We start from the raw sequence: 57,671 nt of genomic DNA, 5'->3' as shown, positions 1-57,671 counted from the left end.
ACTGAACCGGGCAAACCTGCAGTAATTAGCATTACACGTAATGATGAAGAAATTATAGAAAATGTGAAAAAATTTGTTGAATCTTATAATGATCTTGCTTTAAAACTTGATGATGTTACACGTTATGATGAAGATTCTAAAATTGCTGGCGTATTCAATGGCAATAGTGATATTCGTATGATACGTCCTAGCCTTAATCGCATATTTTCTACAACAATCCAAACAGAAACAGAGCTAAAAGGACTTGCTAAATATGGACTTACTCTTAACGAAAAAGGCACAATGACACTTGATGTGAGCAAACTCCAAATGGCTTTGAGCTCTGACCCAGAAGGCACACAAGAGCTTTTTAATGGAAGTCTTAAAACAACAGAATTTAAAGAAGTGCAAACCGATGGTGTCTTTAAAAAATTTGACCAAGAGATTGATAGACTCTTAAATGGACCAAATGCAAGACTTAAAGTCCTTGAAGAAAGCCTCACAAAAGATGATAAAAAATTGCGTGAGGACAGAAAAAAAGCAGTTGAGCAACTCAATACACGCTATGACATTATGGCACAGAGATTTGCGGCTTATGATTCTCAAATCTCTAAAACCAATAATGCCTTTAGCAGTGTTCAATTGATGATTGACCAATCTGTAGCTAAAAAATAAGGAGTAACCAATGTATGGCAACAACGCTTATAGTCTTTATCAACAAAATTCAGTTTCAGTAGAATCCCCTGTAAAACTTGTAGAAATGCTCTATGAAGGTATTTTAAGATTCTGTGCTCAAGCCAAGCGACATATGGAAGCCGAAGATATTGAAAAGAAAATCTACTATATTAATCGCACTACTGATATTTTCACCGAGCTTCTTAATACGCTTGATTATGATAAAGGTGGTGAGGTAGCAGTATATCTTACAGGGCTTTATACACATCAAATTAAACTCCTTACTCAAGCTAATGTTGCCAATGACACAGATAAAATTGACATCGTAATGAACGTAGCAAAAGGGCTTTTAGAAGCGTGGCGAGAAATTAATCAAGATGAATTGGCTCGATAAGCTCAAAGTTGCTCTGCTTCGCGAAGACGACCAAGCAGCCTTTCTTCTTGTAAGCAATCTTCCAAAAGAGCTCCCAAACGCTCCGCTTGAGACAAAACTCCAAGCTCTTGAGCTGATTAATCAAACGAAAATACTTTTGGAAGCCAAACAGCTTAAAATCAGAATCAATATGGAACAAATAAAAGCAGCAAAAAAATTCCTTGAAAATGCTAATTAATGGGGGGGGGGCATAATATAATCCTTTTTATAATAAATTTATGCAAAATATCCGCATATACCTTGACTTAAGACTTAAAATTGTATAGAATGTGAGCGTTCAAAATTTAACATCAAGGAGTTTGTAATGAACAAGGCTGAGTTTGTAGATTTGGTTAAGAAAGTTGGTGAATACAACACAAAAAAAGATGCTGAACAAGCAGTAAATTCTTTTGTAGATGCTATCTCCAAAGCTCTTTCTAAAAAGCAAAGTGTAGAACTTGTAGGTTTTGGTAAATTTGAAACAGCTATTCAAAAGGCTAAAACAGGTAAAGTTCCCGGGACAAACAAAACTTACACAACAAAAGAAAAATCTGTGCCTAAGTTCCGCCCTGGAAAAGGTTTGAAAGACCAAGTAGCAAAAGCTAAAAAATAAGTCTTTCCTTGCATAGCCTTTTTGGCTATGCCATTAGTGCTTTTGAACTTTCTCTTACATTTTTTCCATTTATAATCAGATTAATCTCTCTCGCAATAGGCGTATAAATATTTTCCCTTTGTCCTATTTCTGTAATTGCTTTTGCGGTAATCACACCTTCTGCTACTTCACCAAGCTCTTTGAGAATCTCATTAATTGCTTTTCCTTTCGCCAATCCAAGTCCAACACGATAATTGCGCGACATTGTAGAGTTTGAGGTTAAAAATAAATCTCCAGCACCTGAGAGCCCCAAGAATGTTTCCATTTTTGCGCCAAAATGCTCTCCGAATCGACTCATTTCTACAAGTCCTCGCGCAAGAAGAGAGGCTTTCGCATTCATACCAAATGCTAACCCATCGCAAATTCCACCTGCAATAGCGATGACATTTTTATATGCTCCAGCCACTTCTCCACCAACAACATCGGGACTTGCATAAGTTTTAATAAAATGTGGCATCAAAGTGCCAAATTCACGACTTAACTCAAGATTGCGCGAATGAATAACAAGTGCACAAGGCAAAGAATGCACTACTTCAGAAGCAAAACTAGGACCACATAAATAGGCAATGCTTTTATGAGCAATGCGCTCCTCCATAATATCACTTACAAATGCGCCACTGCCAGATTCTATCCCTTTGCTCGCGCAGAGAATCTTTATCTTTTGTGGCAAATCAGCTACTGCTAACCATTCTCGTAATGCACTCGTAGCTATTGCCATAACAAAATACTGCGCATCTAATGCTTCTTTATGCGAAACTTGTATAATTGATGTGCAATTTAATGTTTTCAATTTTTGATTTAAAGGCTCAAGCAAAGAGCTAATATCTCTACGTGAGATAATTCTTACCTCATTTTTTTCGGCTAATGCAAAAGCTAATGCCCTACCCCAAGCTCCTCCACCAAATACACTTACCTTGCTCATTTAAAGTCCTCACTTATTTTTAACGAGATTATATCAAAGCTCATTAAAACACATAACTATAAGTCAAAAAAACCTGTGTAGTAATTGTATAAAGATTAGCATAGGAATTTGCTTGAGCTACATTTCTCACAACAGGGGTTATTCCTTGTGAATATGTTGCCAAAAGCGCATCATTACTTGAAAGTTGTGTTTGCTTTAATGTAAGTGTGATACGATGCGATTTAAGTATCGTTAATACCATACCAATACTATTTGCCCATACAGGATACATTATCTTTGTGCCATAATCATAAGCATTTTCTTCGTATCGTTGTGCGTTATCATAAGTTTTTACTTTACCTCCTCGTCTTTGCGTATCAATTTCTAAAGCATTTGATACAAAAAAATTTAACTTCACATCTGTATCAGATTTAATAGAATAATTTAACTCTATACCAGCACCATACCGAGACATTGGTGCTTCAACCTCATTCAAATTGGCATTGCCTGTTTCAAGCTCAAACTCTGAATATCCCTCATTAGCAATAGTATTCGCTCTAATTGAGAAATTTTTACTCACTTGTGCCTTTATTTTAGAATCTCCCTCTTTACTCTCAGTATTTTGGGCAGAAAGTGGCGTATTAGGTGCTACATTAAGCTTATGAAGCTGTAATTCTTCAGCACATATCAAACTTGCGACAAGGCTTATTAAGAATATTCCCTTCACTTTGCTCACTCCTAACATTAAATCTTAAAATACAAGACTCTATAGGTTCTTATAATAACCTATATATCGGTATTCCTAATGCTTTTTTGTAATAACATCTGCTTTTCTTTGTAAGTAATATTATATAAAAAATTTTTAAGAATTTATAAATATTTTATGCCTATTAGCCTATACTAGCATTTTATATTCCAATATTTTCAACACAAAAGGCTATGAAAATGTCAGCGTATGAAACGATTATCGGTTTAGAGGTGCATGTCCAACTCAATACCAAAACAAAAATTTTTTGCTCTTGCGCAACAAGCTTTGGTGATGAGCCTAACAAAAATGTTTGCCCCACTTGCTTAGGGCTACCCGGCGCACTCCCCGTGCTTAATCGCGAAGCGGTAAAAAAGGCGATTTCCTTTGGCACTGCGATTAATGCGACTATTAATCAAAACTCTGTCTTTGCACGCAAAAACTATTTTTACCCAGACTTGCCAAAAGCCTATCAAATCAGTCAATTTGAGATTCCTATCGTAGGACGAGGAAGTATTGAAATTGAATGTAATAACCAAACAAAAACTATCGGTGTAACGCGTGCGCACCTTGAAGAAGATGCAGGTAAAAATATCCACGAAAATAATTATTCAAAAGTAGATTTAAATCGTGCCTGCACGCCTCTACTAGAAATTGTGAGTGAGCCCGATATGCGAAGTTCCGATGAGGCAATAGCCTATCTTAAAAAGCTGCATTCTATTGTGCGATTTCTTGGCATAAGCGATGCAAATATGCAAGAAGGAAGCTTTAGATGTGATGCAAACGTTTCTATTCGCCCCAAAGGAGATTGCAAACTCTATACGCGTGTAGAGATTAAGAATCTTAACTCCTTTAAATTTATCCAAAAAGCGATTGAATATGAGGTAGAGAGACAAATTGAAGCTTGGGAAGAGGGAAAATATCAAAGCGAAGTTGTGCAAGAAACTCGTCTTTTTGACACTGCCAAAGGCATTACTCGTTCAATGCGTGGCAAGGAAGAGGCAGCTGATTATCGCTATTTCCCTGACCCTGACCTTTTGCCTGTTTTTATTGATGAGAATCTTATGCGTGAGGGAGTGAAGATTCCAGAAATGCCCGATGAAAAAAGGGAGCGATATATTAATACCTTAGGACTTAAGCCTTATGATGCAGGTGTGCTTACAAGTAGCCTTGAGCTTGCGCTTTATTTTGAATCTATGCTTGAAGAAGGTGCGAGCGCAAAAGGTGCTCTTACTTGGCTTACTACAGAGCTTTTAGGACGATTAAAGGGTGAAAATACGCTGCAGACTTGTGGGGTGGATTCTAAAACTTTAGCCACACTTGTTAAACGCATCGAGGAGGGCAAAATCAGCGGAAAAAGTGGCAAAGAAATTTTAGATGTGCTTATGGAAAAAGGAGGCGATGTAGATAGCCTCATAGATTCTATGGGATTAGCCCAAATTAATGATGATGGCGCAATTATTGCAGTTATAGAATCTGTGTTAAGCGCTAATGCCGACAAGGTCGCGGAATACAAAAGTGGCAAAGACAAACTCTTTGGATTCTTTGTCGGGCAAGTGATGAAAAACTCTAAAGGCGCAAATCCAGCAAGGGTAAATGAGCTTTTAAAAGAAAAATTAGGGTAGTATGAACAATGGAAGAGAATATTATAGCTTTTAGCGGGGGGGGGGGATAAACAAAATTCTTATTGCCCTACATACCCGCAGAATCTTAAATTCACCACAAATAAAGGTCAAAATACACTTTTAAATCAATTCAAAAATGCTCTAGGTGATAACAACACGCAGAATCTAAGCTTTCTTATTGGGTTTTTTCGCATAAGTGGCTTTATCCATTTACATAAACTTTTACAAGAAAACAATAACTATGCAAAATTTAAGAACATTCGTATTTTGGTTGGACTTAATGTAGATACTCTCATATATGAGCTTTCACAAAAGGATTTGGATTGCGCCTATCAAGGCGATAGATTCCATAATCTTTTTAAAAAATATCAAAAAAATATGCTAGAGAAAGAAAACTACGATAAAGAGGTAGATGATTCTATTATTTGCTTACAAAATGTTTTAGAACTAGAACAACTACAAATTCGTATGGTGCGCACTAAAAATTGCCACGCTAAATTTTATCTTTTTACTTCAGAACCAAAGACAAACCACGCACACAACAATATACCATTTTATGAAGGCTCACTTATTGTAGGTAGCTCAAACCTCACTCATAATGGCTTAGAGAAAAATTATGAAGTCAATCTCCTTACTAAAGAAAGCGCAGATATTAACTACGCATTAGAAGAATTTAACAAACTTTGGGAAGATTCTATAGAGATTACAAAAAATGATATTGATGAATGTGTAAAACAAAGCTACCTAGAAATTTTAAGCCCAAAAGATATTTATTACAAGCTCCTTTTAACGCATTTTGGCAAAGACTTTTTGGTGAAAGATAATGAAATTCCCGCTCTTTTTAAGGACTATATCGCGTATGATTATCAAATACACGCCGTGCAGGAAGGATTGCAAAAGCTTAAAAAATACAATGGATTCTTTCTTGCAGATGTTGTTGGGCTCGGCAAAACACTCATTGCGTCTGTCATCGCTAAAAAATGCCGCATAGACAATCTTAAGGGCAAGATTCTCATTGTTGCTCCACCGAGCGTTAAGAAATCGTGGAAAAAACATTTTGATGATATAAATATTGCAAATTATGAAATTTATACTCACGATAGCTTGCATAAAATCCCAAAAGAAACAAGAGAGGATATAGAGCTTATAATTATTGATGAAAGTCATAATTTTCGCTCCAGCACTTCAAACCGCTACAAACAGCTTGAAAATATTTGCAAGATTCCATTTAATGGCGCACATAAAAAAATTATTCTCCTCTCTGCCACTCCACAAAATAACTCTCCAAAAGACTTAGCAAATCAAGTCTATCTTTTTTGTAATAGGCGAAATTCTCTCATTGAAGGCTTAAACAACTTAGAAAAATTTTTTAGCGACCTTCAAACAAAATTTGAAAACTCAATGAAAGAGCTAAAAATCATCAACCAAAACACAAATTTATCCACACAAGAAAAAGAATCTGCACAAAATAAAGAAAAGAAAAAGCTAGAAAATATTGCCAACACCTTACGCGATAAGCTTTTGTCTCATATTATGATTCGCCGCACTAGAGGTGATATAGAGCTACTCTATAAAGATGATATGAAAAAGCAAAATCTCACTTTTCCAAAAATTGAACCCCCTAAAGATTTGCTTTATGATTTAGATTCTAACTCACATAATCTTGCAAAAGAAACAATTGCTTTTCTCTCAAAAAAACACAACAATATAGGCACTTTTTCCTATGTGCGTTATCTTATATTCCCAAATCTCACCCAAGATGGACAAGAGGAGTTTTTATCACAATATGGCGAAGATGAAAAAAGCAAAGGTTTTTATAATGACACAGCAGAGCGTTTGAGTGTGCTTATCCAAAAGATTCTATTTAAACGATTTGATTCAAGCATAGACGCATTTAAAGCCACACTTGAAAATCAAATCACATCTCACAATGCCCTTATTGCAATGTTTAGCGAGGGCACCATCGCACTCCCAAAGGGCTATAATTCAAGAGAAAAGCTATATGAGGCTGTATTATCAGATAATGATAAGGACTTGCAGAATCTCTTAGAGAAAAAGGAAGATAAATTCATACATTTACAATCTCATCATTTTAAGAATGATTTTTATCAAAAGCTACAAAATGATAGAGATGCCCTAGAAAAATTACTCAATGCGTGGGAGAATATACAAGGAGATTCTAAACTTGATAAACTCAAAGATTCTTTAGATAAATATCTACCACAATCACAAAAAATAGTGATTTTCACAGAAGCAGCGACAACCGCAAAATATCTTGCTAAAGAGCTTATTGCATATACAATTTTACAAATTGATGCAAGTAATCGTGAAGAAAACGAGCAAAAAATTAAAGAAAATTTTGACGCAAACTATCCTCAAGAGAAACAAAAAGATGAGTTTAATATCATCATTACAACAGATACATTAGCAGAAGGAATTAACCTTCATCGTGCAAATATTATTATTAATTATGACACACCCTATAATTCCACAAGGCTAATGCAAAGAATAGGGCGCATTAATCGTATAGGCACGAGCTTTGAAAAAATCCATATTTATAATTTCAAGCCTACACATTTAGCCGATGAGATTATCAATATAAACTCTATCGCCTCTGGCAAACTGCAAAGCTTTCACTATACATTAGGGGAAGATTCAGCAATTTATGATGATGAAGAGATTGTAGGGAGCAAAAATCTCTATTCTCAAATCGATAAAAATAATCAAGAAACAAGCAAAGATTCACAATACAAAAAAGCATTACAAGATTTCTACAAAAATCACAAAGATGAATTTGATAGGATAGAGCATCTCCCGCTTAAATCACGCACGATAATACAATCACATCAAACTCAAAGTTTTGCTTATATTCGCCACATTTCTAGCCACAATCACGCACACTTTTATCCATATCATATTGTGCCAAGCCAAAACTTACTCCAAGAGCCACAAACACAAGAATGTGATTTTTATGAAATGGCAGACTTTTTGAAAGCACATTTAGAATCTTGTCCTCTCAAAAATGCAGATATGAGCGTGCATTATACGCATATCCAAAGTGCAATGCAATCCTATAAGCAATCTCTAAAATCCCGCAATACGCCTAATCCAACAAAAAAAGAGCTTAAACCACAAGAAATAACAGCTATCAGTAAAATTAATTCTTGCCAAGAATTAGATTCGCAAGTGAAGGAAAATCTTATTGATTTAATAAAAAACGGACACCCCCAGCTTACTAAAGAGACTATCAATATAAAGGCTAAAAATAGTGCGGATTTTGCAAGAGAAGTCCTTGTCATCAAAGAAAAATTTGCCCCAAATGCAGATTTGCAGACTAGCAAAGAGCAAGATTATAACACAATAGATTCTGCCACCCACACAGAACCTCAAATCCAAATTAGCATTACGACAATTCACTTAACAAAGGGGATAAAATGAGTGTAGTAGAATCTTCAAAAACTTTAGATATTTTTCTTAATAACGCCTATAAGCACGAACATTTTCAAAACTTCATCATAGAATCTTTTGGAAAAGATATTGACATAAAAACCGAGCAACGCACTCCTTATGATAAGCATAATAGCATTATCACCGCCTATTCACAAATGTGTGAAAATATCACCCTAGATTCACAAAGCTTAAGCATCTATGCCTTTAAAACAACATCAATTAATGCCAAAATCACCCTCCATAAAGAAATCGCTGAAATCATCAAAAATCAACCAGAAATAAATGCAATGCTTGCAGTTTTTTATGATGAAAGCAAAGAATTTAGACTAAGTCTTGTAACACAAGGTTTTGATTATGAAAAAAACAAAACAACCTTTTCAAATCTCCGCCGACAAAGCTTCACACTAGGAGAAAATACAAAGACAAAAACAGCCAAATTACAACTTCAAGGATTTTTAGATAAAGAAAAAACTTTAAAAAATCTCCAAGAAGCTTTTAGCACAGAACCTATAAGTAAAGAATTTTATAGAGATTATGAAAGGCTTTATAAAGATTTATCGCAAAAATTATGTCAAAATCAAGCCACTTTCAATGCTTTAGACAATTATGAAGGTTTAAATGGAGAAAAAGCAGTCAATGCCTTTGTCAAAAAACTTCTAGGGCGCATTGTGTTTTTATACTTTTTGCAAAAAAAGGGTTGGTTAGGCGTAGCACAAAATGCTTCTTATGGAGAAGGCGATAAAAACTTTTTGTTTTCACTTTTTAGCAAAGCCACGCAAAATAATGAATCTTTTTATACAAAATACCTTTGCCCTTTATTTTTTGAGACACTTAATTCAAAGCGCAAAGACCCCCAATTTGGTGAAGACTATTCACCCCACTTTGATTGTAAGATTCCATTCCTTAATGGTGGGCTTTTTGAAGAGTATAGAGACAAGCAAGGTAAGGGCATAGAAAGAGATTTTGTCCTTACACAAAGCCTAGAAAATACTGATTTTAAGCAATTTTTGATGTATTTGAAAACTATAATTTTACGATTGAAGAATCCACCCCAGATAATCAAGAAATCGGCATAGACCCAGAAATGCTAGGCAAAGTGTTTGAAAACCTCATTGATTATAATAAATCAAGTGGGGCTTTTTACACGCCTAGAGAAATTGTGCATTTTATGTGTAAAAATGTCCTAACCCGCACATTACAGGAGAGAATCTTGCACGATGAATCTCACCTCACACAAGATACAGAATCTCCACACGCACACAAAGATTCACTCTATAACTTTATTTTTTATAAACAAAGCGATGATTTTATTGCACAAAATGCGAAACAATTAACACAAGCTATCACATCGCTTAAAATCCTAGACCCAGCTATTGGAAGTGGTGCTTTCCCAATGGGAATGCTAAGCGAGATACTAGAAGCTCTGCACACACTCAACCCCTCTTTGCAAAAGCAAGACTTAGCAAGATATAAGCGCGAGATTATAGAGCAGCAAATCTATGGAATAGACATTGATGCTGATGCGATTGAGATAGCAAAACTCCGCTTTTGGCTCTCAATCGCCGTAGATGAGGATACACCTAGCCCACTTCCAAACCTTGACTTTAAATTTATGCAGGGCAATGCTCTTATAGAAAGCATTAATGGCATTGAAATTATTCCAAGTGATTTGAATGCACCACAACATCAAAAAGACCTTTGGGGGAAAACGAGCAATGCCAATGCGTCTTTATTTGATAAATCACAAACTCATAAGCTAGAAGCACTTTTTCTGCAATACTATGAGCCAAATGCACAAAAAGCACAACTCAAAGCAGAGATTTTAGCGATAATGAAAGAAGCCTTTGATGAGCGTATCAAGCAAATTGATGAGAATATTCAAAGCATAAAGGCAAATCCAAAATCTAAGCCAAAAGAAAGAGATAAACAGCAAGAAAAAATACTTCAATACGAATCTTTTAAACACGATTTAAACACACTCTTTAAAGATTATAAAGAACATAACTTCCACACCGACAAGCTTTTTTTATATCGCTTCTTTTTTGCACCCATTTTCGCACAAGGGGGCTTTGATATTGTGATTGGCAATCCACCCTATATCAAAGAAGCGGACAATAAAAAGCTTTTTGATGGCACGAGGCATTTAAGAACCTATCAAGGCAAAATGGATATTTGGTATCATTTTGTAGGACTAGGATTTGATATAGTTAAAAATAAAGACATTGTAACTTTTATCGCTACGAACAATTGGACAACAAATACAGGAGCAAAAAACCTTAGAAATGTAATATTAACAGAATCTCAAATCCTTAATCTCATAGATTTTGGCTCATATATGTGCTTTAATGCTGCAAGTATCCAAACAATGGTTATGGAATTTCAAAAACGAGATTCTATCCCTGAAAGCTACCAAATCAACTATGCAAAGATAGAATCCAAAAAGCCCACAGATTCACACAGAGAAGCAATTTTGAAAAGAGAATCTTTTGAGGATAATATCTATTTAGAACCTAGCATTACACCAAGCCAAATGCTTAATAAATCTTTGACTTTTACAGATTCTAAACAAGAGGAAGTGCTGAATAAAATTTTAGAAAATGGGACATTTTATTTGCGAGATGATGAAGCACAAATCGGTATAGGCTTGACTGATAAAGTCAAAAAGAAAATGGGGCTAACAAATTATGAAGTTGGGGCTGGAATTTTTCAAATTTCAACAAAAGAACTTAAATCCTTACATTTAACAAAAAGCGAATTAAAGCTTATAAAACCTCTCTATACAAGCAATGAGCTTTTTAGATTCTATGGTAATCCAAATAATGATGAGTGGGTTATTTACACTGATTCAAGTTTTAAGAATCCTAATTCTATGGATAAATATCCTAATCTAAAGAAGCATTTAGACAATTTTAGAGATGTTATTACCTCTGACAATAAACCTTATGGCTTACATAGAGCAAAACAAGAATATTTTTTTAACAAAACTCCTAGCATTGTATCATTAAGAAAATGCCCTGATAAACCTATTTTTACTTATGTAGATTTTGATTGTTATGTTACTTCAACATTTTTTATTATCCAAACAAGCCGAATAGATTTAAAATTTTTAACAGGATTACTCAATTCAAAGCTTATAGCTTTTTGGTTAAGACATAAAGGCAAAATGCAAGGCAATAATTATCAAATTGATAAAGAACCTTTAATGAATATACCTATCCCCAAAATCAATGCAAAAAACCAAACAATCGTTAATCAAATCATCGCTTTGGTAGATGAGATTTTAGACATCAAAAATAAAGATTCAAATGCTAATATTTTACATTTAGAATCTGAGATTGATAGATTAGTCTATGCTCTTTACAAACTAGATTCTAAAGAAATTAAAATTATTGAATCTATATAAAAGGTATAGAAATACTATTAAGCATTAAAAAAGGAGAATAATTTGAATGCAATAGAAACTATCGCTAAAGAATTGAATATTGAGGCGAATAAAATAACTTATAATGAGGAGAGTGAACTTTACATAGTGCAAGATGTATCTTTGATATTGAATGCTTTTAATTGGAATTTTGACATACATTTTAAGCAATGTAATTTTACAGAATCAATAATATATAAAAACAAAACATTTTCATACAAAGTTATATTTAAAGCGTGTAATTTTCAAAAAGAAGTTGTGTTTAAAGCGTGTAATTTTCAAAAACAAGTTATATTTGACGATGCACATTTCCAACAGAATATTGGCTTTACTGATACAATCTTTGAGGCTGGTGTAGATTTTTTACAAACAAGCTTTGGCAAAGAGGTATCGTTTCGCGAATCGGAGTTCAAAGACAATGTGTTTTTTATAGGCAATACTTTCGGTGATACAACAAACTTTATATCTGCTCATTTCTTTAAAAAAATAAGTTTTGAAGGAAGTGCATTTAAGCAAGAATCATTGTTTCTTAAATGTGTTACGAATGATTTTCTCTCTTTGTTTCAATGTAAGTTTAACATACTTCCCAACTTTTCTGGAGCGATGATAGATAAAATTAATCTGGTCAATACTGACTTTAACTTACAAAAAATAACTTATTTTAACACTATCAAAAATATACAGAGATATTATATCCTTACAAACAAAGAGCAGACATTTACAGAAAATACAATAATATTTCGCGATTCTTTTCGGCTCTTTAAAAATGCACTGATTAAAGAAAACAATCTTTTAGACGCTGCAAATCATCATAGAATAGAGCTATATTGCAAAGAAATAGAGTTAGAATCTAAAAAACCTAAAATATTTAGTAGGGATTGGATAGATAAATGGATTTTAAAATTCTATCGCCACACTTCCGACCACCACACTGATTTATTAAAGATTTGGCATAGTTTATTGATTGTAGTGGGAATCTTTGGGATTCTAAGTAGTGGAGTTATTGTAGCCTTTGATTATGGTTATTTAAAGTTTTGTGATTTTAGTGCGCATAGTTTGATTGAAATGTATAACGCCCATATCAACCATTTTGTGCTAACGCATAGCTATCAGATGCTGGGAATGAACGCGTTACTTTTTATGTTGTTTATAGGATTATTTATACTGAGTGTATTGTGGGATAGAGCACGAGTTATAGGAATATGTATCTCTTATTGTGTTATGATATTCCTTTTTGCTGCATCACCCAAATACCTTATCCCAGCCATTGGTATTTTTACAGATAAAAGAAGTATGTTAGACCCATTATCAGTTATTGGCGGAATCTATACTATTGTATTTGCTTTTATGCTCTATTCATTTATTAAAACCGCGCGTAAGAACTCTATTATTCCGCATTAGATTCTAAATAATCCCTTTTTGCTCAAGCTCCTACAAATCTCATTAAGTAGATATAATTTTAGAATCCAAATAATGCTATAATGTTAGAAAATAGAAATTATGGAGAATAGTGATAAATGAGAGCAATTAAAAGAGATTTTGTCAATCCAGATACCCCGTCTTACTGCGATAACAGAAAACTTACTTCGGGGAAAGCCTATTTTTTGCTTGATGATGCTGGCAGGATTTTTAAAGCAGGAGAACAATGTGCTAAGCAACACAGCCAAACCGATTTAAGCTCTGTGCCTGATTTGACCACCTCTCTTCTTGTAAATTCCACAAAAGACAAACACGATTATTCTTCTTCTCGTTTAAACTCTAAACAACAAAAACTAGATAAAAAATCCCAAGCCTTAACTTATTTGCTTTTAAGAGAGGAAAAATTAAAAGAGTTGGGTTTTGAAAATATTTCATATAACACGCTCCAATCTTACTATCAAGAATATAAAAATAACTATGACTTATCCGAAGAAGCAATAAATCATATTTATAATATTCTAAACTCCCCAAATATACCTAAAAAATTTTCTTTACTCAATCTTTCAACCTGTTATGCTTATTACTATAAAATGGAAAAAGCTTTGCAGTGCTTAAATCAAGAACAAAGTGTCTATATTGATAGCTTATTAAAATATTTAAAAAAAGATTATTCTCTTACAAAACCCCAAATTGATGGATTAGCCAAATGGTTTGAACATATTAATTGTAAAGAAATAAAAGAAGCGAAGCTAAAAAATTTTTATGTATGATAATTTTAAAATAATTTAGATTCTTTAACTTTTATGTAACTTTAACACATTAAAATATTGATGATTTTAGATATACTCATAAAATTTATTTATCTCTGAAATCCAAAGGCAAAATTGATGGAATCTTCTTATCAAAAGCAAAACAATTTACAGAATTTTCAATCTCAAAGCTAAAGGAATGCGTAAAACCTGTCATTTAGACAGGTTGCCCTTATCAAAACATATACACATAACGCAGTGCTGAGCGTGAATATCCCCAGCCGAGTAATAGCTCAATCCTATGCATATTATTATAAGTTAAACTCCCTCCAATGTGCCCTTCTAGATTAAAACCCCTATGTGTGGGAGGGATAAAATCAGAAGTAAAGACTTTAAAATATCCTATATTAAGCCCAGCAAAAGCACCCCATACAAATGTATCTTGAGGATTAAAATCTATAATCCAATCTACCCCAATACGCGTATATAAAGCATTACTAGAAGTCTCAACCCAACTTATGCCTTGTGGATTTAACTTGCTATGCCTGTATAAACCCCAATTTATCCCCACAATACCTCGTATCCCTTGTCTAAAAGAATCTAGATTCTGATAAGATTGTGGAAAATAATAAGCATAACCTCCAATTACACCTGTGCTAAAATCTGCAATTCCAGCGCCTCCTAATTCTATTCCTGCAAAAACTCTGCCTGTATCATAATAATCATTAGCAAAAATATCAGAAATAAAAATAAAAGATAAAAATAATATGCTAAATTTTTTCATACATATCCTTAACATCGCGCTAATTCTCCTCTTTATTTAATAAATTTGTATAAAAAATATCAAGGTTTTTATCATAAACTTTTGTGTGCACATCAAAATATCCAAGTAAAGTGCTAAAAAGATAGTCGTGCGAAAGATTATAATCCTTATGTTTATAGGCAAGATCAAGCAAATTTTTATCATTACTATAAAAAAGCAAGGGAACGTGTATTTGCTCTTTTGGGGCTAAAAAATAAGGCATTGCGTGCAAATAAATACCATTTTCTCCTAAACTCTCGCCGTGGTCGGAAACATAAAGCAAAGAAGCTTGAACTCCGCTTTGAGATTGCAGCATTTTAATCAGCTTACTTATCACATAATCGCTATAAGCAATCGTATTATCATAAGTATCTGTGAGCTCCTCTTGTGTGCATTTTTGCAATTCATTTGTATCACAAGTGGGCGTAAAACGTGTAAAATCTTTTGGGTATCTTTTATAATAAGTTGGTCCGTGTGAGCCTTGCAAATGCACAATAATAATCTCTTGCTCTCCAAGATTTAAAGCATTTTGTATATCTTTGAGCAAAGCTTCATCATAGTCTTCATTAAACATTTTTACTTCTTTGATACGCTCACATACACCTTGACAGCCACCCGAATTATTCCCAAACCAAACCACCCTCACACCCACTTTTTGCAAAATATCAAGTGCATTTTCTTTAAACTCACTTTCTTTATATTGCTTACGTGTAGAAACTGAAAACATACAGGGCACACTCACAGCTGTAGAAGTGCCACAAGATCTTACAGCATTAAAAAATACAACCCCACCCCATTTTTTAGTATAAGGATTAGTTTCATTCGTAGTTGCCCTGTCTTTTTCAAGCAATGAAAAATTTGCCGCCCTCGCAGTCTCGCCCACTACAAGAATAAGCAATCTTTTTTTATGCTCTAAAATACGTGCATCTGGTGCAATAATCTCAAGTGGAGGTTTTGTAAAGGTGCGGGATTTGATATATTTGACTAAAGATTTGAGCTGATAAAATGGCGTAGTGTAGTATTCGCTCTGATAATAATATCTAAAAAATGGCACAAAAAATTGTGTTTGAGGGACAAAAATCGCTAAAAGAAGCAAAATTCCCACAAAAAAGCTCGCAAATCGTGTAAGAAGTGCATTTTTTATACCCTTAGGTGCATATACAATACGCGTTTTTAGCACAAGTAGGCAAGGTAAGATACCAAAAAATAGCACAAACAAAACAAGTTTTAAATTAAGAAGTTCTCGCACCTCTCGTGCATCGGTTTTAAAGGCATTTTCTAGCATTGTCTTATCAATAATCACTCCATAAGCACTCATAAAATAGGCACTTACACAAGCTACCATTATAAAAATTATCATAAAAACTTTACTCAAATACGGCACAAGCAAAAGTGTTAAAATCACAAATAAAAGCAAAAAAACCATTGGCACAAAGGCGATATGCTGCCACAAAGTTGCACTTTCATCAATACTTGTATAAATAAAAATAAAAAGATTAAAATTCATAGCACTTAAAAAAGCTGCACAAAGCAAAGCGAAATTAAGCCACGAAATATTCCATTGTTTTTTTAAGATTCCCATTTTACCTCACTTGTCCATTGCCTGTAATACAATATTTATAACTTAATAAAGATTCTATACCCATAGGACCTCTAGCGTGAAGTTTAGAGGTAGAAATACCCACCTCCGCACCAAAGCCAAACTCTCCACCATCGCTAAATCGTGTAGAAGCATTCACATACACACACGCTGCATCGACCTCACGCATAAAAGTTTGTGCTATCACTTCATCTTGAGTGATAATAGATTCCGAATGCGCAGAACCAAAGTGCGCAATATGCTCTAGGGCTTCATCAATTCCATTTACAACTTTAAGATTAAGAATCTTATCGCCCCACTCTTTGTTAAAATCAGCTAAGCCATCATCTGCAATGCCCCAATTTTTGAGCCATACTTCATTTTCAAACATCACACGCACATCTGCTTCTCTTAATTTTGTAAGCAATTTCGGTAAGAATCCCTCTACAAGCGCCTCATCAAGCAAGATACACTCACACGCATTACACGCGGCGGGATAGCTTAACTTTGCATTGAGCACAACATTGAGTGCCATATCCAAATCCGCACTTTTATGGATATAGGTATGGCACACGCCCTTATCGTGCTTGATGATAGGAATTGTTGCGTTATGTTTGACAAATTCAATCAATCCCTCGCCCCCTCGTGGTATAAGCAAATCCACATACTTATCCATTTTGACAAATTCTAATATTCCCTCACGTGAAGTATCCTCTATCATACTCACACATCCTTTAGGAAGTGAATGCTGCTCTAATGCACTATGCAATGCTTTAAGTATTGCCACATTTGAGTGAAATGCCTCTTTGCCACCTTTGAGCACACACACATTCCCACTTTTAAAGCACAATGCACTTACATCACTTGTAACATTAGGGCGAGATTCATAAATGACACCAATGACACCAAGCGGCACACTCACTTGTGTAATCTCTAATCCTGCCTTGTTTTTCCAACTTTTTATCACCTGCCCTACACTGCAATGAAGCTTTGCAATATCACGCATAGAATCTGCCATAGAATGCACTTTTATGCTATTTAATTCTAATCTTTTACGCATTGCTAGGGGAAGATGCGCTGCCGCACTCATATCTTTAGCATTTGCTTCACATATTATTCCGCATTGAGATTCTATCTCATCTGCCATAGATTCTAGCACTGCATTTCTTTCTTCATTACTTAATCGCTCTAATATCCTTGCACTACGCTTTGCCGATATGAGCATTGCTACCATATCTTGTTTGAATTGCATCTTTTGTGATTCTTCATACATTATACTTCCTCTCTTTGCTTGGCAAGTTCCTCCACTTCTGTGATAAATCGCTCAAGTAATTGGTCTTCTTTGAGCTTACAGAGAATCTTCCCCTCTTTAATAATCAATCCATCTTTATTCCCAAAAGCAATAGCAATATCTGCGTGTTTAGCTTCACCCAAAGCATTTACAGCACAGCCCATCACACTCACTTGCAAAGGTATTTTGATATGTTTAATGCGAGATTCTACTTCTTGCACCATTTTGACAAGATTCGCTTCAATCCGCCCACAAGTAGGGCAAGACACTATACTTACCCCGCTTTTTTGTCGTCCGCTGTATTGAAGTATGAGGCGCGCGACTTTAATTTCTTCTTCAAGCTCACCTGTTATGGAGATTCTCATCGTATCGCCAATACCCTCCATAAGCAGCCCACCAAGTGCCATAGCACTTTTTATCATTGAATGGGGCAATGTCCCAGCCTCTGTAACACCTAGATGAAAAGGATAATCTACCAATGGACGCAACATTCTATATGCCTCCATTGTGCGTAACACATCACTTGCTTTAAGTGAAATTTTAATATTACTAAAGCCAAAATCCTCTAAAAGCTTGATGTTGTATAACGCAGATTCAACCATACCTTTAGGAGTTGCACCATATTTTTCCTCAAATTGTTTTTCTAAACTCCCACCATTTACACCAATACGAATAGGTATGCCTCGTGCATTACACGCATCTGCCACAGCTTTAATTCTATCTTTTGAGCCAATATTACCCGGATTAATACGGATACAATCCACGCTCTCTGCTGCAATAAGTGCAAATTTATATCTAAAATGAATATCCGCGATAAGTGGCAGGGGCGAGACCTTTTTCAAATCTTTGAGTGCATCTGCGTCTTTTGGGTCGCTCACTGCCACACGCACCATATCAGCCCCAGCAAAATATAATCTATCAAGCTGTGCTTTTGTCGCCTCTATATCACAAGTTTTACTAAAAGTCATACTTTGCACACTAATAGGTGCATCACCGCCTACTGCCACATTTCCTACAAAAATTTGTTTTGTTTTTACCCTTTGCACTCCAAATCCCTTTGTGATTTTTTGCTTATTTTATCACTTCTTGGGTAAAATTCAACCTACAACTTTACATACAAGGACAAAAATGCACGAATATTCTATTGTCGCCTCACTGATACAAATGTGCGAATCTCACGCAAAAGAGCATAATGCTGCCTCTATTGCCAAAGTCTGCATCGCCGTTGGTGAGCGTAGTGGTGTAGATAGTGCGCTTGTAAAAAGTGCATTTGAGACTTTTAGACTTGATTCACCTTTGTGTCAAAATACTATTTTGGAAATACAATCCCAAAGCGTTGAGCTAGAGTGTCGCGACTGCGGGCATTATTTTCAAGCACAAAATCTCACATATAGCACTTGTCCGCAGTGTCAAAGTCATAATGTCATCATCGCTAAGGGCAAAGAGCTGCATCTCCTTAGCCTTGAGCTTGATATACAATCTTAAAAAGGAGCATATATGCCTAAAATTGATAAACCTCTTGCTCAAAAAGTAGATGAGCGCGTATTTGAGCAGCTTTTAAAATACAATCCTCAAACGCAAAATCTTTGGGATATTGTAGGAATTTTTGAAAATGAGCGGCAAAAACTACGTATTGAAATTGCCCAATACCACGAAGATATTAAAAATTCTCAAGCTAAACTCAAAGAGCTACGTGAGGGCATTACTAAAGCACAAAATATCCTTCGCGCCATTGAGCAAAAAATCTCTGAATCTCCTGTGCCACCAGAAAAAGAAGAAAGCCAAAAAGAAGCACTTATGCTTAAAATAAGCGAACTTGAGCTTGAAAATTCTAAGCTACTTGTAGAGCTACGTGATTTAAAAAGTGAATATCAGCTTGAAGAGAATCTACACCAAATGCAAAATATGCGTGAGACACTACAAGAATCTTTAGAAGATCCAAGTAAGCCCTAACTTAAAAGGATACCTATGCAATATCAAAGTGCTTATACCACGCCAAAACGCCTTTTTGTGAGTGCGTGTGAGCCCAGTGCGAATCTCCATCTTAAATTTCTTGCTCAAAATCTTGATAAATCCACTCACATCTGTGGTGTCTTTGAGCCAGAGACTTTTACCAATTTCCCTTATGCCTCGCCCTCTTATACGCTTAAAGATTTTGCAATTATGGGATTTTTTGATGTGATAAAAAAACTTGCTTTTTTTAAACGAGCCATTAAAGAAATGAGCGAACTTGCTGCGCAATGTGACGTAGTGCTTCTTATGGATAGCTCAAGCTTCAATTTGCCTATTGCCAAAACTCTTAAAAAAAATACTACCAAAGTGCCTGTTATATATTATATCTTACCACAAGTTTGGGCGTGGAAGCCGTGGAGAGCCAAAGAAATAGAATCTGTATGTGATTATTTATGTGCGATTTTGCCTTTTGAACTTCAAATGTATCCTAACGCAGTGGCTGAAAACAGAGCATTTTATGTTGGACACCCCTTGCTTGATGAGATTCCCACACTTAAAGAGCAACCCTTACCTCTTGAAAATGGAAAAATCGCCTTTATGCCCGGCAGCCGTAAAGGAGAGATAAAACGCATTTTTCCTATTTTTGCCGCTGTGGCAAAAGAGATTCCAAATCCTAAGATTCTCGTGCTACCTGAACATTTTAAAAATCTAGACAAAGAGGCAATGCACAACATTTATGGAGAGGATATACATTATTTTGAGCTTAGTTTTGATGCTAATAGTGCGCTTTTGGAAAGTAGTTTTGCCTTTGTTTGCTCTGGCACTGCCACGCTTCAAGCTACGCTCATTGGCACACCCCTTGTGCTTGGTTATAAGACACGCACTATTGATGTAATGATTGCACGAGCCTTTGTAAAACTAAAACATATAGGACTTGCTAATATTCTTTATAATGCTCTGCATTGTGGGAATCCACGCACAGGTGAAAAAGAGATTCATACCGAACTTATCCAATCTTCGCTCACAAAAGAGAATCTGCTTAATATCTACCACGCTACAAATGCACACGAATTTTTTGCTAAAGCTAAGGAAATCCGCTCTTATCTTGCTTGCGGAAGTGTAGAAAGAGTAATTAAACTTCTCCATAAGCTATTAAAAGAAGGGAATTTATGACTTATGAAAAAATAAAAATGGCATTATATTTGGTTTTAGTTATGGCATTTATCGCTTGCAATTCCAATATGCAAGCCAATCAAAAAGAAGTGAGCAACGCTTTACCAAGTGATATAAAAAACTTTATGGAATCTAGGGAAAAATTTATAGAATCTGAAAATGTGAATTCTATACAGACAATGAATGAGCAAGAAAGAATAAAATATAGCCAAATAAAAAATTTAAAACGAAAAGAAATTGATAAAGAGTTTGTTGCTTTACGCAAGAAATATGAAGGAAATGACTTGATTTTAGATGTTTTATCGCAATTTGGTTGTTTGCTAGATGATTGCAGTGCTACAAGCAAAGGTGATGATGGTTTTGTATTTTATAAAGGTGTAGATATTACTGAAGCTATCAATAATTCACTTATGGATCGTAACACTTTTACAAGTTATCCTTTTTTTAAAGAGATTCTTAAGCATAATCCAAATATTTTGGCAAAAAAGGAAAATTTTAGCCTAGATTTATCACCGAGTGCTAATTATGCAAATTATGAAAAAATAGATATTGTTTGGAATGCAGATAAAACACATATTGATTTTATCCTTTATGATAAATATTTTAATCAAAATATATGCTCTCACACTGCAGGGTTTAGAAGATTCAAGCAAGAAAAAGATGGAGTAAAAGCAAGTTATGGCAACAAACTAATTCCCTATACACAAATAAAGGAAGTTGATGATTTTATCAATAAAAGCTGTGAATGTATCCATATAGGGGGAGAAGAACCTTATGATGAGCAGCGTGCAAATGAACTTAGGGAAATGGCACAAGGGTGCAATGATATTCCTAAAATGCGTTCAAATTTACAGAAAAAATATAAAGATGAGATAACTATATCAAAACTTTTACAAAGGGAATGGCAAAATTATAAGGAGGCTTTTGGTGAGTAAGTTTTCAAGTGATTTAAGAAGACATCAAATGCAATATTATGGCATTTCTGATATAGACTTTGGACTAGAATACAAACTAGGTTTTATAAAAATCTAATCAAGCCATAGCCTCGTATGCCCTCTCTGGTAAATTCCAAATCTATTATGTGCTAGATAAATTTGAAGTAGAAAAGTTAAATGAAAGTAAAATAGCAATATATCCTACACAAATCAAAGCTTATATTGATGATAGCTTTGATTTTAGAGACCAAGACCATACTTTTAATGATGATGGAAGCATAGCAGAATTAGGGCAGCCTGTGGGAGCTTGGGATTATAATGAAATGAAGTTTGATAAAGATGTATCAGAGAGTCAGATGAATAAATATGCAGAAAAAAGCGGGATAATTAGTGCAACAAATGTTGGTGCTGCAATAGCATTTGGCTTAAAACTCAACTTTGCTATAACTCAAGAAAAATATGAGAGCTACAAAAATAAAAATATCTACCCTATTTACAACCACGACTACCAAAACGCACAAACGCATTTTAATCTAGGTTGTGATTTCTTAGCAACAAGCAAGGATTTTAAAAATATAGTAGTGCCACAAGATTCTAGGTTTAGGTCGGTATTTAAGATTGTTACTAGTTCTATTAGGTAGATAATTATGAATATCGTGCAAATACCTAGTTTTGACTTTGTGATATTGTATGTTTTTATATTATCTTGTGGTAGCAATGTAATAGGAGTAGCATCTCTGTTATTTTTCAAAACATACATTAATCGTTATTTTATCTTTGGTGGTATTGCGGGCTTTGCTGTATTTCTTCTCATACTCATACCGAGTTTTTATATACGAACAAAAGCTGTAGTATTCACAGATGAGATTTTAAAGAGCATTGTTATAAGCTTAGGAATCTATGTTATTTTACTATGTCCTACTTGGATAGTGATGTGTATTATTTTTTGCAAAAAATAAAAAAATATCATTGCAAAATAATATTATAAAAGATTTTGTGCTGGGGTTTGTATTATATATGATAACACTATGCTTATTGTTTTATATTGCTAATTATGATACAATTAATCATTAGTTATTCCAACAATGAGACTAGATAATGACTGATGGATTTGGGTTTTTGATTATTGCGTCATTGTTTGATATTTTTATATGTTGGCTCGCAGCACACATTGTGCTTTTTATAATATTTACTATTGCATATAAGAAATATCATCTTTTTGCAAACAAGCGTTTTGTTATAGGCATTGTATGTAGTGGCATAGTTGGCAGTATATTGGGTAGTTTAATGGGCTGCATATTGGGAAAGGGAACAATAGAATTTGTAAAGATTTTTACACCTATTATTTTTGGCATTATTAATGTATTGTCTTTTTTCTTAGTGTGGTGCTATATGTGTCTGCTTACATATAGAGCATACAAGAAACAAGAGAACAAAAAAATATATAAAACACGACATTTTTTACCATTGTTTGCTTATCTAATCACGCTATTTCTAAATAGCTTTTATTTATCTTATAAGCTTAGTTAAATGCAAGGGCTGTTTTATGCAAAATCACGATTACCAACAAACACAAAAGAATTTTAACTTGGGTTGTGATTTTCTAGTAACAAGTAAAGGGTTTAAAGATATTGCGATTCTAAAGGATTTGGATACAAAGAGTGTCTTCAAAATAATTGTGAGATTGGGAGGATAAATAATGGGAGATTGGGGATTTTTGTTGTATGCAATGCTCATTGAGGTTGCCATATTTTTTGTGTTAGCAAATATTGTAACTCTTATGATACTTGGCATTAGTAGCTATAAATACCCTAATTATTTTATTAATAAATATTTTATATTAGGCAGCATATTAGGTACAACATTTACACAATATGTAAATATTCTTGCACCTATTTTTGTCGTGTGTTAAAAGTGCCTAAGAATACACAAGCATACTTTAAGGAGGAATTGCAATGAGAAAGATAGTCTTATTATTTTTGATAGCTTTTGGAATGGCACAAGGTGTAAATATTACTCAAGAAGAGCTTAATTATTTGGTATCGAAACTTCTTGCAGAAAAAACACAATGTGCAAATCAAATTATAGAACAAAGTGTTTGCGAATCGGCTTTCCTTGCATTTGCCGAATCTTACAAGTGTTACAAGTCTCAAGATATTTTAACCAATGTGTGCGAAAGTGCCAAAAAAATAAGTTTTAGTGCAAAATATTACTTGGATTCTGTGGGATATGTGCCAGAGGAAGAAGATGGGTATTATGACCCACATTTTAGATTTGTTGAAGACATATTAAACCTTAGTTTGATGTTTATTGCCAAAAAGGAGCAACGAGATACTCAAAGATTTTTTATAAGGACGAATTGGGTTTTACCGCAAGGAGATAACAATAATAAGGAGACAAATATGTTGGTCTCTTTACTCGCAGACTATATTAATAGTGGCAAGTTTGGTTATATTTGTAGCGATAAAGAAGTAATAGCACAGAATCCAAAATATTTTTCAAAACAAACACGAGATATAGTTGATAAATATGCTACTCAATGTATCAATACAAACTAGCAAATACTATAAAAAGTGCGATTGATGAATATTTCAGGGTGGAATTGTGAATGTTGTCATTAGCATTATTTACTTTTATTTCTCGCATAATAGTTTCTAGCATAATACTTCTTTGTTATAGTATTTATGCTATTAAAAATAAGGAATTTTTAGCCTCTATTTAAGTAAAATATATATATTGTTTGTTTTTATCTCCATATTAAAAGGGATACAAAGGTTAGACTAGATGAAATTAACGCATTCAACCTTGACTAAGCTATCACAACAAGAATTAGAATTTGCTATCTTATAAGTAAGGTTTTTGACTCTGGCACAGATTATAAGGCTTTATTGCAGCAACAATGTAAAGATGCTATAGATAATACACAACCACCACCCCTTTACACTTAATATAAAGGATTGATAACGCGTCCTGACATTGCTTCTTGAGATAAATATGTGAGAGATTTATTCATAGTTACCGCCCTTTACCCACTTAAGATTAACTTATTTTAGATAAATTATACAAAATTTCATATTATTTAAAGGTTATTAATGAATCATTTTAGCAAAATTGGTTTTATCCTCGCTGCACTTGGAAGCTCTATTGGCTTAGGGCATATTTGGCGTTTTCCCTACATAGCAGGGACAAACGGCGGTGGTGCATTTGTCTTACTCTATTTATTTTTGGCACTCTCACTTGGCATTGCAATGCTTATTGGCGAAATGCTTATTGGGAACAAGGGGGGGGGCGCCAATGCTGTCAAAAGCTATGAAAATCTTGATGTGAGCTCAAGTAAAAAATGGCGTTTAGCTGGATTTACACTTATTGGCGGTCCTATTATCTTATCTTTTTATGCTATCGTGCTAGGCTGGGTGTTTTACTATCTCTTTATAGTGAGCTTTAACCTCCCTAGCGATATGCACACCTCTGAAACAATTTTCAATACTCTCTATACAAATGGTTTTGTGCCCCAAACGCTTGGTTTGCTTTTTGTTATGGGAATCACAGCGTGGGTTATTTCACGCGGTGTGAAAAAAGGTATTGAAGCCTTGAATCTTATCCTCACACCGCTTCTTTTCATTATATTTTTTGGCTTATTGCTCTATGCGATGAGTATGGATTCTTTTAGCAAAGCATTACATTTTATGTTGAGTTTTGATATAAATGAAGCAAAAAAAGCCCTCACACTTAATGTATTTATTGATTCTCTAGGGCAGGTATTTTTCTCACTTTCACTCGGGGTAGGTATCATCATCACTTATGCCGCTTCTTCACAAAGCAATCAAAATCTCTTTAAAAGCGCACTTTGGGTAGTGCTATCTGGAATTTTAATCGCTATTATGGCTGGACTTATGATTTTTACTTTTGTATATGAATATAATGGAGCAGTAGGAGGAGGTGCTGGGCTCATTTTTATAACTTTGCCCGTTATGCTCTCTCATCTTGGTATATGGGGCAATGTCATCGCATTTTTATTCCTCATTGCCTTTAGTTTTGCAGGCATTACCTCTGCGATTTCACTCCTTGAACCCGCCGTTATGTATGTATGCGAAACTTACCATTGGAGCAGAGCAAAGGCAACTTGGAGCATTGCTGGAGCAATTAGCGCACTTGGTATAATTATTATTTGCTCTATTTGCACACCTATGGCAGATTATCTTACTATTGGTGGTAAAACGCTTATGGATAGCATTGAATTTCTCTCTGCAAATATCATTATGACACTCGGGGGACTTTTGGCTGTTACATTTATCGGCTGGGCTGTGCCAAAGGCTCAATTACAACAGCACACCGCACATTTTTTTAACAACATTGCTTTTACTCTTTGGTATATCATTATGCGCTATATTGCTCCGCTTATTACTATTATGATACTTGTAGCAGTGAGTATAAAATTTTTTACAGGAGAGGACGCGGTAGATTTTATTTTTACATCTTTAGGGCTGTGAGTGAGAAATCTAATCTTTTAGAGTATATAACCACCATAATATAAAATGAGCCAAAAGCTTCTAGCCCTTATAAAAAAGATAAAAACTTTGGCTAAATTTATGTCTTAAAAGACATAGGTGTAAGCGATATTGAAAGAATAATTATTTTTGTGTGAAGAGTTAATAGTGATGTTGCCTTGAGCAGCGTTCGTTGAGAAATTCCTCTCAAGATAAGAATAAAAGGGAACCCTAACGATAAAATCAAATTGATGATGCACATCTCTAATTACCTGCAATCCAAGATTCATAAAAATCCCACTCGTGTTGTATTTATGTCCGGGTAATCCTTTTGTATCATCTAAGAGTTTTTTTAACTCCCCTCCTATTCCCTCGTAGCCTGCTCCAACAAATACTCCTACCTGATTGATTTCACTAGAGCCAAATTGATAGAGGAAATCCACATTGCCCGCATACCTAAAAAATCCATAAGTCTCACCATCATTAGCTTCACCTTCAGAATAGTTCCCCTTACCAAAAGCTCCCACTACCCTTAAGCCTACTTTAGGAGTGAAGTAGTATTGAAAGCCTCCTCTTAGTCCATAGGATAAATCAAATAAATAGTCATTACTTTCTGATGTGTAAGCGTTACCAGGTGATGAGAATATTACTTTTCCTTCCGACACATGGTAATTTACTCCCACATCTGCCCCGATAAACACACCACTTTTTGCAGCATAAACACTAGAAATAAAGCCAAAGCCTAGAATCATTCCTAAAAGAAATTTTATTTTCATCTTAGTCTCCTTAAAAAATAGCCTTTGAGTTTTTATGTAATCTCAAAAGTTTAGACAAGGATTTTAACTAAAAAACATCTGTACCCCCCCCCCCCCCCCGAAAAATATTTTATATAAATAAAAAAATAAAAGGTGTATTTTAGAAACATTATTTAATAAAATCCTTGTTTTAGATTCTCTTCTGCGACAGATTAAGAATCTTGAGAAAAAAGATTAAAAGGGACGATTTGTATCAATTTTATTGAGCTTTACATTTTTATCGCGCACAAGCTTTAAGAGTTCCTCTTTATTTTATGGGTGATATTTATCCTCACAGCCACTCCACAATAATGCACCCAATGTCGCTAGAGCGCATAAGAATTGATATGTTTTCATTTATTCTCCTTTTTTTACCTACGAGCTTTTTATACCATTTGGGTGGGTTTGATTGCAAAGGCGAACCCTCAAAAACATAAGAGGGTATCCCCTCTAGCTCCAATATATTCCATATATTTATATTCCACATATTTAAATCTTTCTTAAAACTACTCGCTTCTACAAACATATAATTTATTTTATAAACATTACTGACATTCCACTTATCTAAAGGCTGATTGAATTTTGTTGCCCGCTCAAACATTGAGCGCATATCATAGACATTCCCTACCTGCCAAGTATTCAAAGGTTGATTAAAAGATTCCGCCCCACTAAACATACTGCTCATATCTTTGACACTACTTGTGTCCCATTTGTCTAAGGGTTGATTGAAGTTTTTTGCTTCTGCAAACATAGATTCCATATCAAGTACATTGCCGACATTCCAATCATTAAGTGGCTGATTAAATGCCTCTGCACCAAGAAATAAATCCTGCATAGAAAGTACCTTTGAAGTATCCCAAGATTGTATATTTTGATTAAAATTTTTAGCATAAGCAAATACACTATTTAAAGATTCTACTTGAGAAATATTCCATTTCTCAAGGGGTTGATTAAACTGCTCTGCGTCTTTAAATAAATATTGCATTTCTTTTAAACTCATTGTATTCCAGCTATTAAGTGGTTGATTGAAGTTTTTTGCTCCTTCAAACATTGAACGCATATTTTTTACTTGAGAGACGTTCCACGATTGTATGGAATGATTAAACCTCTTACTGCCATAAAACATATATTTCATATCTACCACATTAGAGGTATCCCATTGTTCTATGCCCTCAAAATCCTCTCTATTTTTGATACTACTTTCGCAATTCTCAACTGCCCTAGAATCCTTAAGTAATGTTAAGAAAAAATCACAATTTTTATAATTTGCAAAAAGAAAGCTCATATCTATAATAGCACTTGTATCAATCGCACTCAAAGGGACTTCATAAAACTTTCCATTCACTTCATATTTTTTACTCAAAATCGCCACAAGCTCGGCTCTATCTTTAGGTTTGTGTTTATGAGGGTAAGGAGGCTTGGGCTCTTTTGCCCAAATAGGTAAATTTGCTTCCATAGGTGAGTTATTAAAAATAATAGCTCTTGCATAATATTTATCAAAACCAAAAAAATTATTGTTAAATGCTTCTATATGCTCAACCTGCCAAGAATCTAAATTTTGACTAAAACTCTGTGCAGAATAAAACATATCCTCCAAAGATTTCGCACTCTTTAAATCCCATTTATCTAAGGGTTGATTGAAGTTTTTTGCTCCTTCAAACATAGAATCAAACCATTGCACTTGCGAGACATTCCAATCATTTAGAGATTCATTAAAACTTTTATTGTCAAGAAACATTCTTTGCATATCCTCTACATTGCTGACATTCCACGATTGTATTCCGCTAAAATCCCGCTCTTCATAAGGATATTGGCAAATAAGCTGAATTTTTTTGGCTGATTCCGATAGCTCTTGCTCTTGTAAAATTTCTTTACATCTAAAAAGTTTAGGATTAGCAAAAAGAAAGCTCATATCTGTGATAGCGCTCGTATCAATTTCATTAAGTTTTATACTCTTATCACGCACAAGCTTTAAGAGTTCCTCTCTATCCTTTGGGTGATAGGTATATTTTTGAGAATCTTTGCAACCAATCCACATAAATACACTCATTATTACAAACATCACCATAAATAATAATCTTTTCATTTTGCCCTCCTTTATTTTGGTAATTGCGCACCACTTTTTGCGCCTTTTTCATAGAGTAGCTTCTCTATGACTTCACTACTTACCTTGTCATATTCATATTTTTGTTTCTGCCTATTTATAATATCAAGTGCAGTGATATTGGAATGTTTATTTTTAATATTCACATCTATACCATTGTGTATAAGAAAAATAATTTCTTCTGCATTTCTAGTAAATGGTATAGATCTTAAAACTTCCATAAGCTTACTTTCCCCATTTTCGTCTGTGACATTAATATTTGCACCTTGCTTTAATAATACAGCCATTTTGTTTTTAGAATAGCTCCAATACAAAAAGACTCTATCTAAATATTCTTGCTTAAGTTCTTTGGATTGCACAAAGCTTAATGCCAACTCTGCGATTTCCTCATATTCTTGTATATTTTCTGCACTTCTACCTAAGGCTGAAAGCACTATGGATTTACTTTGTTTCTCACTGCCATTGAATGCCCCTTTGGCTAAAAATAGCTCAATCACTTCTTTAGAAGCATATTCAAAAACAAGCGGTAAATAATCAATCTTCCCTTTTTCTATCACTGCTCCAGATTCTATAAGAAGTGTGATAATATCATTACTTATAATAGGGCTTCCCCACAAATTATAAGCCTCTTTCATATCTTGTATTGCTCTATCAAGTGGGGTTTGTCCTGATTTTTTACTTGATGGAAAAAATATATACTCTAAGACATCAGCTATTACTCCTCCAGTTTGACATTTTACATTTGGATTTACTCCGCTTTTTAAAAGCCTCTCTATCTTTTTTATATCACCTTTGCTTACTGCATTATAAATGCTACAAGGATAAAAAGCACTCTGCAAATACAAATAAAAGCAAAGCACAGGTGCAAGAATAACCCCCATAATGCCAAAAAATCGCTTAATCTTTGTCTTACTATCTTGCCTTTGTAAAAGCTGAATTTCTTTGGGAATCTCACTATCATTTAAAAGTGGAAGCTCCCAATTTACAAATGAGCCACGATGAAGTAAAATAATTTGAGAATCATCTAAAGGCAAAGGAGCGCAAAAACGAGCAAAAGTAAAAATTGCCTCCCAATGTGTATTGAGCCTCAAATTCACATCTAAACTTGATATATTGTGTATGGGCTTATCAATAGAAACTTCTTGTGAAGACTTCTCACACCAATTTTGATTTTCCATAACGCTATGTTTTATAAAGTAGCGCATACCTTCTAAGAGTTTAATCTCTAATCTATGAAAAATCTTTTTTTGTTCAAAAAAGACAAGAAAACTGCCATTTTCATCACGAAAAATAGTGTATCCCTCTAGTTTTTTAAACAAGCTTTTTGCAATGACAAAATTATAAATGCCTTGCAAAATTGCGCCCGAAACAAGACCTATCCCGAATACAATAGGTGCAAATAGTATAGAGTATGCTAAAGGAATCCCACTTGCTCCGCCTGTTTTCATATACATTAACGTATAAAAGAGTGTGCCCATAGGCAAGGCTACGGCTAAACAAGCTGAAATTATCCTAAACCACCTAAAAATCATCTATCCACACCCTTTTATATAAGCATTTACCACTCTCTGCACCCGATTATATCAAAAAAAAAAAAAACAGATTTTTGAAAGCAAAAATAGGTAATTTTATTTCAATTTTTGCACATAATCGCAAGCGAATTGATTGTGCAAATCACACGCACGATGATAATAATTTTTTGCTTTGCTTAAATCTTGTGGCACACTTAATCCTTGCTGATAAATCTCCGCACTTAACACACACGCATACATTCTATGCTCATCACACGCTTTAGAATCTAGCTCTAAAGCCTTTTGATTAAATTCTTTTGCTTTGTCTAAATCTTTTTGTACATTCACACCATAAAAATAATATGAGCCCAACATTGAACACGCACTCTGCATATCACGCTCACACATAATTTCTAAGTATTCTAAACCTTTTGCCACATCTTTTTCCACACCGCGTCCATCAATAAGTGCCACTGCCTGTATGGCACACCATTCTATTGCACCTTCTTTACAAGCTTCTAGACTATTATCATAGCCAAGTTTATAATAATGCGCAGATTCTGTAAGATTGTGTTGTAAATCTCTCTTATTTTGCGACTTGGCTTCATAATAATTCCCCAAATACAAACACGCCCCGGGGTGTCTAGCATCACAAGCTTTTTTGAGGAATGTGCTTGCATCATCAATATTTTTTACCCATAACACTACACCTTGATAAAAATCAGCATCGGCTGCTCGTATGCCTTTAATTAAAAGGCTTTCTTGGCTATTTTGGACTTCTTCAATATTATTTTGCAAAACTTCATCTTGCTCATTTGCCCATATACACATTGTTACCATAACCAAAGCTAAACACCATTGAATAATACGATTGTAGAATCTCATCTAGCTTGTCCTTTTATTTAAATGCACAAGCTGGGGAAACTTATGCGTTATGACTTCATTACACGCAAAAAACTCCTCTATATGCCGCATAATGCTAGGAACATCACTCACATTATTAATAACATTTCTAAACACACTTGCCCCTTCGTGTCCTTTAGCATAGGCGTGGAGATTCTTACGAAACATAATCGCCCCACGCTCACCATAAAATTCTACCATTTTTTTAAAATGCTTCAAAATAAGCTCTTTTTTGACAATAGGTGGAATATCGTGTGTGTGATTTTTAATCTGCCAAAAAATCCACGGCGAAGTAATAGCTGCTCTGCCTATCATTACACCATTTGCTCCCGTGTGAGAGAAGACTTTTTGAGCCTTATCCACGCTATCAATCTCGCCATTAGCAATAAGAGGCATTGATATATGTTGCTTAATATGAGCAATAGCATCATAATCAATACGCTCTTTTTTATAACCATCTGCACGCGTTCTCCCATGCACTACGACAAAATCTGAACGCACATCTTTAAGAGCTTGTGCTATTTCATTAGGAATCTTTTTATCAAAACCCAAGCGCACTTTGAGGCTCGTATAAGGTGTAGTAGCCCTATCTTTAATGAGATTAGCAATTTTAACAAGAAGATGAAGGTCTTTGAGCAAACCGCTGCCATTGCCGTGATTTGCTACCTTTGGGGCAGGACAACCACAATTTAAATCAATGACATCAATGCCTCCTTGTGCATTTAAAATCTCTACTGCTTTTTTAATCACTTCTTCTTTTGAACCTGAAATTTGCACGCTATAAGGTTGCTCTTCGGGGGATTTTTCAATCATTTTAAGTGTGCGGGCATTATTATAAACAAGAGCGTGAGAGCTTATCATTTCACTCACTGTTATATCCACACCAAAATTTTTTACCACACTGCGAAAAGGCAAATCTGTGTATCCTGCGAGAGGGGCGAGCATAAGGAGATTATTAAATTCTATCATTTAATTTCTCTGTTTATAGTCTTCATAACCAAAGCTTTTAAGGAGTTTCCATACTCCTTGAGTGTCAATAACACCAAGAGAGGGAAGTGGCACACCATTAAAAGTATTATTTTTGACAATAGTATAATGAAGCATATCTTCAAAAATCACTCTATCGCCTCTACTTAGAGGTGTATCAAAACTATAATCGCCTATCACATCTCCTGCCAAACAAGTTGGACCACCTAAGCGATAAGCATAAGCGCCCTTCCCCTCACCTTTATCAGATTCTAACCCTGTTTGTTTGGAGAGCTTTATAAGAGAAGGACGATAAGGCATTTCAAGGCAATCAGGCATATGTGCGGCAGCACTCACATCAAGTATAGCCACTGATATTTCATTTTGCACAATATCTATAACTTCACCAATTAAAAATCCCACTTGCCACCCTACAGCTTCACCGGGCTCTAAAAATATTTCTATATCTTTATAGCGCCTTTTAAAATCACAAATAAGATTCACAAGCAAATCACAATCATAATCTACCCTCGTAATATGATGACCACCTCCAAAATTAACCCATTTCTTTCCCTGAATATATGCACCAAAATGCTTTTCAAAATGTGGTAATGTGCGAGAAAGTGCTGCACTATCTTGCTCGCAATGTGTATGAAAATGTAATCCACTAATGCCATCTAATCCATATTGCGCTACACCTTTTTGAAATTCATCTGGCGTAATACCCAAACGAGAACCAGCAATACAAGGATTATAAATAGGTGGCTCTACCTCACTATAAAGAGGATTCACACGCAATCCAACCTCAATAGGTGCTTGAGAATGTGCCTTAAGCATTGTATTTTTAGATTCTATAAGTGGTTTAAATCTCTGCCATTGATAAAAAGAATTAAAAATAATATGTGTGGCATAATTTAAAATGCTTTCAAATTCTTCTTTTTTATACGCAGGAGAAAACACACATACTTCTTTACCCTTATTTGCGCCTCCTATTTCCTCATACCCTAATCTTGCCTCATATAAGCCACTCGCTGTGCTACCACTCAAAGTGCATTTAAGATTCTCAAATACGCGCCAAAAAGCATAACCTTTGAGTGCTAAAAGTATTTTTGCACCACTTCGTTGTTGAATAGAATCTAAAAGCGCGAGATTAGCATTGAGCTTCTCCTCCTCAAGTACATACGCTGGAGAGGGAAGTGTAAGAAGTGTAGAAAGTTGGCGCATTTTATTTGAGAGCAAAGCGCCTTACTGCGGCTTCAATTTCCACAGGATTAGATTTAGAGATAAACTCATCAGCATTAAGGGAACGTGCCATATCTTCGTTGCTACTTCCACTCATAGATGAATTTACTACGATAGGTAAATGTGCTGTAGCAGGATTTGCTTTCACTTGTTTAATAACTTCAAAACCACTTGCTTCAGGCATTTCAAGGTCAGTAATAATCATACCAATAGAGTTAATATCCGTAGTAGGTGCAAAAAGATAATCAAGCAAGTGTTTGCCATTGATAAAGTCGTGATGCACTACGCCAAGTTTATTTAAAATAAGCTGCATTGTGCGTAGCACGGTCGGGCTATCATCGGCAAGAAGAATGCTCCTTGTCGTTTCTATTTGAGAAATTTTAGCAATTCCTTCTTCTTTATCTTTTTCAATCCACGGAAATACATCAATAAGCATCTTTTCAATATCTACTACTTGCACCAAGCGCCCATCAAAATAACGTGTGCGGCTAACAAGTTTGCCATTATGTCCGCCTCCTCCAATACCCACACCTTGCTCTATTTCAGTCCATTTTTTGTTAAGAATCCTATCTGCTTCGTAGATTCTAACCCCTATCGTCCAACGCGAAAATTCACAAATCATAATGATATCTTCCTCGCCGGCTGCTCGTTTTACCCCATAATCACGCAAGTTTTTACTTTTATTATTGCTATCATAAAAAAACCATTTGCGCATATCAATCAATGGAATAGTTAATTCGCGAATTGTGATAAGTCCTTCCACAAGACTATTATTCTCGTGTGTAACTACAGTAAGCGCACCACTATATTTAATCACTTCACGAATCTTAAAAACATTAACAGCATATAAATCTTTTCCTTTTTCTAGGCGAAAGCAAAGAAGTTGAAGTTCATTATTCTTGTGGAGACTTGTTACTTGATCAATATTTGACATACTTGTTTTAGACATATCACACCTCAAATTTGGAAAATAGCTTAGTTTAGCACAAAATCACTAAATCTAACTTTATGTATTTTTGTCCTTATGGTTAGACTTCATACTAAAACGTATTGTGATAACAATCCAACGCATAATACCATATATTACATATCCGCTCATCAATATACATAATGTTTCTTGCGGATAAATATAAATAATGCTAAGCAATAAAATCACAGCAATAAAAGATTTAAAATTCCACCCAATCTTCTTAAAGCTCGGATAACGAATATTGCTTACCATCAAAATGCTGATAATAAAACTTCCACCTAACATTATATACTCATAACCATAAGCTTTTATAAACCCATATTTTAAATCAATGAGCACCCATAGCATTAGTATTACCGCAGCCGAAGGAATAGGTAATCCAATAAAAAAATTTGGTTCTGAACTTGAAGTAATATTAAAACGCGCCAAACGCACTGCACCAAATATAACAAAAATAGCTGGGACACACATACCCAAGCGCCCATAATCCATACCAATATAAAAATACAAAAGCATTGCTGGAGCCACACCAAATGCTACCACATCTGCTAGAGAATCAAACTCCACACCAAACTTACTTGCAGTATTTGTAAGCCGTGCAACTCTACCATCAAACCCATCTAATATCATTGAAATTAAAATCAGCCAACAAGCTATTTCATATTTCCCTTTTGAAGCATAAATCACGCTCAAAACCCCTAAAAAGATACTTCCTGCAGTAAAAAGATTAGGTAAAATAAAAAGCGGATTAAACTTCATAAATATATCCTATTACACTTTGGAGCGCACATACTTTATCACCGATACTTACTTTTGATTCAAACTCTATAGAAGCTTTCTTTTGAGGGATAACAATACGTGTCATACCCGCTTTCATAAAACCTATACGCTCTCCGATACTTAAATTATTCTGCGCAAATAAATGATGAGAGGAAAAGAAAATCGGATAAAACTCCATATAAAACGCTCTCTCTTTGAGGCTCTCAAAGCGCATTGTAGCATTAAGCTCTTTGCATTTAGCTTTAGCACAGCACGTTAGTGATAATCCCTTTTTTTCACTATATTGTCCTTCTACTATATCGCAAGGCGCTCGTATAATGCCCACATCAATAAAACGTGTCTCAATGAGAATGCTCATTTCATCATTACTATAACTCATATCACGCACAATACCATCTACTGGTGAAACAAAAACATTATTTTCATCAATATGCGGAATCCTTTCAGGATTACGAAACATCACAAGCCATAAAACAAGTGCAACAAACAACACAAATGCGCATACATTCCAATCAAACCATATGCTTAATATAAATGCTACAAATAGCGCTATTGCGCCCAACCAACCCTGTTTTGCAATGAATTGTGTAGTCGTTGTCATATTGCCTCCTTAGACTTCCTCTTCTTCAAGCGGAATAAGACGAGATTCTATATTATTTTGCATTTCGTATTCTTGAATAATCTCCCTCACACGCGCACCATCAATGACTTCCTTTTCAAAAAGCTCTTTGACCATATTTTCAATCGCATCTTGATAATCACTCAAAAGCTGCTTTACATAACTATATCGTTCATCAAGTGTATTTTTAATATGGGTATCAATTTCTTGAGCAAGCTGTTCGCTAAATTCCCTTTGCGCATTGCCGCCACCAAGGAAAGTATTGCGTTGTTTTTCAAGCACCATAAGTCCGCTTACATCTGTCATACCATAATAACTAATCATTGATTTGAGAATCCCTGTAGCACGTTCTAAATCATTGCTTGCGCCTGTAGAAATCTCGCCTAAAAATACTTCTTCGGCTGCACGCCCACCTAAAAGTACATCAACCTCTGCCATAAGCTCGTGTTTTTGCATCAAATAGCGATTCTCTTCAGGTGTATGAAGCGTATAACCAAGAGCTGCCATACCTCTTGGAATAATTGATACTTTATTCACTCTATCAGCACCTTTTGTCATCTCGGATACCACAGCGTGCCCACTCTCGTGGTAAGCAACAATTTTTTTCTCTTTAGGAGAAATGCGTCTTGATTTTTTTTCTAATCCTGCAATTCCTCGCTCTACTGCTTCTTTAAGATGTTTTTGACTTACTTCTTTTTGATTTTCTCTCCCAGCAAGCAAAGCGGCTTCATTAATGATATTTGCCAAATCTGCCCCCGCAAGTCCAGCCGTAAATTTTGCAATCTCGTGTAAATCCACATCACGCGCTAAAGAAACATTTTTAATATGCACTTTGAGAATTTCAAGTCGCCCTTCAAAATCAGGCTTATCTACAAGCACCTGTCTATCAAATCGCCCTGGGCGCAATAATGCAGGGTCAAGGATTTCAGGACGATTTGTTGCAGCAAGCACAATTACAGGCGCGGATTCTGAACCAAATCCGTCCATTTCTGCAAGTAATTGATTGAGCGTTTGCTCACGCTCATCATTGCCACCAACCATACTTCCAGCTGCACGACTTTTTCCAATGGCATCAATTTCATCAATAAAAATAATACTTGGTGCATCTTTCTTTGCCATTTCAAACAAATCTCTTACACGACTAGCCCCAAGCCCTACAAACATTTCAATAAAACTACTTCCACTCATAGAGAAAAATGGCACATTCGCTTCACCCGCCACAGCTTTTGCAAGAAGTGTCTTACCTGTGCCCGGAGGTCCAACTAAAAGCACACCACGTGGAATCTTGGCTCCCACTGCAGCATAACGTTCGGGATATTTAAGAAAATCTACAATTTCTACGACTTCTTCCTTTGCTTCCGCATTTCCAGCCATATCATCAAAACGCACATTAGGCTTTTCCGCATTCACAAGCTTTTTAGCATTCCCCATACCAAAAATGCCTCCACCCATACTTTTTTGCATACGCGCAGTAAGAAACATCCAAAGCGCTAGAATAATAAAAATAGGCAAGAGCATATTTACCAAATCTCCCAAAAAGCTACCTTCGCTAAAGCCACTATATTCAATTTTCTTCTCATCAAGCAAAGGCACGAGTCCCAAATCTGCTACTTTTTTTGTAGTATAAAGAATCCGCGGCGAAGTATTAGCAGAATATGCTTTAATGTAAGTCTGCCCAATATTTACTGAACTAATCTCACCCCGAGTAATAAGCTCTTTTAACTCATTATAGCTAATTTCTTTTGTAATATTTCCTCCCATCAAACGCTCTGTAAATGAATCACCATTAGGCGAAAATAGTTTAAACAAAAGCAATGTGAGAATCACAAAAATAGCAAAAGTAAGAAAAGGATTTTGCTTAAAAGGTGGTTTTTTTTCATTAGGATTTTCCATAGTTGTCCTTTTTCCAAATAAGTTATAAAGTCAATTTCAAAGCTACCCACCCATCTTTACAACAAGTATCTAGCATATCAAAATCATTAAATGCCTTTATTATATCAAATTTATATTCATCAAGTATCCCAGAAAGAATTAAAACTCCATTTTTTGCAAGTTTTGTCCTAAAATCATTGTGTAAAACTTTCACAATAAAAGCAACAATATTAGCCACAATCACATCATACTTTTGTGGGGAATCCATAGGAGAGTCAGCAATACTTCCCTGCCAAAGTGCATTGAGCATAACTCCATTGAGTAAAATATTTTTATTACATTCTTTTATAGCATTTTCATCAGTATCACAAGCATATACCTGCGCACCAAGTTTGCAAGAAGCTATGCTCAAAATGCCGCTACCACAACCCACATCAAGAAGTGTTTTGCCTTGTATATTCATTTCGCTTAAAAATTCTAAACACATTGCAGTGCTTGCGTGATGCCCAGAACCAAAAGCAAATGCAGGATTAATGATGATTTCATCATAAGATTCTTTTACCTCCTGCTCCCAAGAGGGACGAATATAGAATCTTCCGCATTGCACAGGCTCAATAGAATCTTGATATGCTTTTATCCAATCATAATTAAACTTTTCTTCAATATGATAGCAAAATCCTACAGAATCTTGTGTGTTTTGAGCAAGCATCAACGCAAAATGTTGTAAAGATTCTAAAAAATCTTGTATATTTATTTCATTTGAGGCAATGCGACTGACAATTTGGGTAGGTTGCTTGCTTTTTTTAGCTTTAAGAATATCAAAACCTAAAACGCTTTGCCAAGAAGCATCATCATAAATAATAGCAAAATGAGATGGTGTGGGTAGTATATCAAAAAATTCAATTGCACAAGAAGTCTTTTGAATAATAAAATCAGTAAACTGGTCTAAAAAATCACTTGGGTGGATAATAATTTCCCAATATGTTTGTTTATCCAACCCTTGCCTCAAGTCTCAAGCCTAGTCCTCATTCACGCCTAATACAACTTCTAGTTTTTCTTTGAGGACTTGAGGTGTAAAAGGCTTCACAATGTAATTATTAACTCCTGCTTTAAGTGCAGTAATAACTTCTGCTTTACCACCCTCAGTTGTAACCATTATGATAGGAATAGATGTATATCGCTCATCAGAGCGCACTTTTTTAACCAAATCTAAACCATTCATTTCAGGCATATTCCAATCCGTAATAAGCACTTGTATGCCTTCAGTGGTATCCATAATCTGCCAAGCTTCTACACCATGTTCGGCTTCTAAAATATCCTCATATCCTAAGCGTTGGAGGGTATTCTTTATAATTCTTCTCATTGTGGAGCTATCATCAACAACTAGCAGTTTCAAGTTATCTCCTTATTTTAAATACAGCTATAAATAAAACGGCATTCTAGCATATTTTTGTATATATTATAGATTCATTCTTGCATTTTTTCAAATTTTTACTTTCTTATTTTCAAACAATGCTAACGCTTCTTTAAGATTTATTTTTCCTTCATAAAATGCTTTTCCTATGATTACGCCGCTAATATAAGGATTCTCATCTAAAATTTCAAGCTCATTTGACGAAGCAAAACCGCCACTTGCAATCGTATAAATACCGCTGCGACACGCAATATCTTGCGTAAATGATACATTAATACCACTTAATGCACCATCACGATTAATATCAGTGCATATAATAGCTTGCACTTCACTTCCTGCAAATTTTTCAGCCAACACACTTGAACATATATCACTTTCTTTAGCCCAGCCTTGCACAGCAACCTTGCCCTCTCGTGCATCAATACCCACTGCAATAGGATAAGAATGCGCCATTGTTTTGACAAATTCCCAATTTTTTATCGCGATTGAGCCAAGGATAACTCTACTTACTCCTAAATCCATATAAAGCCTGATGCGCTCTTCATCGCGTATGCCTCCGCCAATTTGTATTTGCAAATGTGTCGTGCGCAAAATCTCCTCAATATATTTTAGATTCTGTGGAATACCTGCAAATGCGCCATCTAAATCAACAATATGCAACCATTTTGCACCCATATCTTCAAACATCTTAGCAAACTCCAACGCCTCACCATAAATTGTAGCACTCTGCATATCACCCTTAAAAAGCCTCACTGCTTTGCCTTCTTTTAAATCAATCGCAGGATAAATATCAAGTGCCATCTTTACTCCTCAATGGGTTTCATACTATTATACATCCATTCGGCACACCAGCCTACAAAAGCAAATACCAAAAACGCGTAACGCGCATTAAAATAATTATCAGAAATAGACAACACAGAGGTGCAAATAAAACAAATAAGCATACCCAACATCAGTAAAGCAAAATTCACATACTCATAGAATCCAAAAACATCTTTATGTTTTATTATCGCCCACACAAGCAAACCTATGCCTCCCAAAAATGCAAAAATATCAAGATACGCATATATATTATCACGATAATAATATGGCTGCAAAGAGAGAGCAAAAAGCACGACTATAATAATATTAATGGAAGGACGCATATCTTCAAGCATTTTTCCAACCTGATTATGCTCATTAGGATGAATGCCAAAAATTAAAAATAAGAGTGGAATATATACAAAAAATATATACACACACACGAGCAGAAAAATACGCGGCAAATAATCTGCAAGAAGCTCAAAAAAGCCACGATGATAAATGCTCCCTTCAATCGCAAACATATCCATAATATCCTCTGTTCTTGGCACATAAGTAATTTTTAGAATAACAAGATAAATAAATATTACACCAAATATGAGCACTATCACGCGCTGTAAGGTATTACTTGTTTGATTACAACTGCTAAAAATGATAAAAATACTGCACAAAATAAACCCACAAAAAAAGAAAAATATACTCAAATGATCAAAAAGCTGATTCTCACGAATAAAAATCAAAAATAAATGTGAAAAAGAATGTGAGAATTGCGAAATAAAAAGTGTGAGATTTGTAAAAACAAAAAAAGCAAAGAAAAGCAAAGAAAAAATAATTGTAATACGTGTAGGTTGTTTCATTTTAATCCTTAGAATCTAATAATTTCTTAAAAAATATCCATCTATACCATCAGCTATACCCTTAGCAATAAGCTTTTGGTAATCCTTTTTAGCAATCAATTTACCTTCGTCTTTATGTGAAGCATAACCAATTTCTATTAATACAGAAGGCATAAGTGCCCCGGCTAAAACCCAGAATGGACCCTCCCTTACTGCTCCATCGTGTGTATTGTGCTTTTCTCTCACCTGATTAAGTATGCCTGATTGAATCTCAATAGCTAGTTTATGTGAAGCGACAAGATGAAAGGCACTAATGGTATTTAAAAAAGATTTTGTCGCAAAATGACTCATTGTTTCAATATCTCCTTGGTTTTCAGCTTTTGCCACTTGTTCAGCGCGCTCACTCCGTGCAGGTGAAAGGAAATAAGTTTCTACACCACTTGGTGTTTTAGGAGAATCTTTGGGCATTGAATTTGCATGCACAGAGACAAATAAATCTGCACTTTTGGCATTGGCAAATTCCGTGCGTTTTCGTAAATCAATATATATATCAGTATTGCGCGTCATATGCACTAAATAACCACGACTTTTAAGCTCTTGGGAAAGGAGCTTCGCCACTTCAAGCACAATCATTTTCTCACATATGCCCTCTACACTTTTTGTGCCACAATCCTTCCCTCCGTGTCCAGCATCAACAACAATCTTTTTTCCTGTATTTATTTTATGATTCTTATTTGCAGTTTTTGGCATCTGCGTGTCTTGAGATATTTTATTTTCTTTTGTTTGGGAAGGTTTTGGAGTATTTTTAGAATCTAGTGGCATTGGCTTTTGTGGAGGTTCTTTATCTTCTTGTTGAGCAGGTTTTATCAAAATATAGAGATTCTCTTTTTCTTTGATAATATCAAAAGTTGATTTGGGCTGTATATTAATTACAATACGCACAATCTTTGGCGTATTTTGCGCTACTTGCAATGTAGAATTGTCTTTAAAAATAAAGTTACGGCGAGGAATTGTAAGATTTGCTTCAAAATCTATAAAACTCTTATTGCTTTGAAGTTCTTTAGTCTGCCACTGAAGTTGTGCAATATCTTGGTCAAAAACAATTTTAAGATTCCCATCACCAAAAGGCACCATTTTTACTATGCGATATTCTCCCCACACATACACTATTGTAAGGAATAAAATTGCTAAAATACGCAACATTTACGCCCCTAATCTTGGACTAATTCAGCAATAATTTCTCTCACGGGTTGAATTTTTTGGATTCTATATCCATTTGCCCCTGTAAAATATAATCCCTGCTCCCTATCACCCATAAATCCACGCCCCAAAGAATCCGCAATGCAATAACCTACTTTTTTTGCCTCCACACCTCTATGACAAGGTGAAACACAATTACTCACACAACGAATTTTTGGCGCGTTACCTTGTGCGATTCTATCAAAAATTCCTGTCTTAACTGCGCGTGCAGGATAGCCCACCGGAGATTTAACAAGCTCAATATCTTCTTTAGATACAGAAGGCATTAAATCACGATAAGCTACCGCATCACATTCTTCAGAGCCAAGCCATCTTGTCCCCATTTGAACTCCGCTTGCACCCAAAGAAAGCATTCTATCAATATCACTTCTATCCCAAATGCCTCCAGCAGCTATAACAGGAATATTCCCCCATTTTTTTGCTTCATCAACTACTTGAGGAAGAACATTCTCAAGCTGATATTCTTCTTTAAAACAATCCTCATAGCTAAAGCCCTGATGCCCGCCACTAAGTGGTCCCTCTACTATTACTGCATCAGGGATTCTTGCATATCTATCCATCCAACGCCTACAAATAATCTTTAATGCCTTAGCTGAAGATACAATAGGCACAAGTGCTACATCAGGAAAATTTTTAGTAAATTCAGGCATATTAGTAGGCAATCCCGCACCTGTTACAATGATATTTGCTCCAGCTTCACACGCATCCCGCACTACTCGTCCATATTCATTAATTGCATAAAGAATATTTGCCCCAAGCGGATTATTCCCACAAATTTTACGTGCATTCTTAAAAATCTCATTGAGTGCGTGTTTTGAATAAAAATTAATAGCTTCAAAAGGCTTGGAATGAGTAATTTTTTCAACAAATTGCATTTTTTGGTAATATCCTGTGCCTACTGCACTAATAATACCAAGCGCACCCTCTTTAGAAACGTTACCAGCAAGCCTATCCCAGCTGATACCCACACCCATACCCCCTTGAAAAATTGGATACTTTATCGTGTGCTTACCTATTTTAAGTGGTTTTAATCCCATCACGCAATCCTTACGATATAATCACTTTTGCAAAACGTCTTTTGCCAATTTGAACAATATATTCACCCACTGATAACTTCAATTCTTCATTCATTATCTTTTCTTTGTTAATTTTCAATGCCCCTGCACGAATATCCCTCCGCGCCTGTGAAGTAGATTCACAAAGCCCCGAAATTACAAGCACTCTAGCTATCCATTCACCTTCATTGCAAGTAAATACAGTTAAATCCGTAGGTATCTCATCTTTGCTAAACACATTGTCAAATGCTATTTTAGCTTGTTTTGCTAAATCAATGTTATGATAACGTGTAGTAATTTCTAAAGCAAGTTGTTCTTTCACAGCTTTAGGGTGAGCATTCCCCGTATTTACTTGCTCTTTAAGCATAACAATCTCTTGTAATGACAATGATGAAAGTAACTCATAATATCGCCACATCATCTCATCGTTAATGCTTAGAATCTTAGCATACATTGTATTGGCAGATTCTGTAACACCAATATAATTATTAAGTGATTTGCTCATCTTATGCACTCCATCAAGCCCTTCTAAAAGTGGCAGTGTCATTACTGATTGCTCTTTATTAAGTTTATAAGCCCTCTGCAAACTTCGCCCAACTAAAAGATTAAACTTTTGGTCATTGCCACCTAATTCAATATCACAATTTAAAGCAACCGAATCATAACCTTGCAAAAGCGGATATATAAATTCTACTATGGAAATGGATTGATTATTATTATAACGTTTAGTAAAATCATCACGTTCAAGCATACGCGCCACAGAAAAATGCGAAGTAAGTGTAATAAGTCCAAGCGCACCCAGTTCATTGAGCCATTTGGAATTAAAACATATCTGCGTATATTGAGGGTCAAGCACTTTAAATACTTGCTCTTTGTAAGTAAGGGCATTTGCCTTTACTTGTTCTGCACTTAAAGGCTTTCGTGTTTCACTTTTTCCGCTTGGGTCTCCTATAGTAGCAGTAAAATCACCAATAAGAAATTTTACATCGCCACCATATCGTTGAAATGTAGCAAGTTTTTGCAAAAGCACCGTATGTCCTAAATGCAAATCGGGTGCAGTAGGGTCAAATCCTGCTTTGACACAAAAACGCTCTCCTGTATTATAGAATCTCTCCACTAAATCGCGAATATATTCCTCCCCTATAAACTCCACACAACCACGTGAAATCTCTTGCATTGCTTGTTTTATTTTCACATCATTTCCTTTCTAGCTTAAATACGCATCTTTAAGGCTACTTAATTCAATAATTTTATACTTTTTATTAAATATCTCTCTTAATGTTTTAATATCACGTGTTTTACTCTCAAAACAAATCTCACAATAAGTTGAAAACTGCTGCTTTAATGTATCATACTCTACACTTACAATATTGCAATCAAGCTTAGCACATAATCCACACAAACGCGCCAATGCTCCTTTTTGATTTTCAAGGGCAACAATCATTTTATAAGTATCTTTTTGCTCATTTGCCCATTGCACAAAAAGCATCTCACTTCCTTGCTCCATTTCCCTAATTGCTCTCTCACACATTTTATGGTGAATATAAGCTTTTTGTGCAGTTTTAATGGCAAGAATCTCATCACCAAATTTAGGGTGGCAGCAAAAATCAAATATTGCTTCACTAATATTACGATTAGTTTGCAAAACAATATTATCAAAAACAAGAGTTTTAAATTTCAACATATTAATTTTAATTTTCCCCAAAAAGTTTGCCTCTCGTGCAAAATTACCCCTAATGCTATTTTTTACTTCTTTTAAAAATATCAAATCATACGCAGCACGATAAATATGAGAATCTAACTTATTTTCCTTTAAATAAGCTAAAATTGTGTCTTGGGAGCTATCAAAAATCGTTTTTAAAATATTAAGTGCTGCTTTTTTATCAATTTCTCTAAGCTTATTTTGGCATTGAATTTTCATATGATTTTTGGCTCTTGAAGTTTTGACAGCGTCAATCCAAGTGCAACGAGGACGAATCTCTTTATTATCTGTGGCAACAATAATGCGCACAATATCGCCATTTTTGAGTGGTTGAAGCAAAGAGACTTTTTGATGATTTACCAAAGCTACTTTAGCATTATCGCCTATATCACTATGCACTGCATAGGCAAAATCAAGTGCCACCGCACCCACAGGAAGATTATAAATATCTCCCGTAGGTGAAAATACAACCATATCTTCCTTGTATAAATCATTTTTTGCAAGTTCATAAAATTCCTCAATAGTATCATTTTGATATTGTAAATTATTGAGCCATTCAAGGTTTGGTTCTCTTCCGCCACTTTTATATTTCCAATGTGCTGCTACACCATATTGAGCAGATTTGTGCATATCAAAAGTGCGAATTTGCACTTCATAAATATTTGCTCCTTCAAAAATAGTCGTGTGTATAGTCTGATAACCATTTTCCTTAGGGATTGCAATATAATCTTTAAGGCGCGAAACAACAGGTTTTAACTGCAAATGCAAAAGTCCAAGAACCTTATAACATTCAAGGCTTGTCGGCACAATAATGCGCACAGCTAACAAATCCAAAATTTCATCAATGCTTACCCCTTTGCGCTGCATTTTAAGAAAAATTGAATAATAACGTTTTACGCGAGACTTGATAGTGAAATCTTTTTCATTAAAACCATTTTGTAATAAAATCATAGAAATTTTTTGGGTAAATTCATTGAGTTTGAGCGTGATAGATTGGCTATTATCCTTGATATATTGCTCAATTTTTTTGTAATCTTGAGGAAAAATATAAAAAAAACTTCTATCTTCTAACTCACTTTTAAGTGAGGCAATACCTAAACGATGGGCAATAGGTGCATATACCATAAGTGTTTCTTCTGCGATACGTTTTTGCTTATGTGGTGGAAGAGCATCAAGGGTAAGCATATTGTGCATTCTATCGCTTATTTTAATTACAAGTGCACGAATATCTTTAATTGAGGCAAGGAGCATTTTGCGGAAGCTTAACGCAGACGCAGCAAGTTTTTCATTAAAATTGCTACTTAACTCTTCGTTACGAATCTCTACAATCTTTGTAAGCGCATCAACCAAATGTCCTACGTCCCAATCAAACTCACGTTGGACATCTTCAAGTGAGCATAATGTATCTTCTACTACATCGTGCAAAAGCGCAGCACATAGCATCGTCTCATCGCCACCATAAAATGCCACTATACAAGCTACACATAAAGGATGAACCACATAAGGGATACCACTTTTACGAAGTTGTCCTTCGTGTGCGAGAGTTGCCACATCAATAGCTTTTTGCACTTTAGGCGTAACTTGTGTAAGTGAATGAAGCTTGGCAACAGCAGATTCTATAGAATTAATTTGGGCGAGTTGGGTAAAAAAATCCAAAATCTTTCCCTATTCCCTATCCTCAATGGAAGTTAGCTCTACTTTTCCTTCAGCAATTTCGCGCATAGCAATATCAGGCAATTTATATATCTTAACATCCATATCTACAAGTGGCTTCGCCCCTTCTCCAAGTTCTTTAACACGTTCAAAAATTAAACTTGCAAGCAAATATCTATCATTATGCACTCTTTTAAGAGCTTTTGCTGCAATTTCCTCTGTTCGTAATGTATCCATAGTATTCCTTTTGCTTTAAGAGTTTGTAGAATCGTGGATTCTATCTTTTTTTTTATTTAGTTTTGCTTTTATCTGTTTTATTTAACAATAGAACAAATGCCTTTTTTATATTTAAGCAAATCAAGTAAATTACCTTCTCTAAACATATTGCACACTAAAATCGGTAATTTATTGTCTTTTGCAAGAGCAATGGCTGTGTCGTCCATTACCTTGATATGGTCTCTTAGTGCTTCATCATAACTGATGCTTTCAAGCATTTTAGCATCAGAAAATTTATGCGGGTCTTTATCATATACACCATCAACCTTTGTTGCTTTGATAATTACATCAGCACCAATCTCCACTGCACGCAAAGTTGCTGCACTATCAGTAGTAAAAAAAGGATTTCCGGTGCCTGCACCAAATACTACTACCCGTCCTTTTTCTAAATGCCTAATTGCACGGCGATAAATATAACTTTCGCAGACTTCTTTAATCTCTAAAGCACTTTGCACACGCACATCTACACCCAAATATTCTAAAGCTTCTTGCATTGCCACCGCATTAATCACTGTGGCTAGCATACCCATATAGTCCCCACTTGTGCGGCGGATAATGCCACCCTGTGCAGCTGAAACACCCCTTATGATATTGCCTCCACCAATCACTATGCCCACTTCAATCTGATTATCTACAAGTAATTTTATCTCACCTGCAATATATTCTAATATCTTTACATCAATACCAAACCCGCTATTACCTGATAACGCCTCACCTGAAAATTTTACCAAAACACGTTTATATTCCATACGCTATCCTTTATATTTTTTGCTATCTTATCGCAAAAGCTTAAACTAATATAACTGAGTAAAAAGTTCAACACCAACTTATTTTTGAAAAAATCTCAACATAAGATTCTTTAATAATATTCGTTTCTTGTTGACTTATTAAGAACACTCATCAAGCCCATATATACTTTCTACATTTTCAAAGTCACTATACAATTTTTCAAAGTAACTATACAATACCTTACATTTCTCTCTTGAACCTTCTTTTTTTACTATCATATCTCCCCATTCATTAAAAATTTTATGAGTAAAAGTATAATTGTTAATGCAAATTTCTTTTCTGATAATTCCTTTATTATACTCATATAAACATCTCTCATAGGGTGTTTTAGCTTTCCATTTTCCATCTCTCAAGCCTTGCACATAAGAGCCCTCTATTTCATCTTTACCATCATTTCCATTTCTTAAACGATAATTATTATTTATGCTCCATTTTCCCTCGCGTTTGCCATTTTTATAATGCCCCTGATGAGTAGAGGTAAAGCTATAAGAATCTTCATCTTTTGCAATACCATCTGCAATACTAATAATAACCCATACAAGTAACCCACTCATTACTAAAACAACAAGCACTGCCAATACTCCATCAAAAAGCTTATTCATCGCCATTCCTCAAAGAAGTCTTAGAATCTAAATACTTTTGTAGGATATAAAAATCATTATGCAACATTAATTATTCCTTTTATCATCTATTTTCCTGAAAAATATATTTGGGGATACTTTTTATCTCGCCACACTTATAAATAAAACCATTTTTAAAGATATAAACCATAGAATCAGCTGGAATCTGCATTTTTGCGTAGGCAGAATAGGGTTTGCATAGCCCATCTTCTACATAAAATCCTATCAATTCAATATTCCCAAGTTCTGCCTCACTTAAGTAAAAAGTCTTATTTTCTATTTTTATAGCATATTCATTAGGGGTTGGATTATCGGAGCTGATAGTTCCATACACTTCTGTGGTATGAAATATATGATTATTTATAAGCAGGGCAACCCACACAACTAAAGCTAAAATCGTAACAACCACATATATTTTAATCATAAATATAAAGACTGATTGCGTGATTTTCATTACATCATCTCCTCTACATTAATAGATTCTATAATACCATACGAATGCAATCATAAAGCATATCCATATTGTGTTCGGGCACAAATTCCACACCCATAAACTTCCCCTTAGAAATAGTCTCTGAATTAGGTAGCTGCTGCACGACAACACAAAAAATAACCTTTGAATTTGCCTGTGGCATTTCTTTATAGGTTTTAATAAAACTCAACGCACTTACATTACCAATTTTTTCATCAATGACAATAATATCTTGAGGCTTTTGAGCAAGACCTTTGAGTGCATTTATAGGATTATTATCCACGCTAATAAGCAAACTTGAATCTATTTTTTCAATCACTTCTTTATATTTATGCACATTTACCATACTCTCACGCACAATAAGAAGACTCTTGCGATTGGTAGTTTCTAAATAATGCAATAAATTAAAAAGCTCTTTTGAGCGTGCAGAGAGTTTTGTTTTATCAAGCCCACGCAAAAAATATCGCAAAAAAGTTTTTGAACTAAAACTTCCCTCAATACGCGAATTACGAAAAAAATGTTTAATGCTTTGACTATATTTTGCCCTATTCCATAAAGTCGTATCAAAATCATATGCTTTTGTATCAAGCAAAGCAAGAAAATGTGTTTTAATATCTTGTGTCATAGGCGTATATACTTGAGCAAATTTGTCAAAGTGCTCCTCTTTAAAACGTTTCATACGTGCATTTTCACTCACAAGAGCATCTTTTTGGTTGCCAATAAAATTAAGTAAATCAACATATCGTTTTCGCATTTGTTTGACTTCTTTTTCAATCTCAGCATATTCCTTACTTCCTTTATCATCGCGTTTTCCCAAGCTTTTTTCTCCCGCAGACAAAGTGCTACTTAAAGCATTAGTTTGAGCTTGAGCGTTAGCGAGTGAGCTTTGTATCTCCTCAATATGTGCAATAGTTTTATTGTATTCTACTTGACGCGCAAGAAATATTGTTTCAAAGGCGTAATTAAGAGTATATTGTGTTTTTTTATGATAATTTTCATATTCCTTAGAAAAATAAGCGATTTCTTGTTTAAGCTTTTTTAATACATCATTTTCAATATTAGCGTCCATAGCGCATAAATCATTATATGCTGTAATCAAAAAACGTCGCATACGAACAAAATCTAGCTTTAAATGTCCTGCAACAAAATCTTTGTATTTACTCAAAATTTCATTTTCACGAGCAAAAAATTCCTCAATACATACACTTGCAGACTTACTTACAGGAATCGCATCAGGATCAACAGGCTTAGGCTTAATGTGGATTCTCGTAATAGCCTTCATTTCTACAACAAATTCTACTTCTACACCTTTTTTTAATTCACTTATCTCATCTTCCCACAAATCAAAACTAAAATCAAAAATTCTTTTATTCAAGTCCTGTTCTACTTGTGCTTTGCTTGCTTGTAAATCTATATTAATAATTTTCCCATATAACATACTAAATATCCTTTAAGTAAATAATATTATACCTTCGTTTTTTTATAAATTATATTCTTCTAAGCGTATCTGTTCTTCATTTATTTTAATGCTTTGTGTCTGCGCCCATTCATAAATCCTTTTAACCTCAAGTGTATTATCACTTTGAATCGGACTTTGATGTGTAAAAAGTGGAGGCAATATTCTTAAAGGAGACTTGGATTGAATCTTAGCCTTTAAAAGCATAAGTGTGGATTCTCTATCGGGCAAAGAATGCACAAAACGCACCACATCAATATGTATGCCACACTCCTTAAATCCATAAAATACCTCATCACACATTCTCGCATCATAGCACATACACAATATGCCATTAGGCTTCATAACGCGTTTTATTTGTTCAAGCATTGGGTACAATGGCAAAAAACTTTGATGACGAGCCATATTCTTACGTTGATTCTTTCCTTGCACTGCACCTTGTGTGTAAAAAGGCGGATTAGTGATAATAAAATCAAACTTAAAAGGTGCAACAAAATCCATAAAATCTACACAATGCACTTTTCCACTAAAAATACTTGTATTTTTTTGTGCAAGAGTTGCCATAATAGTATCTTTTTCTACAAGATGCAATGTTATACTTCCGCCCATAGAAAGTATCTCTCTACTACATAACATTCCTAGCACACCGCTTCCTGCACCCACATCAAGGAGACTTATATGCTTTTTGAGAAAAGATTTGGCAAAGTGCGCTAGTATAAGACTATCTGTGTTATAGCAATAGCCATTTTCAAGCTGATAGATATTTAGTGTAGCCATAATGCCATATCCTCTCCTAATCTCATCGTATGTAAAAGCTTAAAATGTGTCTTAAGCGTATGGGTGAGACATTCCCCTTTATCACAAGCAAAGGCTTGATGAATGAGAATCATATCAATAAATTCTTTAAGCGAGTGAAGCAAATCCCAACCTCCTTCTACAATAACAAATCCTTGCAAAGATTCAAAATGACTTAAATCATTAATAAAGTGCACTCTGTTTTTTGATAATGCAATATTTGAAGATTCTATCTCATCAAAACGATGCAAAGTGCGTGAAATAATCCCAACTTGGGGTAAATGTGTATTATTATAAGGCAAAGTAGCATAACGTGCATTAAGCTGTGGATTATCATTTCGCAAAGTGTTACCAGAAACACAAATCCAATCACATACACTTCGTTGATTATGTGTAAATTGCCTTGATATATCTGAAGAAATGCGTCCTTGTGTATAGCTTCCATCAAGTCGCAATGCAAGTTTAAAAAGTGCAAATCGTCCATTTTTCCTTAGAATCTCAAAAGGCATAAGAAGATGAGTAGCTAAATGTTGCAATGTAGGAGATTGTATGTAACACACATTAATCCCGACTTGAGATAAATAGTTTGCCCCTCCAGCTGCAAGGGCGTGAGTATCATTTGTAGCAATACATACCCTAGAAAAACCAAGAGAAGACAAAAGCTGCGAACAAGGTGGTGTCTTGCCATAATGGTTGCAAGGTTCTAAACTCACATATAAAGTGCATTCTTTAAAAAGTCCATTATGATGTGCTAAAAGATAAGTATGAATATCTTTGCTTTTGTGAAGTTTAACAATCTCATCATCACCACTTAGAGTGTGATAAGCTGCTTGGATTGCAAGAACCTCTGCGTGAGGGCTTCCTGCTACTTTATGCACTGCTTGAGATAGAATCTGCCCATACTTATCTACTACAAGTGCGCCTACACTTGGATTTGGCAAAGCAAGAGTTTGGCTTTCCCACGCTAGAGAGCAACAATAATACAAAAACAATTCATCACTAGAGCTCAAAAACAACCTTTATCTTCTTCATATCTGCAAAGGAAAATGAAAGTATCTCTTTGCCTGTATCAATACTTATGCTTACATTCTCATTTACATCGTGTAAAATTCCTTCAATTACGCTTTTATCCATAAGCTTTATGCTAACTTTTTCACCAAGCGAATAAATATAATGTTGAGGTTTTTTAAGCACTCTTTCTAATCCAGGAGAACTCACTTCAAGATTATAATCTTTGAGATTTTCATCTTCTACATCTAATAAAGGAGAAATTAATTCACTTACATTTTGACAATCTTGCAAACTTACAGCTAAGCCATTTTTACAATCTTGCTTTTGCATAGGCGCTTTACGCGTAATGCTCACGCGCAAAATTGGACGATTATCTTCTTTAAGAAAATCAATATCATAGATATAAAGCCCCAGTGTTGCTGCAAGTTGTTCAATCCTCGCTTGTGTGTGCTGCGAAAGCATATTTTCTCCTCTAATTTTGTTTATTCTTGGCAATTTGCTCAAATATCGTATCTAATGTATTAGCATAACAGAGACTATCATCAAATTTAAAACTAAAATTTGGTGAGCGAAACCACTGCGTAGAGGTTAAAACATACTCTTTTAAAATCCCTTGTGCTTTATGTAATCGGGTTAAAATAACCTTACGCTCCTGTGGAGGGATATCTGTGCCTTCAATATATACCTCTGCACTTTGTTTACCTTTAGAACATTTCACGCCTGTAATACTAAGAGTATTAATCTGTGCATCATTTAACTGCGAAAGAGCTTCACTTAAAATTTCTTGCAGCAGAGATTCTAAACGTTGTTGTTTAATATTCATTATTGGGTATCTCCATTTCTCGCAAGGCGTAAAATGACGAACGATAAGCACTAAATGTGCCTTGCAAAATTGCCTCTCTTGCCTCTCGCATAAGATTCAAATAATAGTGTAAATTATGCAATGAAGCAAGACGATGATAAGTCATCTCTTGAGAGCGAAAAAGATGACATAAATACGCACGTGTAAAATGTTGGCAAGTATAACAATCGCACAATTCATCAATAGGTGATTGATCATTGCTAAAAATTGCTGCTTTAATATTTATTTTGCCAAAATGTGTAAAAAGCGTAGCATTACGTGCATTTCTTGTAGGCATCACACAATCAAACATATCTACTCCAAGCGCGATAGATTCTATAATATTTTCCGGTGTGCCTACTCCCATAAGATAACGTGGCTTATTCACAGGCATAAGTGGTGTGGTAAAGCTGATTGTCTTATACATTTGCTCACTTGTCTCACCTACTGCCAAACCACCAATAGCAAATCCATCAAAATCTCCCATATCTACAAGTTGTTTAGCGCAAAGTGTACGAAAATGTTCATTTACGCCACCTTGGATAATAGCAAAAAGATTATTATTTAAACCCAAACCTCGTGCCTTTTGAGATTGATGATATATAAGACTCTTTTGTGCCCAATCGCTCGTGCGTGCAATGGAATCTGCAATGCGCTCTTCACTAGAGGGTAATCCCACCAAATCATCAAGCACCATCATAATATCACTATTAAGTGCATATTGTATATCAAGCACATATTCTGGTGAAAAAAAATGCTTAGAACCATCAATATGAGATTTGAATGCCACACCTTCATTTGTAACTTTGGCATTTTTATTCAAACTAAAAGCTTGGAATCCACCGCTATCACTCAAATAGCTCCTATCAAAATGAGCAAAATGAGCAATACCGCCAAAATTTTTAAGTCGCTCAATACCTATGCGTAAATACATATGGTAAGTATTTACAAGGATAATCTGTGCATTTAAAATTTCTGACATATCTCTACTATCAAGTGCTTTTACACAACCTTGTGTGCCAACAGGCATAAAAACGGGGGTTTGCACTTCACTATGAGCAAGTTTAAGGCTAAGTGCTCTTGCCCCACCATCTTGTGCTTGAAGTGTAACCTGCATAGCACTACTTCTTTTAGCGCTTTTTAGGCATATCTTGCGTGGAATATTTTTGTATAGCCTGACGCGCGTGTTCTGCAGCAGTATGAGCTGCTTTTATTAATATTCCACGCATACCGCTCTCCTCTAACACTGCTAAGCCTCTAATAGTTGTTCCACCCGGACTTGATATAGCATATTTAAGCTCATTTGGGCTTTTATGGGCTAACTCTGTAGCAAATCCTACAAAAGTTTGCTTTACTAATGCTATACTTTGTTGTTCGTTTAATCCTTCTAAAATACCCGCATCAATGAGAGATTCAGCAATAAGTGCCAAAAAAGCTATGCTACTACCGCTTGCAGCAATACTAGATTCTATAAGTGCTTCATTATCTACTTGCACGGCTACACCAAAAGATTCTATAAATGGGCGTATTTCATTATGAAGCACCTGTGTAGAATCTTTGGCATCTAATATATGATAATAAAAAGCTGTGGCTGAAAGCTTACTATGAGCAGCAATATTTGGCATAAGTCGCACGATAGAAGACGCACTAAGATGCTTTTGTATCATCGCTATACTTGTGCCTGCTAATACACTATATACACTATTTGCTTGTCCTTTAAAAACAAAACTCTCCAAACCAGCGGGCTTAGTGCATAACAAAATATCCTTGCCTTCTATATCAATTATACTTTTGTTTGATGAGGAAGATTCTACTTTAGCCTCATATACAGAGGCATCAAGGGCACATTGTGTGATAAAATCATAAGCTTTATGAGCATACCTACCTGTAATAATAAGATGATAACGCTGTGTAACAAAATTATTATTGGCAAGAATGGCTTTAGCCATATTGCCATAGCCCACAACAATAAGGGTTTTTTTCATTATTTTTTTTGGCTATCTCTTACAGGTGCAGCTTGCTCACCTTTTTGCGCCTCTTCTTTGTCATAATATTTACCAATGGGCTCATTTAAGCTATATAAAGGATACTGCGTGCTATCTAACACTACTTGAGCCATTGTAAGATTATCAAAATTAAATATCAAAGGGGCAAGAAAATTAATTGTAGAATTTTCAATAGGCTGTTGAATTACCATAATATTAGCAATAAGAAGATTCTTTGCATCACTTAAATCAAGTAAAATTTTAATACTTGCAGGCACATCAAATTCATATTCCCGTAATAAAAATGGATTGACAAGCGTAAAATGGGGCACTTCACCCTCAGCATTATAAAGCTTCATAAACAAATCATCAATTTTTTCAAGCTTCATCTTCGCTACACTCTCAAAACCTAGAATCGGTGATTTGACTTCAAAAATCATAATTTCTTGCTCCAAAATTTTAGGCTCATTCACATTTAATAAGTGAATTATAACACAAATCCACACTTTTTATGCTAAATAGTAAAATGTAATTGTGTATAATACATTTTTATTTTCAAAATTTAAAGGTTTTTAATGAAAATATATACTTTAATGTGTCTTTTATTTGCATATTTTATGTTTTTTGGCTGTGCAAAAAAAGAGATTGGATACAATAAATCAGCAACTTATTGGTATGAATCTATTATCAAAGAGATTAACTTTGGTAATCTTGAAGGTGCTGATGGATATTTTTCATCTTTGCAAAGTGAGCATATTAATTCTCCACTTATTCCAGAAGCAATGCTTATACTTGGACAAGCTCATATGGAAAAAGATGAATACCTCCTTGCAGCCTTTTATTTTGACGAATATCTTAAGCGCTACTCTTCTCTTGAGAATCAAGACTATGTGCGTTATTTGAAGATTCTTACTAACTTTTATGGATTTAAAAATTACAGCAAAGACCAAGAATTTATTACCCAAAGCATTGAAGATACAAAATCTTTTTTACAAATGTATCCCCATAGTCGTTATGCACCTTATGTAGAATACATTGACCTCAAATTCCAACTCGGACAAATTGAGCTTAATCGCTCTATCGCTCGTGTATATCAAAAACAAGGCAAGACACAAGCCCAAGAAGAATACTTAAGTCGCAATGATGAAGAGCTTTTTACAAATCTTAAACCCAAACCCTCACATATCCCGTGGTATGTAAGAATCTTTAATTGGTAGGAGAAAGAATGAATACTTTAAATAATGAATTTCCCATACTTATGCCCTTAATTGTTGAAGATGAACTTTTTATTTATCCCTTTATGATTGCGCCACTTTTTATTAACGATGAAAATAATATCAAAGCTGCAGATAAAGCTATAAAAGGTAATAGCCTTGTATTTATTAGCTCTATACGCAATGATGATAAGCAAACATTTTACGATGTTGGCGTAATTGGTTCAATTATGCGCAAAGTTGCTCTCCCTGATGGACGTGTTAAATTGCTTTTTAAAGGCTTATATCGTGGCAAAATACTTCAAATCATTCAAACCCCTAAAGAACCTATACAAGTAGAAGTAGATTTAATTGCCTATAAAGAATATGAAAATGATAAAATGAACGCTCTTTTGCAAGTGCTGCGCGAAAAAGTCCGTCACCTTGCAAATCTAGATGGGCATTTTCCACCTGATTTACTCAAAAGTATAGAAGAAAATCACGAACCAAATCGCATTGTGGATTTAATTGCTTCAGCTATGCGCCTCTCTACGCAACAAGCCTATACACTTTTTGCAAAAGATGATGTTGAAGAACGAGTATTAGGCTTGATTGAATATATTATTGAAGAAATAGAAGCTCAAAAGCTCCAAAAAGAGATTAAAAACAAAGTCCATAATAAAATGGAACAAGTCAATAAAGAGTATTTTCTCAAAGAACAATTAAAGCAAATTCAAAAAGAGCTTGGAACAGATAACACTCGCGATGAAGAAATGGAACAATACACCCAAAAGCTCAATAGCCTCAAACCTTATATGAGCGAAAACGCTTTCAAAGAAGTGCAAAAACAAATCAAGCGTCTCTCTCGTATGCACCAAGATAGCGGTGATGCAAATATTTTGCAAAATTATGTTGAATGGGTGCTTGAGATTCCATTTGGGCAATATGCTAATCAAAAACTTTCTATTGAAAATGTCGCTAAACAGCTTGATATAGACCATTATTCGTTGCAAAAGCCAAAAGAACGCATTGTAGAATATTTCGCGGTAAAAGAGCTAATGGCACAACGCACACAAAATACGCAAGGATTGACCTCTAAGCCAAAACGAGGCAAAAAATCTAAGACAGAAAACACAGATAAATATGAAAAAGGCACTATTTTATGTTTCTATGGACCGCCGGGTGTAGGAAAAACAAGCCTTGCAAACTCTATTGCAAAAGCTATTAAGCGTGAGCTTGTGCGCATTGCACTTGGAGGGTTAGAAGATGTCAATGAGTTACGAGGACATCGTCGCACTTACATTGGAGCAATGCCCGGACGCATCACACAAGGACTTATTGAAGCAAAAGAAATGAATCCCGTCATTGTGCTTGATGAAATTGATAAAGTTGGTAGAAGTTATAGGGGCGACCCTACAAGTGTGTTGCTTGAGATTCTAGACCCAGAGCAAAACCACGCCTTTAGGGATTATTACACAAATTTTGATATTGACCTCTCACAAG

The 57,671-nt window shown here is 34.9% G+C and carries 58 protein-coding genes (2 of these 58 running past the window's edge); 22 read left to right on the top strand and 36 right to left on the bottom strand.

Annotated elements, in window-relative coordinates; translation table 11 throughout:
* From fliD to LS66_RS03215, 4 genes are all read left to right on the top strand, one after another.
* On the top strand, positions 1 to 654 hold the 3' end of the coding sequence (fliD, locus tag LS66_RS03230) for a flagellar filament capping protein FliD (RefSeq protein ID WP_034365622.1). 1,395 nt of this gene lie to the left of the window's left edge; only the last 654 of its 2,049 coding nucleotides appear in the window; the start codon falls outside the window, past its left edge; the stop codon is at positions 652 to 654.
* A gap of 10 nt (positions 655 to 664) precedes the next feature.
* Positions 665 to 1,048, top strand: a complete 384-nt coding sequence (gene fliS / locus LS66_RS03225) for a flagellar export chaperone FliS (RefSeq protein ID WP_011115633.1) — start codon at positions 665 to 667, stop codon at positions 1,046 to 1,048.
* Positions 1,032 to 1,265: a hypothetical protein gene (locus LS66_RS03220; RefSeq protein ID WP_011115634.1), complete on the top strand. Its 234-nt coding sequence runs from the start codon at positions 1,032 to 1,034 to the stop codon at positions 1,263 to 1,265. The genes fliS and LS66_RS03220 overlap by 17 nt, the downstream gene beginning before the upstream one ends.
* Positions 1,266 to 1,391: 126 nt before the next feature.
* Positions 1,392 to 1,679, top strand: coding sequence for an HU family DNA-binding protein (locus tag LS66_RS03215; protein ID WP_011115635.1), 288 nt, complete (start codon positions 1,392 to 1,394; stop codon positions 1,677 to 1,679).
* Positions 1,680 to 1,704: 25 nt separating this feature from the next.
* On the opposite strand, the gene LS66_RS03210 is transcribed toward LS66_RS03215, so the two are convergent.
* Positions 1,705 to 2,640 (bottom strand): NAD(P)H-dependent glycerol-3-phosphate dehydrogenase, encoded by a 936-nt coding sequence (locus LS66_RS03210; RefSeq protein ID WP_011115636.1) that lies wholly within the window; start codon positions 2,638 to 2,640, stop codon positions 1,705 to 1,707.
* Between the two features lie 43 nt (positions 2,641 to 2,683).
* The gene (locus tag LS66_RS03205) at positions 2,684 to 3,346 is read right to left on the bottom strand and encodes a hypothetical protein (protein ID WP_226989507.1); all 663 of its coding nucleotides are present in this window, start codon (positions 3,344 to 3,346) and stop codon (positions 2,684 to 2,686) included.
* A gap of 218 nt (positions 3,347 to 3,564) precedes the next feature.
* On the opposite strand from LS66_RS03205, the gene gatB reads away from it, so the two are divergent.
* The 6 genes from gatB (at position 3,565) to LS66_RS03175 (ending at position 14,049) form a co-directional block, all read left to right on the top strand.
* Entirely contained in the window at positions 3,565 to 4,989 is a 1,425-nt protein-coding gene (gatB, locus tag LS66_RS03200) for an Asp-tRNA(Asn)/Glu-tRNA(Gln) amidotransferase subunit GatB (RefSeq protein WP_034365618.1), read from the top strand.
* 267 nt (positions 4,990 to 5,256) lie between these two features.
* Positions 5,257 to 8,427, top strand: a complete 3,171-nt coding sequence (locus LS66_RS03195) for a helicase-related protein (protein ID WP_034365615.1) — start codon at positions 5,257 to 5,259, stop codon at positions 8,425 to 8,427.
* Positions 8,424 to 9,515, top strand: a complete 1,092-nt coding sequence (locus tag LS66_RS03190) for a hypothetical protein (protein WP_034365612.1) — start codon at positions 8,424 to 8,426, stop codon at positions 9,513 to 9,515. Before LS66_RS03195 ends, LS66_RS03190 begins: the two co-directional genes overlap by 4 nt.
* Positions 9,516 to 9,523: 8 nt before the next feature.
* Entirely contained in the window at positions 9,524 to 11,842 is a 2,319-nt protein-coding gene (locus LS66_RS03185) for an Eco57I restriction-modification methylase domain-containing protein (protein ID WP_052057310.1), read from the top strand.
* A 42-nt stretch (positions 11,843 to 11,884) separates the two neighbouring features.
* Positions 11,885 to 13,261 (top strand): pentapeptide repeat-containing protein, encoded by a 1,377-nt coding sequence (locus LS66_RS03180; protein ID WP_034365609.1) that lies wholly within the window; start codon positions 11,885 to 11,887, stop codon positions 13,259 to 13,261.
* Positions 13,262 to 13,377: 116 nt separating this feature from the next.
* Positions 13,378 to 14,049: a hypothetical protein gene (locus LS66_RS03175; RefSeq protein ID WP_034365606.1), complete on the top strand. Its 672-nt coding sequence runs from the start codon at positions 13,378 to 13,380 to the stop codon at positions 14,047 to 14,049.
* Between the two features lie 214 nt (positions 14,050 to 14,263).
* Here LS66_RS03175 and LS66_RS03170 read toward each other — a convergent pair whose 3' ends face one another.
* From LS66_RS03170 to ispG, 4 genes are read right to left on the bottom strand one after another with little or no spacing between them, the layout of a single operon-like run.
* Complete coding sequence (locus tag LS66_RS03170; protein WP_034365602.1) at positions 14,264 to 14,812, bottom strand: hypothetical protein; 549 nt, start codon at positions 14,810 to 14,812, stop codon at positions 14,264 to 14,266.
* Between the two features lie 19 nt (positions 14,813 to 14,831).
* Positions 14,832 to 16,412, bottom strand: coding sequence for a phosphoethanolamine transferase (locus tag LS66_RS03165; protein WP_034365599.1), 1,581 nt, complete (start codon positions 16,410 to 16,412; stop codon positions 14,832 to 14,834).
* A gap of 1 nt (position 16,413) precedes the next feature.
* The gene (locus LS66_RS03160) at positions 16,414 to 17,682 is read right to left on the bottom strand and encodes a glutamate-5-semialdehyde dehydrogenase (protein WP_371414316.1); all 1,269 of its coding nucleotides are present in this window, start codon (positions 17,680 to 17,682) and stop codon (positions 16,414 to 16,416) included.
* Positions 17,682 to 18,746, bottom strand: a complete 1,065-nt coding sequence (ispG, locus tag LS66_RS03155; protein ID WP_011115647.1) for a flavodoxin-dependent (E)-4-hydroxy-3-methylbut-2-enyl-diphosphate synthase — start codon at positions 18,744 to 18,746, stop codon at positions 17,682 to 17,684. Before ispG ends, LS66_RS03160 begins: the two co-directional genes overlap by 1 nt.
* Positions 18,747 to 18,828: 82 nt before the next feature.
* Between ispG and hypA the strand changes: the two genes are divergently transcribed.
* The 10 genes from hypA to LS66_RS03105 all read left to right on the top strand — a co-directional run bounded on the left by hypA (position 18,829) and on the right by LS66_RS03105 (position 26,251).
* Positions 18,829 to 19,185, top strand: coding sequence for a hydrogenase/urease nickel incorporation protein HypA (gene hypA, locus LS66_RS03150; protein ID WP_034365597.1), 357 nt, complete (start codon positions 18,829 to 18,831; stop codon positions 19,183 to 19,185).
* A 12-nt stretch (positions 19,186 to 19,197) separates the two neighbouring features.
* A complete protein-coding gene (locus tag LS66_RS03145; RefSeq protein WP_011115649.1) occupies positions 19,198 to 19,653 on the top strand; it encodes a hypothetical protein in 456 nt (151 codons plus the stop codon).
* Positions 19,654 to 19,668: 15 nt separating this feature from the next.
* Entirely contained in the window at positions 19,669 to 20,826 is a 1,158-nt protein-coding gene (gene lpxB / locus LS66_RS03140; protein WP_052057308.1) for a lipid-A-disaccharide synthase, read from the top strand.
* Positions 20,823 to 21,761 carry a hypothetical protein gene (locus tag LS66_RS03135; RefSeq protein WP_034365594.1) on the top strand — a complete coding sequence of 313 codons (939 nt, stop codon included), beginning with the start codon at positions 20,823 to 20,825 and terminating at the stop codon, positions 21,759 to 21,761. Before lpxB ends, LS66_RS03135 begins: the two co-directional genes overlap by 4 nt.
* Before the next feature lie 146 nt (positions 21,762 to 21,907).
* Complete coding sequence (locus tag LS66_RS03130) at positions 21,908 to 22,402, top strand: DUF6402 family protein (protein WP_236096967.1); 495 nt, start codon at positions 21,908 to 21,910, stop codon at positions 22,400 to 22,402.
* A 6-nt stretch (positions 22,403 to 22,408) separates the two neighbouring features.
* Positions 22,409 to 22,720, top strand: a complete 312-nt coding sequence (locus tag LS66_RS03125) for a hypothetical protein (RefSeq protein ID WP_034365592.1) — start codon at positions 22,409 to 22,411, stop codon at positions 22,718 to 22,720.
* Positions 22,721 to 22,859: 139 nt separating this feature from the next.
* The gene (locus LS66_RS03120) at positions 22,860 to 23,291 is read left to right on the top strand and encodes a hypothetical protein (RefSeq protein ID WP_034365591.1); all 432 of its coding nucleotides are present in this window, start codon (positions 22,860 to 22,862) and stop codon (positions 23,289 to 23,291) included.
* 169 nt (positions 23,292 to 23,460) lie between these two features.
* Entirely contained in the window at positions 23,461 to 23,673 is a 213-nt protein-coding gene (locus LS66_RS03115) for a hypothetical protein (RefSeq protein ID WP_034365587.1), read from the top strand.
* A 43-nt stretch (positions 23,674 to 23,716) separates the two neighbouring features.
* On the top strand, positions 23,717 to 24,319 hold the full coding sequence (locus LS66_RS03110) for a hypothetical protein (protein WP_034365585.1): 603 nt from the start codon (positions 23,717 to 23,719) through the stop codon (positions 24,317 to 24,319).
* Between the two features lie 534 nt (positions 24,320 to 24,853).
* Positions 24,854 to 26,251 carry a sodium-dependent transporter gene (locus LS66_RS03105; RefSeq protein WP_034365584.1) on the top strand — a complete coding sequence of 466 codons (1,398 nt, stop codon included), beginning with the start codon at positions 24,854 to 24,856 and terminating at the stop codon, positions 26,249 to 26,251.
* A 104-nt stretch (positions 26,252 to 26,355) separates the two neighbouring features.
* On the opposite strand, the gene LS66_RS03100 is transcribed toward LS66_RS03105, so the two are convergent.
* The 30 genes from LS66_RS03100 to fliW form a co-directional block, all read right to left on the bottom strand.
* Positions 26,356 to 27,024 carry an outer membrane beta-barrel protein gene (locus LS66_RS03100; RefSeq protein WP_034365583.1) on the bottom strand — a complete coding sequence of 223 codons (669 nt, stop codon included), beginning with the start codon at positions 27,022 to 27,024 and terminating at the stop codon, positions 26,356 to 26,358.
* Between the two features lie 310 nt (positions 27,025 to 27,334).
* Positions 27,335 to 29,128 carry a BspA family leucine-rich repeat surface protein gene (locus LS66_RS03095; RefSeq protein WP_052057366.1) on the bottom strand — a complete coding sequence of 598 codons (1,794 nt, stop codon included), beginning with the start codon at positions 29,126 to 29,128 and terminating at the stop codon, positions 27,335 to 27,337.
* Positions 29,129 to 29,139: 11 nt separating this feature from the next.
* Positions 29,140 to 30,678 carry a hypothetical protein gene (locus LS66_RS03090; RefSeq protein ID WP_034366584.1) on the bottom strand — a complete coding sequence of 513 codons (1,539 nt, stop codon included), beginning with the start codon at positions 30,676 to 30,678 and terminating at the stop codon, positions 29,140 to 29,142.
* Positions 30,679 to 30,774: 96 nt separating this feature from the next.
* A complete protein-coding gene (locus LS66_RS03085; protein ID WP_034366581.1) occupies positions 30,775 to 31,542 on the bottom strand; it encodes a tetratricopeptide repeat protein in 768 nt (255 codons plus the stop codon).
* Complete coding sequence (locus tag LS66_RS03080; RefSeq protein ID WP_081947947.1) at positions 31,543 to 32,529, bottom strand: tRNA-dihydrouridine synthase; 987 nt, start codon at positions 32,527 to 32,529, stop codon at positions 31,543 to 31,545.
* Positions 32,530 to 33,750: a carboxynorspermidine decarboxylase gene (gene nspC, locus LS66_RS03075; protein WP_034366595.1), complete on the bottom strand. Its 1,221-nt coding sequence runs from the start codon at positions 33,748 to 33,750 to the stop codon at positions 32,530 to 32,532.
* Position 33,751: 1 nt separating this feature from the next.
* A complete protein-coding gene (locus LS66_RS03070; protein ID WP_011115659.1) occupies positions 33,752 to 34,717 on the bottom strand; it encodes a chemotaxis protein in 966 nt (321 codons plus the stop codon).
* A 57-nt stretch (positions 34,718 to 34,774) separates the two neighbouring features.
* Positions 34,775 to 35,497: a CDP-diacylglycerol--serine O-phosphatidyltransferase gene (gene pssA / locus LS66_RS03065; RefSeq protein WP_011115660.1), complete on the bottom strand. Its 723-nt coding sequence runs from the start codon at positions 35,495 to 35,497 to the stop codon at positions 34,775 to 34,777.
* Positions 35,487 to 36,119: a hypothetical protein gene (locus tag LS66_RS03060; RefSeq protein WP_011115661.1), complete on the bottom strand. Its 633-nt coding sequence runs from the start codon at positions 36,117 to 36,119 to the stop codon at positions 35,487 to 35,489. The genes pssA and LS66_RS03060 overlap by 11 nt, the downstream gene beginning before the upstream one ends.
* Positions 36,120 to 36,128: 9 nt before the next feature.
* A complete protein-coding gene (gene ftsH / locus LS66_RS03055; protein ID WP_034366577.1) occupies positions 36,129 to 38,030 on the bottom strand; it encodes an ATP-dependent zinc metalloprotease FtsH in 1,902 nt (633 codons plus the stop codon).
* Positions 38,031 to 38,052: 22 nt separating this feature from the next.
* A complete protein-coding gene (locus tag LS66_RS03050) occupies positions 38,053 to 39,006 on the bottom strand; it encodes a 50S ribosomal protein L11 methyltransferase (RefSeq protein WP_081947946.1) in 954 nt (317 codons plus the stop codon).
* Positions 39,007 to 39,027: 21 nt separating this feature from the next.
* The gene (locus tag LS66_RS03045) at positions 39,028 to 39,405 is read right to left on the bottom strand and encodes a chemotaxis response regulator CheY (protein WP_011115665.1); all 378 of its coding nucleotides are present in this window, start codon (positions 39,403 to 39,405) and stop codon (positions 39,028 to 39,030) included.
* A gap of 87 nt (positions 39,406 to 39,492) precedes the next feature.
* Complete coding sequence (gene hisA / locus LS66_RS03040) at positions 39,493 to 40,224, bottom strand: 1-(5-phosphoribosyl)-5-[(5-phosphoribosylamino)methylideneamino]imidazole-4-carboxamide isomerase (RefSeq protein ID WP_034366571.1); 732 nt, start codon at positions 40,222 to 40,224, stop codon at positions 39,493 to 39,495.
* Between the two features lie 2 nt (positions 40,225 to 40,226).
* On the bottom strand, positions 40,227 to 41,081 hold the full coding sequence (locus tag LS66_RS03035) for a hypothetical protein (RefSeq protein ID WP_011115667.1): 855 nt from the start codon (positions 41,079 to 41,081) through the stop codon (positions 40,227 to 40,229).
* 15 nt (positions 41,082 to 41,096) lie between these two features.
* Complete coding sequence (locus LS66_RS03030) at positions 41,097 to 42,263, bottom strand: N-acetylmuramoyl-L-alanine amidase (protein WP_201273650.1); 1,167 nt, start codon at positions 42,261 to 42,263, stop codon at positions 41,097 to 41,099.
* 8 nt (positions 42,264 to 42,271) lie between these two features.
* Positions 42,272 to 43,357: a nitronate monooxygenase gene (locus LS66_RS03025; RefSeq protein WP_011115669.1), complete on the bottom strand. Its 1,086-nt coding sequence runs from the start codon at positions 43,355 to 43,357 to the stop codon at positions 42,272 to 42,274.
* A 10-nt stretch (positions 43,358 to 43,367) separates the two neighbouring features.
* A complete protein-coding gene (gene tyrS, locus LS66_RS03020) occupies positions 43,368 to 44,570 on the bottom strand; it encodes a tyrosine--tRNA ligase (protein WP_034366568.1) in 1,203 nt (400 codons plus the stop codon).
* A gap of 12 nt (positions 44,571 to 44,582) precedes the next feature.
* A complete protein-coding gene (locus LS66_RS03015) occupies positions 44,583 to 46,733 on the bottom strand; it encodes a bifunctional (p)ppGpp synthetase/guanosine-3',5'-bis(diphosphate) 3'-pyrophosphohydrolase (RefSeq protein ID WP_011115671.1) in 2,151 nt (716 codons plus the stop codon).
* Between the two features lie 9 nt (positions 46,734 to 46,742).
* Positions 46,743 to 46,967, bottom strand: a complete 225-nt coding sequence (locus tag LS66_RS03010; RefSeq protein WP_034366566.1) for a DNA-directed RNA polymerase subunit omega — start codon at positions 46,965 to 46,967, stop codon at positions 46,743 to 46,745.
* Positions 46,968 to 47,044: 77 nt separating this feature from the next.
* Positions 47,045 to 47,755: a UMP kinase gene (gene pyrH / locus LS66_RS03005; RefSeq protein ID WP_034366563.1), complete on the bottom strand. Its 711-nt coding sequence runs from the start codon at positions 47,753 to 47,755 to the stop codon at positions 47,045 to 47,047.
* Positions 47,756 to 47,893: 138 nt separating this feature from the next.
* Positions 47,894 to 48,397: a hypothetical protein gene (locus tag LS66_RS03000; protein WP_034366561.1), complete on the bottom strand. Its 504-nt coding sequence runs from the start codon at positions 48,395 to 48,397 to the stop codon at positions 47,894 to 47,896.
* An 82-nt stretch (positions 48,398 to 48,479) separates the two neighbouring features.
* Complete coding sequence (locus tag LS66_RS02995) at positions 48,480 to 48,869, bottom strand: hypothetical protein (protein WP_034366558.1); 390 nt, start codon at positions 48,867 to 48,869, stop codon at positions 48,480 to 48,482.
* 28 nt (positions 48,870 to 48,897) lie between these two features.
* Complete coding sequence (locus LS66_RS02990) at positions 48,898 to 50,325, bottom strand: hypothetical protein (RefSeq protein ID WP_034366554.1); 1,428 nt, start codon at positions 50,323 to 50,325, stop codon at positions 48,898 to 48,900.
* A gap of 42 nt (positions 50,326 to 50,367) precedes the next feature.
* On the bottom strand, positions 50,368 to 51,120 hold the full coding sequence (locus tag LS66_RS02985) for a tRNA1(Val) (adenine(37)-N6)-methyltransferase (RefSeq protein ID WP_034366551.1): 753 nt from the start codon (positions 51,118 to 51,120) through the stop codon (positions 50,368 to 50,370).
* A complete protein-coding gene (gene ribD, locus LS66_RS02980; protein WP_034366549.1) occupies positions 51,108 to 52,148 on the bottom strand; it encodes a bifunctional diaminohydroxyphosphoribosylaminopyrimidine deaminase/5-amino-6-(5-phosphoribosylamino)uracil reductase RibD in 1,041 nt (346 codons plus the stop codon). The genes LS66_RS02985 and ribD overlap by 13 nt, the downstream gene beginning before the upstream one ends.
* The gene (gene rimP, locus LS66_RS02975; RefSeq protein WP_034366546.1) at positions 52,138 to 52,611 is read right to left on the bottom strand and encodes a ribosome maturation factor RimP; all 474 of its coding nucleotides are present in this window, start codon (positions 52,609 to 52,611) and stop codon (positions 52,138 to 52,140) included. Before rimP ends, ribD begins: the two co-directional genes overlap by 11 nt.
* A gap of 10 nt (positions 52,612 to 52,621) precedes the next feature.
* Positions 52,622 to 52,972 carry a 30S ribosome-binding factor RbfA gene (gene rbfA / locus LS66_RS02970; protein ID WP_034366543.1) on the bottom strand — a complete coding sequence of 117 codons (351 nt, stop codon included), beginning with the start codon at positions 52,970 to 52,972 and terminating at the stop codon, positions 52,622 to 52,624.
* On the bottom strand, positions 52,962 to 54,107 hold the full coding sequence (tgt, locus tag LS66_RS02965) for a tRNA guanosine(34) transglycosylase Tgt (protein ID WP_034366540.1): 1,146 nt from the start codon (positions 54,105 to 54,107) through the stop codon (positions 52,962 to 52,964). Before tgt ends, rbfA begins: the two co-directional genes overlap by 11 nt.
* 13 nt (positions 54,108 to 54,120) lie before the next feature.
* A complete protein-coding gene (locus LS66_RS02960; protein WP_034366538.1) occupies positions 54,121 to 54,975 on the bottom strand; it encodes a pyrroline-5-carboxylate reductase in 855 nt (284 codons plus the stop codon).
* Positions 54,975 to 55,415 (bottom strand): flagellar assembly protein FliW, encoded by a 441-nt coding sequence (gene fliW, locus LS66_RS02955; RefSeq protein WP_011115683.1) that lies wholly within the window; start codon positions 55,413 to 55,415, stop codon positions 54,975 to 54,977. The genes LS66_RS02960 and fliW overlap by 1 nt, the downstream gene beginning before the upstream one ends.
* A 135-nt stretch (positions 55,416 to 55,550) precedes the next feature.
* On the opposite strand from fliW, the gene LS66_RS02950 reads away from it, so the two are divergent.
* Both LS66_RS02950 and lon read left to right on the top strand, forming a co-directional pair.
* On the top strand, positions 55,551 to 56,192 hold the full coding sequence (locus LS66_RS02950) for an outer membrane protein assembly factor BamD (RefSeq protein WP_201273648.1): 642 nt from the start codon (positions 55,551 to 55,553) through the stop codon (positions 56,190 to 56,192).
* Between the two features lie 8 nt (positions 56,193 to 56,200).
* A protein-coding gene (gene lon, locus LS66_RS02945; protein ID WP_034366536.1) for an endopeptidase La crosses the window boundary here: on the top strand, positions 56,201 to 57,671 show its 5' portion. The gene runs 938 nt beyond the window's last position; only the first 1,471 of its 2,409 coding nucleotides appear in the window; the start codon lies at positions 56,201 to 56,203; its stop codon lies off the right edge, out of view.

Source organism: Helicobacter sp. MIT 03-1614 (genome assembly GCF_000762925.2).
GTDB classification, from domain to species: domain Bacteria; phylum Campylobacterota; class Campylobacteria; order Campylobacterales; family Helicobacteraceae; genus Helicobacter_C; species Helicobacter_C hepaticus.
This window is presented reverse-complemented; position numbering and strand designations above follow the sequence as displayed.

Excerpts from the sequence above, each read along its gene's own strand:
- LS66_RS03115 (WP_034365587.1), top strand. The coding sequence starts at position 23,461 with ATGGGAGATTGGGGATTTTTGTTGTATGCAATGCTCATTGAGGTTGCC.
- LS66_RS03085 (WP_034366581.1), bottom strand. The coding sequence starts at position 31,542 with ATGAGATTCTACAATCGTATTATTCAATGGTGTTTAGCTTTGGTTATG.
- LS66_RS03170 (WP_034365602.1), bottom strand. The coding sequence starts at position 14,812 with ATGAAAAAATTTAGCATATTATTTTTATCTTTTATTTTTATTTCTGAT.
- LS66_RS03125 (WP_034365592.1), top strand. The coding sequence starts at position 22,409 with ATGAATATCGTGCAAATACCTAGTTTTGACTTTGTGATATTGTATGTT.
- LS66_RS03220 (WP_011115634.1), top strand. The coding sequence starts at position 1,032 with ATGAATTGGCTCGATAAGCTCAAAGTTGCTCTGCTTCGCGAAGACGAC.
- rimP (WP_034366546.1), bottom strand. The coding sequence starts at position 52,611 with ATGCTTTCGCAGCACACACAAGCGAGGATTGAACAACTTGCAGCAACA.
- LS66_RS02950 (WP_201273648.1), top strand. The coding sequence starts at position 55,551 with ATGAAAATATATACTTTAATGTGTCTTTTATTTGCATATTTTATGTTT.
- LS66_RS03160 (WP_371414316.1), bottom strand. The coding sequence starts at position 17,682 with ATGTATGAAGAATCACAAAAGATGCAATTCAAACAAGATATGGTAGCA.
- fliS (WP_011115633.1), top strand. The coding sequence starts at position 665 with ATGTATGGCAACAACGCTTATAGTCTTTATCAACAAAATTCAGTTTCA.
- ftsH (WP_034366577.1), bottom strand. The coding sequence starts at position 38,030 with ATGGAAAATCCTAATGAAAAAAAACCACCTTTTAAGCAAAATCCTTTT.
- pyrH (WP_034366563.1), bottom strand. The coding sequence starts at position 47,755 with ATGGAATATAAACGTGTTTTGGTAAAATTTTCAGGTGAGGCGTTATCA.
- LS66_RS03080 (WP_081947947.1), bottom strand. The coding sequence starts at position 32,529 with ATGATAGAATTTAATAATCTCCTTATGCTCGCCCCTCTCGCAGGATAC.
- fliW (WP_011115683.1), bottom strand. The coding sequence starts at position 55,415 with ATGATTTTTGAAGTCAAATCACCGATTCTAGGTTTTGAGAGTGTAGCG.
- LS66_RS03025 (WP_011115669.1), bottom strand. The coding sequence starts at position 43,357 with ATGGGATTAAAACCACTTAAAATAGGTAAGCACACGATAAAGTATCCA.
- LS66_RS03165 (WP_034365599.1), bottom strand. The coding sequence starts at position 16,412 with ATGGGAATCTTAAAAAAACAATGGAATATTTCGTGGCTTAATTTCGCT.
- LS66_RS03190 (WP_034365612.1), top strand. The coding sequence starts at position 8,424 with ATGAGTGTAGTAGAATCTTCAAAAACTTTAGATATTTTTCTTAATAAC.
- LS66_RS03110 (WP_034365585.1), top strand. The coding sequence starts at position 23,717 with ATGAGAAAGATAGTCTTATTATTTTTGATAGCTTTTGGAATGGCACAA.
- LS66_RS02990 (WP_034366554.1), bottom strand. The coding sequence starts at position 50,325 with ATGTTATATGGGAAAATTATTAATATAGATTTACAAGCAAGCAAAGCA.
- LS66_RS03135 (WP_034365594.1), top strand. The coding sequence starts at position 20,823 with ATGACTTATGAAAAAATAAAAATGGCATTATATTTGGTTTTAGTTATG.
- LS66_RS03090 (WP_034366584.1), bottom strand. The coding sequence starts at position 30,678 with ATGATTTTTAGGTGGTTTAGGATAATTTCAGCTTGTTTAGCCGTAGCC.
- LS66_RS03120 (WP_034365591.1), top strand. The coding sequence starts at position 22,860 with ATGACTGATGGATTTGGGTTTTTGATTATTGCGTCATTGTTTGATATT.
- LS66_RS03095 (WP_052057366.1), bottom strand. The coding sequence starts at position 29,128 with ATGAAAAGATTATTATTTATGGTGATGTTTGTAATAATGAGTGTATTT.
- LS66_RS03215 (WP_011115635.1), top strand. The coding sequence starts at position 1,392 with ATGAACAAGGCTGAGTTTGTAGATTTGGTTAAGAAAGTTGGTGAATAC.
- LS66_RS02995 (WP_034366558.1), bottom strand. The coding sequence starts at position 48,869 with ATGAAAATCACGCAATCAGTCTTTATATTTATGATTAAAATATATGTG.
- pssA (WP_011115660.1), bottom strand. The coding sequence starts at position 35,497 with ATGAAGTTTAATCCGCTTTTTATTTTACCTAATCTTTTTACTGCAGGA.
- LS66_RS03175 (WP_034365606.1), top strand. The coding sequence starts at position 13,378 with ATGAGAGCAATTAAAAGAGATTTTGTCAATCCAGATACCCCGTCTTAC.
- gatB (WP_034365618.1), top strand. The coding sequence starts at position 3,565 with ATGTCAGCGTATGAAACGATTATCGGTTTAGAGGTGCATGTCCAACTC.
- LS66_RS03145 (WP_011115649.1), top strand. The coding sequence starts at position 19,198 with ATGCCTAAAATTGATAAACCTCTTGCTCAAAAAGTAGATGAGCGCGTA.
- hypA (WP_034365597.1), top strand. The coding sequence starts at position 18,829 with ATGCACGAATATTCTATTGTCGCCTCACTGATACAAATGTGCGAATCT.
- hisA (WP_034366571.1), bottom strand. The coding sequence starts at position 40,224 with ATGGCACTTGATATTTATCCTGCGATTGATTTAAAAGAAGGCAAAGCA.
- rbfA (WP_034366543.1), bottom strand. The coding sequence starts at position 52,972 with ATGAATATTAAACAACAACGTTTAGAATCTCTGCTGCAAGAAATTTTA.
- nspC (WP_034366595.1), bottom strand. The coding sequence starts at position 33,750 with ATGCGCCAACTTTCTACACTTCTTACACTTCCCTCTCCAGCGTATGTA.
- LS66_RS03210 (WP_011115636.1), bottom strand. The coding sequence starts at position 2,640 with ATGAGCAAGGTAAGTGTATTTGGTGGAGGAGCTTGGGGTAGGGCATTA.
- LS66_RS03185 (WP_052057310.1), top strand. The coding sequence starts at position 9,524 with ATGCTAGGCAAAGTGTTTGAAAACCTCATTGATTATAATAAATCAAGT.
- LS66_RS03105 (WP_034365584.1), top strand. The coding sequence starts at position 24,854 with ATGAATCATTTTAGCAAAATTGGTTTTATCCTCGCTGCACTTGGAAGC.
- tgt (WP_034366540.1), bottom strand. The coding sequence starts at position 54,107 with ATGCAGGTTACACTTCAAGCACAAGATGGTGGGGCAAGAGCACTTAGC.
- LS66_RS03000 (WP_034366561.1), bottom strand. The coding sequence starts at position 48,397 with ATGAATAAGCTTTTTGATGGAGTATTGGCAGTGCTTGTTGTTTTAGTA.
- LS66_RS02985 (WP_034366551.1), bottom strand. The coding sequence starts at position 51,120 with ATGGCTACACTAAATATCTATCAGCTTGAAAATGGCTATTGCTATAAC.
- LS66_RS03030 (WP_201273650.1), bottom strand. The coding sequence starts at position 42,263 with ATGTTGCGTATTTTAGCAATTTTATTCCTTACAATAGTGTATGTGTGG.
- LS66_RS03010 (WP_034366566.1), bottom strand. The coding sequence starts at position 46,967 with ATGGATACATTACGAACAGAGGAAATTGCAGCAAAAGCTCTTAAAAGA.
- LS66_RS03060 (WP_011115661.1), bottom strand. The coding sequence starts at position 36,119 with ATGACAACGACTACACAATTCATTGCAAAACAGGGTTGGTTGGGCGCA.
- LS66_RS03070 (WP_011115659.1), bottom strand. The coding sequence starts at position 34,717 with ATGTCTAAAACAAGTATGTCAAATATTGATCAAGTAACAAGTCTCCAC.
- LS66_RS02960 (WP_034366538.1), bottom strand. The coding sequence starts at position 54,975 with ATGAAAAAAACCCTTATTGTTGTGGGCTATGGCAATATGGCTAAAGCC.
- LS66_RS03035 (WP_011115667.1), bottom strand. The coding sequence starts at position 41,081 with ATGAAACAACCTACACGTATTACAATTATTTTTTCTTTGCTTTTCTTT.
- lpxB (WP_052057308.1), top strand. The coding sequence starts at position 19,669 with ATGCAATATCAAAGTGCTTATACCACGCCAAAACGCCTTTTTGTGAGT.
- LS66_RS03100 (WP_034365583.1), bottom strand. The coding sequence starts at position 27,024 with ATGAAAATAAAATTTCTTTTAGGAATGATTCTAGGCTTTGGCTTTATT.